This window comes from Laribacter hongkongensis DSM 14985, from assembly GCF_000423285.1.
GTDB lineage: Bacteria > Pseudomonadota > Gammaproteobacteria > Burkholderiales > Aquaspirillaceae > Laribacter > Laribacter hongkongensis.
Window position 1 is genome coordinate 1 of the sequence record NZ_KE383997.1, and the last position, 57,671, is coordinate 57,671.

Here is a 57,671-nt window from a genome sequence, read left to right on the forward strand (position 1 = left end):
CGATCCTGCCCGGACCGTGCGGGTGCTGACGGTCATGCTGGCAGAGGAGTACTGACCGGGAACGGAGAGGCCGGTCGTGTGTCCGGTTTCCGTGTTCCGGTTTGGTTCATGTGTGTTGTGTTGCGACGTCGCCCGGTCCGGCCCTGTGCCTGCCGGGCGATGTGCGTTTGAGGAGGAAGGAATCATGCGTTCACGTCATGGGCAGGCCCGTCGTCTGGCTTCGACCGTGGGGCTGGACCGTCAGGCCTGGCTGGCGATCCGCCAGCGGGGCATCGGTTCGTCGGATGCGGCAGCGGCCGTCGGCCTGTCGCCGTACAAAAGCCCGCTGTCCCTGTGGCTGGAGAAGACCGGCCGGCAATTGCCGGAGGATGTGTCCGGCAAGGAGGCGGTGGTCTGGGGTACGGTGCTGGAACCGGTGCTGGCTGGCCAACCTTGACCGCGAGGTCGTCGATGCCCGCCAGAACCAGCTTTACATCGCCTGCAATGACACCGGGCCAGCCACCATGACCCTGACGGTCGGAGGTCGGAATTACACCCGCGAACAGGGGGACTTTGTGCTGTTCATTGACGGCAAGGGGCCGTATTACGCCTCGGATGCCGGTTTCCGGGTCGGGGGCGACAATTTCCGGGTGGTATGGGATGCCTTGCGGACCGGCAGGTCCGTACAGGCCCGGACCGGTGACGGCAAGGTGGTGACGTTTCCCCTGACCGGAGCAGCCAAAGTCCTGCCGGCCCGTACCAGCAAACTGTTCCAGTGCGTGACCTGGTGACGGCATGAAAAACAGGATTTCCATGCATTGGCGGTCAAGGCACCAATCGGCTTGTCTGCGGTGGCGCACGGTCATGCTGCTGGGGCTGGTATTGCCGGTCGTGACGGCGTGCGGCCCGGCCGGTTACGAGCCACGGATTGCCGACCCGTTCATGCAGGCCTGCACGGCCCGCCAGAATCCGTCGTATTGCCGTTGCTCCCTGAGTGTCTTCGAGCAGCAGATGGACCAGGCCGTATTCGAACAGGAGGACCGGATGGCACAGCAGGGACTCTGGACGCCCCGGATGCGCCAGACCCTGACGCTGGCCGAAGAACAGTGCCGCCGCTATCGCTGAACCCTGACCGGGCCGGTTCCCCGGCCTTCACCCTCGCCCCACCGTGTGGGGCGTTTTTTCATTCTGGAAAGGAGTCTGCCATGCAACGTGGCGATCATCTGGTTACGGCCCGCACTGGCTACGAACATCATGGCCTGTATCTGGGTCAGGGCCGGGTCATTCATTACACCCCGGAAGGCGTGCTGCTCGCATCCCTGGACGGCTTTTGTGCCGGCCAGTCCTGTCGGGTCCAACCGCACCCTCACCGGCATCATGATGCCGCTGCCAGCATCCGCCGGGCTTACCGGCGGCTGCATGAACAGGGCTACAGCCTGTTGTTCAACAACTGCGAGCACTTTGTCACCTGGTGCATCGAGGGCACGTCCGGAAGCAGTCAGGTCCGCAATGCCGCCGTTGTGACGGCATCCGTCCCGGCTGCGGTGGCCTTGTCACGCATCCGTCCGGTCCCGGTACGGCCGGACCTGGTCCAGATGGTGGCCAGCCAGATGACCGCTCCGGTTGTGCCAGCCGGCTCGGGAAGTGCCGTGGCGGCCCTGACCGGTTCGGCAACCGCAACCGGTTTGTTGGCGACTCCTGCGGCCGGAGCGGTCCTGACGACCGGGCTGCTGGCAACGCCAGCTGCACCCGTAGCCCTGGCTGTGGCAACAGGCGCTGCCGTGGGCTGGGGAATCAGGAAGCTGTGGGAACAGTTTGACTGATGCACCCATGCGCCTGTCCGGGGTCAAACCCGGACGGGTGTGTGTCGCAAGACAGGCAGGAGGGGATGTTTTTTTGGGTGGGACTTCCCGTCTGGTGTCCGACGGGGTGCCGGGCAAGCCAAAGGCAGCCGATGCAGAATGGCATACTGGCTGGCATACCGAAAACAGCACCAAAAGAAAAAATTATTAATAATCATATTATTAACTACATTTACAAGCAGACGCTACGCCCGCCTGATTCCCTCTGCATCCAGGACACCGCTCGGCTCCGTACAGGTCGCCGGGCGGTGTTTTTTCAGGCCAAGGCCCGTCCCGGCCGGCGCACCAGGCGTGCCAGTGCCGGCATCGAATAGATCAGCAAGGCACACCAGATCAGTCCGAATCCGACCAGACGCTGGGCGTCAAACGGTTCCCGGAACACAGTCAGCCCGATGAAAAACTGGATGCTGGGCGCGAGATACTGGAAAAATCCCAGCGTGGTCAGGGTCAGCCGGCGGGCGGCAGCCGCAAACAGCAGCAGCGGAATCGTCGTCACCGCACCGGTGCCGACCAGCAGCCAGTCGATGGCCAGCGGCGCATGGCCGAATACGCCCTGCCCTTGCCACTCCAGCCACAGCAGACCACCCAGCGCCACCGGGAACAGCAGGAAGGTTTCCAGCGCCAGCCCTTCGAGCGAGGCCATCGGGGCCATCTTGCGCATCAGGCCGTATACCCCGAAGGTGCCGGCCAGCACCAGCGCAATCCACGGCAACGATCCGACCTGCCAGGTCAGCCACGCCACCCCGGCAACCGACACGGAAATTGCCGCCAGCTGGATGCGGTTGAGCCGCTCGCCCAGCACCATCCGGCCCAGCAGGATGTTGACTAGGGGATTGATGAAGTAACCAAGGCTGGCTTCGATGACATGCCCGTTGTTCACTGCCCAGATGAAGGTCAACCAGTTGCAGGCGAGCAGACTGGCCGACAGGGCAAACACGCCCAGCTGGCGCGGCTGGCGCCACACCGGCAGCAGCCACTGCCAGTGGCGCCGCCAGACGAGGATGCCCACGATCAGCAGGGCCGACCAGACCATGCGGTGCCCGAGGATCTGCATGGCCGGCACCTGTTGCAGGGGAATCCAGTACAGCGGGAAAAGTCCCCAGCACAGATAGCAGCCAAATGCGGCAGCAATGCCGGAACGGGACGACGACGAATCGGATGTGGCCATGACGACAGGCAAACCAGCGACGAAGCGTCCGATTCTAACGGATCGCCATGGTCCGCCCACGACGGAGTTTTCACGCCGCACCGGTCTGACCGGTCCTGATGATCGATGACATTGGGCGCCCTGATCACGCAGTACCTCGGCCAGGGTAGCTGGCTGCACCGGCAGCCTGGCCGCACCACCAGATGATTCCACTGACAACGCAGCACCCATACAGGATGAACGAGCGCCGGACCTCACCGAGTTGCCTGATGAACCTGCTAGCCCCCACCGGGGCCTGCCATCGACGACAGGATGAGCGACCGGCCGCATCAGTCCTGCCGGAAAGCTGCTGCCTCCGCATCCGGAGCAAGCGGCCAATAGATCGCCGCTGCCGGCCGGGTGCCCGGTGAACGGTGCACCGGACCGGATCATCACGCAGGCTTTGCCAGGTACTTTACGGGCGGGCCGCCACCGGTGCCATGACGTTGGCCAGCTCGCCCAGGTTGTAACGCATCATGCCCAGATAACTGCTGGCCGGACCGCTGCGGGTCAGCGCATCGGAATAGAGTTTGCCCCCGACCCGGACACCGCTCTCGCGGGCAATCTGGTCGATCATCCGGCGGTCGGCAATGTTTTCGACAAACACGGCCTGCACCTTTTCCTGGCGGATCTGCCGGATCAGCATGGCCACCTGCCTTGCCGAGGCCTGGGCTTCGGTACTGACCCCCTGCGGCGCCAGGAAGCGGATGCGGTAACGCTGTCCCAGATAGGCAAAGGCATCGTGGCCGGTGACCACCTTGCGCTGCTCCGGTGTCATGGCGGCAAAGCGTGCGCCGGCCTGCCGGTCCAGCTCGTCCAGCTTCTGCCGGTAAGCGGTAGCCCGCTGCCGGTAGGCAGTCTGCCCGGCCGGGTCCAGCCGGCCCAGTTCGGAGGCGATGTTGTCAACCCAGACCTTGACGTTCTGCGGGTTGTGCCACACATGCGGATCGGCCTTGCCATGCGCGTGGTCGTCGTGGCCGTGTCCGTCATCGTCCTGCTCCAGCGGCCTGATGCCGTTACTGGCCACCAGCGTGGCGCCCTTGTAGCCGGCCGCCTTGCTCATGCGCGGCATCCAGCCTTCAAACCCCAGACCGTTCACCACGAACAGCCGGGCGCCGGCCAGTGCCTTCACGTCCTGCGGGCGCGGCTGGAACACATGCGCATCCTGGTCCGGGCCGACCAGCGTGGTGACCGCGACCCGGTCGCCTCCCACTTCTTTCACCACGTCGCCCAGAATGCTGAAGCTGGCCACCACGGGCAACGGCGCCGCCCCGGCCAGTACCGGCCATGCCAGCAATGCGCTCCAGATGATTTTCGACTTCATGCAATACCCCCTTTTTCAACCAGCCAGATGACGGCTGCGGAACACCCGCGGCAGCCAGCCGCCAAACGGCGCCAGCAACAGCGACAGCAGATACAGCCCGCCGGCGGCCAGGACAATGGCCGGCCCGCTGGGCAGGTCAAGGTGGTACGACAGCAAGAGCCCCACCCCGCCCGACAGCATCGCCACCAGCACCGACACGCCCATCATGCGGCCGATCGAATTGGCCCACAGCCGGGCGGTAATGGCCGGAATCATCATCAGCCCCACCGCCATCAGCGTGCCCATGGCCTGAAAACCGGCCACCAGATTGAGCACCACCAGCACCATGAACACCAAGTAATAACCGTTGCTGCGCACACCGACCGATTGCAGGAACACCGGATCGAAACTGTCGAGCAGCAAGGGCCGGTAGATCAGCGCCAGCACCACCATCGACAGGGTGGAAATGCCTGCCACCAGCAGCAGCGCTGCATCGTCGATCGCCAGCACGCTGCCGAACAGGATGTGGATCAGGTCAACGTTACTGCCAAAGTGTGAAACCAGCAGCACGCCCAGCGCCAGCGACATCAGGTAAAACGCCGCCAGGCTGGCATCCTCGCGGATGGCGGTGTAGCGCGACACCAGGCCGGCAGCCAGCACCACCAGCACGCCGGCAGCAAAGCCGCCCACCGACATCGCCGGCAGGCTCAGTCCGGCCAGGATGAATCCCACCGCCGCACCCGGCAGCACCGCATGGCTCATGGCATCGCCCATCAGGCTCATGCGGCGCATCACCAGAAACAGGCCGATCGGCCCGCAGCCCAGCGCCAGCGCCAGACACGCCACCAGCGCCCGGCGCATGAAGGCGAATTCGGCAAACGGCGACAACACCAGTTCGTGAAAGCTCATGCCTGTGCCTCCCCTGCCGGCACATCGCACACCGGCGGATGCGCCTGCCAGTGCGTGGCAATCCGGTTGGCGCGGGCAAGGTTGCTCTCGGTCAGCACGTCCTCGGTCGCACCGCAGGCAATCACTTCGCGCGCCAGCAGCAGCGTGCGGCCAAACCAAGCGCGCACCTGCTCGTAATCGTGCAGCACCGCGATCACCGTACGGCCTTCCTGTTCCCAGCGCCGGACAAACGCCAGCAGGTCAAAAGTGGTTTTGGCATCGACCGAGGCAAACGGCTCGTCGAGCAGGATCAGCCGGGCATCCTGCATCAGGATGCGGGCAAACAGCACCCGCTGGAACTGCCCGCCCGACAGCTCGCTGATGGCGCGGGCCTCGAAGCCGAACAGGCCGACGTCGGCCAGTGCCTGCCGGGCGCGCGCCAGCCCGGCGCGGGTGACTCCGCCCAGCACGCCGGTTTCACGCCAGCAGCCGGTCAGGACCGTATCCAGCACTGTTACCGGCAGGCTGCGGTCGATCTGGGCAGCCTGCGGCATGTAGGCAATGTCGGTCAGCCGGCAGCCGGCCAGCTCCACTTCGCCGGTTTCCGGTTGCAGGAATCCCATCAGGGTTTTCAGGATGGTGGATTTGCCGGCGCCGTTGGGACCAAAGATGGCCGAGGCCTGGCCCGCCGGAAATTCGGCCGACACATGGTGGATGGCCGGACGACGGCGGTAGGACACCGTGACGTTATGCAGGCTGACGGACGTCATGCGCCGGCTCCGGTCAGGGCCCACGCCACACCGGCCCACAAGAAGACTGCGGCCACCAGGGCCAGCAACAGCCGCTGCCATGCCGAGGCAGCCAGCAGGCTGACCGGCAGAAGGGATTTGAGGTTCATGCCACACACGATTCAGGAAGAAGGAGAAACCAGACAGGCATCCAGTCCGGCAGCCAGCGATTCCGGCGCTTCGGCTGGCGCAATCAGTTCAAAACGGCTGTCGCGCCGCCAGCTGACCGGCTGGGCACCCCAGTAGCCATCGGTCCAGTTCAGCCAGACGTATTGCTGTCCGAGGTTGAATACCGCCTTGGCCCGCACCAGCCCCGGCACCTGCTCCTTGAGCCGGTCAAACAGGGCGGTGACCCGGTCCGGGTCGAACACGGCTTCGGGCGGCCAGACAAAACCGCTGGTAACCAGTCCGGTCTGCGGTGTCTGCCGGGGCAGGCGGAAGCGGCTGGCGGGCCGGGCCGGCAAGTCCAGCAAGGCCGGTGTCAGCCCGGCGCTGCCGGCTTCGACAATGGCGGTCTTGGGTGGAAACAGGGCAGCAGCCTGGCGGTGGAATTCTGCCATGCCGGCCGGGCCGGCAAGGCTGCACCTGGTCACTACCAGCACGTCGGCAATGGCGATCTGGTCGTGGTAGACCGGCTGCTGGCGGTACTGGAGGTCGACAAACTGGCGCGGATCGACCACGGCCAGCACGGCCTGCACGTCCAGCGCCTGCCCCAGGGGATCACGGCGCAGATCATCGACCAGGTTGGAGGCATGTGCCAGCCCGCTGGCTTCGATCAGCAGGCGGGCCGGCCGCACTTCGCGGATCAGGCGCGCCACGGTAACGGTGAGCTGAGGGCCGGTGACGCAGCACAGGCAACCTCCGGCGATTTCGCGCATGGCGAGTCCGTCGCGGTCGCCCAGTACGGCGCCGTCAATGCCGATCTCGCCGAACTCGTTGACGATGACGGCCCAGGTTTCGCCAGCGGGCTTGCCGGCCAGCAAAGAGAGGATGGTGCTGGTCTTGCCGGCCCCCAGAAAGCCGGTCACCAGATTGACGGGGGTGCGAGCCGTCATGCCTGGCACTCCCGGCATGTGCCGGACAGCACCACGTCGGCGCGCCGGGCCTGGAAGCCGGAGGCGGCGGCGGCCGCCCGCAAGGCGGCCAGCGTGTCGCTGCCGTCGAATTCGGTCACCCGGCCGCAGGTTTCGCAGACCAGGGTCAGGCTTTCGTGCGGGCAATCAAGATGCTGGCAGACGATAAACCCGTTCAGGGCGTCCACCCGGTGCAGCAGGCCCTGGGCCAGCAGGAAATCCAGCGCCCGGTAGACCGTCGGCGGAGCCACCTGGCCGCGTTCTTTTTGCAGGGCCGCCAGTACGTCATAGGCCTTGACGACACCGCTCTGTGCCAGTGCCAGCTCCAGCACCCGGCGCCGGGTATCGGTCAGGCGCACTCCCCGGGCCTGGCAATGCCGGTCGGCAGCCTCGAGAAAGTCGGCAGCGTGATTCATGAAATGTCCAGCGTACGGGTCGGAATTTCGTTATGTTATGCCGTAACACCCAAATCGCCAAGCCGGTTTGCACGCGTCGCCATCGCCCGGTTAGAGTAAGTCCTCATTACATTTCATGTTGACGGTCTTCCCATCATGTACGAACCCGTTGTCCGGTCCGCTGGTCCGCAACTCAAAACCCTGACGCTGGTGGTCTATGGCCTGCAGGCGCTTTCCCTGCTGACCGTGATCACGCTGCTGGTTGGCGTGATTGTTAACTACGTCAAACTTGATGACGTCAGGGGCACGCTGTACGAAAGCCATTTCCGCTGGCAGATCCGCACCTTCTGGTGGTCTTGTGTCTGGGGGCTGCTGTCGGCGCTGACATGGTGGATTTTCGGTCTGGGCTTCCTGATCGGCGGCGTGGCATTTGTCTGGTTCATCTACCGGGTCGTCCGGGGTTTCCTCAACCTCAACGATGGCAAAAGCATGCCCTTATGACCCGTGCAGACCGGAGGGTTATGGATAAGTCATTTTTAATTCTGGGTTAATAGAATTACCCTTTTCGTTTGCTGGTTTTTCCACCCACATGGAGTATTCACGATGAAACATCGCCTTATGGTTGCAGCCGCCCTGGCCGCCAGCTGTGCTTTCTCGGCCCAGGCATTCGCTGCGGCAGACCCGGTGCAGGAACGCCAAGCCATTTTCAAGGAATACAAGAAAACCTTCGGCGCCATGGGTGATATGGTCAAGGGCAAGACCGCCTACGACCAGGCTGCCTTTGCCAAGCTGGCTGTGAAGATGGAACAGCTGTCGAAGCAGCCGTGGCAGCATTTCCCGGCCGGCAGCGACAAGGGCAAGAGCGAAGCCCAGCCGGCCGTCTGGACCAAGCCGGCAGAATTCAAGAAAGAGATCGACACGTTTGAAGGCCGTGCTGCCGTGCTGGCCAAGGCTGCTGCTGCTGCCAAGACCGTTGCCGACGTCAAGCCGGCCTTTGGTGCCGCTGGCCAGTCGTGCAAGTCCTGCCACGACGGCTTCAAGAAGAGCTGAACCACTCCGGGGGTTACAGCAGACCAACAGCCGGCATGCCGGCTGTTTTTTCATGCATAGGTACGGTGGAAAAACGTGGCGGTCAGCACCAGTCCGGTCAGGATCACGCCCCGCCGCAGCCATTCAGGTGGCATGAAACGGGCCAGTTTTGCTCCCAGCAACCCGCCGACCACCGTCCCGCCGATCATCACGCCACCCGCCCGCCAGTCCACCAGCCCACCCCAGGCAAACGACACCACCGAAGCACTGGCGATCAGGGTGGACACCCAGAGCTTGAGTGCAGTCATGCGCTTGAAATCGCTCAATGCCAGCAGCCGGTAATAGGCCAGCAGCAGAATTCCCAGTCCGCCACCGAAAAACCCGCCATAGCCTGACACCAGTACATGCATACCCAGCCGCATGCGTCCCGAGCGGATCTCTCCACCCAGTCGCGCCAGCCGTCCGCCGCCGGCAAACAGCAGCGTAGCCACCAGGATCAGCCACGGCACCAGTTTGTCAAACAGGGCTACCGGCACCCACAGCAGCAACCCGGCCCCCAGAAGCCCGCCCAGAATCGCGCTAAGGGTAAATCCCGGCAATTCTCCCCGCAGTATCACCAGCTCGCGCCGGAACGCCCAGCACCCTGCCACGTAGCCCGGCCACTGCGCCACGGCGCTGGTGGCATTGGCCATGATGGACGGAAATCCGGCCCAGATCAGCACGGGAAAAGTGATCAGCGTGCCTCCTCCGGCCAAGGCGTTCAGCGCCCCGGCGAGGACTGCGGACAGGAAAAGCAGCGCATCCAAGACCACTCCAAGTGTCATAAACCGGTTTGCAGGCTACCTGCCCGGCCCTTTGGCTGCAAGGCTCTCCGGCACTTGGGCGCTATGACTTTCGGGAGTAAACTTGCCACTTTTGCTAACCCGACCGTTGCCAAAGGGAAAAATCGTGGAACTCTCGCATCGCGTAAATGCCATCAAGGAATCTCCGACGCTGGCCATTACTGCCAAGGCACAAAAACTGAAGGCCGAAGGCCGTGACGTGGTGGCACTGGCTGCCGGTGAGCCGGATTTCGATACTCCGGACCACATCAAGGCTGCCGCAATCGAAGCGATCAACAAGGGCTTCACCAAGTACACCCCGGTGTCCGGCACTCCGGCCCTCAAGAAAGCCATCGTCGAAAAATTCAAGCGCGACAACGGCCTTGAATACGCTGCCAACCAAGTCCTGGTTTCGGTCGGCGGCAAGCAGAGCTTCTACAACCTCTGCCAGGCTTACATCAACGATGGTGACGAAGTCATCATCCCGGCACCGTACTGGGTCAGCTACCCGGACATGACCATCCTCGCCGGCGGCGTGCCGGTTGTGGTCGAGTGTGGCATTGAGCAGGGCTACAAGCTGAGCCCGGCCCAGCTGGAAGCTGCCATCACCCCCAAGACCAGGATGCTGGTCATCAACAGCCCGTCCAACCCGACCGGCGCGGTCTACACCCTTGAAGAACTCAAGGCGCTGGGCGAAGTGCTGAAAAAGCACCCGAACATTCTGGTGGCCTCGGATGACATGTACGAACACGTCATGCTCGGCGACACGAAGTTCTACAACATCCTGAACGCCTGCCCGGAACTGAAGGAACAGGTCATCGTCCTCAACGGCGTCTCCAAGGCCTATTCGATGACCGGCTGGCGCATCGGCTATGCAGCCGGCCCGCAAAAGCTGATCAAGGCGATGGAAAACATCCAGTCGCAGAGCACTTCCAACCCGACCTCGATTTCGCAGGTGGCCGCCCAGGCCGCACTGGAAGGCGACCAAGGCTGCATCACCCCGATGCTCAAGGCCTTCAACGAGCGTCACGTCTACGTGGTTGACCGCTTCAACAAGATGCGCGGCCTGAAGTGCCTGCGTGCCGGCGGCGCGTTCTACGCCTTTGTCGATGCCCGCGAAGCCATCAAGCTGCTGGCTGCCGAAGGCAAGATCGCCGGAGCCACCGACATGGCACTGGGCACCTATCTGCTCGAAGCCCAGGACGTGGCCGTGGTGCCGGGTTCGGCTTTCGGTGCTGAAGGCTACTTCCGCATTTCCTTCGCCACCAGCATGCAAAACCTCGAAAAAGCGCTCGACCGTATCGAAAAGGCACTGGCCTGATCGCCCAACGACCGCTAAACCAGAAAGGGTCTGCTTCGCGCAGACCCTTTTTGTCGTTTGGAGTGCGGTTGCGCGATGAGACGCTTTCATGTTTTCGATACAGCTACCGATGCAGTCCTGGCTGCCGCCCGGCACCTGCTGCACCTGACCGAATACGCCTTGCGTGCCCGGCAGACTGCCCGGCTGGCACTGGCAGGTGGACAGACCCCCGTTCCCCTGTATGACTGGCTGGCCCACGCCCCGGAAGGCCGGGCCGTGCTGGGCCGTCCGGAGGTCATCGTCTGCCCGACAGACGAGCGCTGGGTGCCAGCTGGCCATCCGCGCAGCAACGCAGACCTGTTGTACCGGCATCTGGTCACTCCGCTGGTCAGTCACGCTCCACCGGCACTGCACGCCTGGCTAGTCACGGCATCGTCGCCCCTGGCCGCGGCCACCGACATGGCCAGCTGGCTGGAACACTGGCGCCTGCCGCACGACGCCCTGCCCCGCCTCGATGTCGCCCTCCTGGGACTGGGTGACGATGGCCACACGGCCTCGCTGTTCAGCCCTAAGGACGGCAAATCCGGCCTGACGGCAGTCACCCGTGCCCCGGACGGCGAAATCCGCCTGAGCTTCAGCATCCCCGTGCTGGCCGCTGCCCATGCCCGCATGTTTCTGGTGCTTGGTCCGTCCAAGGCTGCCGCCCTGAAGGCCGTCTGGTGCGATGAGCAGCATCCTGCGGCCCTGCTGGCCGACGCTGACTGGTTTGTCGACGTGGCGGCAGCCCGCCGGCTGGAGGGGTAATGTCCATGTGGTCCCTGCCTCCGCTTGCCATCGACCTGCTGGCGCAACTGCGCCTGAGCATCGGCGTTTACGACCCCGGCTTCATCCGCAGCCGCACGGCATTGCGCGGCCTGATCGCCATCATGTCGGCCTGCTTTGCCACCTGGCTGACGGCCAGGCTGTTTGCTCCGCATCTGGCCATTTTCATGACACTGGCCGGCGGTCTGGCATCCTACAGCGCCAGCCTGCGCGTGCAGGATCCGTCACGGAAGGCGCGGCTGGTCACTTACCTGCTGATGATTCCTGCCTGCTGGGCCGGCATCCTGATCACCGTCACGGCGCACGACATGCCGCTGCGCCAGCACCTGCAACTGCTCCCGATCATCGGGATGGCATTTCTGGCCAGCCACTGGGGCGTACGTGCCAGTGCGCTGGGCTTTGCCCTGGCGTATCTGTCGATCGTGCTGGTGGCCGTCGATCCCGGACAGCACACGCTGTACTGGCTACTGGGCTCGGTAGGGCTGTCATTGCTGATCACGGCCGCCATCCAGCTCACCGTGCTGCAACAGTCACCGGCCCAGAAACTGCGACAGGCGATCCACATGCTGCGGCCGGTGGTTGCCGGCATCTGCCACGACCTCATCATCCAGATGAACCATACCCGTGTGCACAACCGGCGCTTTCATGCGCTGGACCCGCTCAACAATGTGCTGGAGCTGACTGACGGGCTGATCGTCAGCCCGGCCAACGACCTGCTGTTTGCCGATCCGGAAGCACGCAACAACCTGCGCCTGCACCTGTCGGACCTGCAACGGGCGGCGGAAAGCCTGCTGACGGCCATTTTCAGCGAAGCCGGTGACAACGGCGAAGCCTTGCGCAGCCTGCGCGTCCTGGAGGCCCAGGCCGGCAATCCGGACCTCAGGCCGCAACAGCTGGACGGCGAACCCCCTGCACTCTGGCATGCACGCCGGGCGCTGCTGGTGGCACTGGATGCGCTGGACAACCTGTCCTGCTACGAATCCACACCGTCTGCGGCGCCAGCCGTACCACAGAACAGCGACGCACCGACGCCGGCCAGCAGCTGGGTACCGGCAATCCGCATGGCCTTGATGGGCATGGCTGCCAGTGCCCTCGCTTATGGCATTACCTTCGCCCTGCATGAACAGCGCCCGCGCTGGGCCATGCTGGCAGCTTTCCTGGTCTGCAACGGCGGACTGGGTGACACCATGAAAACGGCTGTCGACCGGATTTTTGCCACCCTCGCCGGCATTCTGGCCGGGATGACACTGTCGCACATGCTGCATGGCAATATCGCCGACGAACTGATCGCCCTGTACGTATTCCTGTGGGTATCGCTCTTCATCGTGCAACGCAATACGCGGGTGCGGCTGTTCTGGGTCAACCTGAGCGTGGCGCAGATGTACGCACTGGTGTTTGGCAATACGGTCGACACCTATGTCGAAAAAATCGCCGATACCGCCATCGGTGCGCTGGCAGCAGTATGCATGGCCATCATCATCCTGCCGCGGGTCAAACCCGAGTTTGTGCGGTTGAGCCGGCAGTTTTTCGACCGGGTTGCCGGCATCCTCATGAGCCGTTTGTCTCCCGCAGCGGGCGAAGCGAGTGACGGAACGGCCTGCCCAGACCCCAACTGCCTGCCCGGCCACCCGGAGGTCATGGAGCTGGAAAAGCTGTACCGTGCGCTGGCTGATCATATCGGTGCCCTGCGGCACGAGGCGCTGCTGTTTCCCTCAGGAGGTGCCAGTGCCCTGAGCCGCCAGTACGCCTCCCTGGTGCTGATCAAGCACTATGCGGTGGAAATCAGCCTGTTGCCGCACCTGCCGGCCACAGCGCTGACGGATCACCCGGAACTGGTCACGCTGGCTGCCGGGGTCAAAGCCCATCTGGAACGGCTGGAGCGCTGTGTGGCCGGCGAGGCCGGTGACGAACCGGTTGAAGTGCTGGATGACCGGTTTGCCACCCTGCTGCCACAGGTCAGTGACGACACCACCCGCCATTATCTCGACTGGCTCCAGCGGCTGGATTCCGAAGTGCTGCGCCTTCAGGCTGCACTGGCCGGACACCGGCAGATGTCGCGGTTTGTCTTTGGCCGCTTCATGCCCGGCATGACGACAGGCAGCAGTCCGCACCGCTGACCATGCCTGCTGCTCCCGGCAAAGGATGTCCCTGCCGGGAATCCCGGGGGTCGCCGGTTCCGGCTTCAGGCAGCCCCGGACGATTCGGCCACGCACTGCGATGCCGAGTTGACCCAGGCCACGATGTCGTCTGCCGGCATCGGACGGGCAATGCCGTATCCCTGTACCAGATGGCAGCCGAGGGATTGCAGCAACGTCATGTGTTCGGCACTTTCGGCACCTTCGGCAATCAGGCTGCGGCCAAACCCGTCCACCATGGTGACGATGCCGCGCACGATGGTCTGGTCAAGCGTATTGAGCGGCAGGTCGCGCACGAACAGCTGGTCGATTTTTACCGTGTCGACATTCAGGCTCTTGAGGTAGGCCAGCGAGGAATAGCCCGTACCGAAATCGTCTAGGGCAAACCGTACGCCCAGCTCGCGGCAATCGTTGATCAGCGCCATCGTGCGTTCCATGTTGGCAATGGCGGCTGATTCGAGAATCTCGAATTCAAGCTGCCCCGGCCGCACCAGGGGATAGCGCTCAAGGGCATTTTTCAGGTCATTGACCAGCTGCGGATCGTGCAGTTCGCGTGCAGACAGGTTGACGCTGACCACGAGGTCCAGACCTTCGGCGTTCCAGAGCGACAGCTGCATCAGGGCACGCTCCAGCACCCAGCGGCCGATCTTGATGATGAGGTCCGAGTTTTCTGCCAGCGGCATGAAAACCATGGGTGACAGCAGGCCGCGTTCAGGATGTTGCCAGCGGATCAGCGCCTCGGCGCCGATCACCGTGGCATGGCGCAGGTCCACCTTGGGCTGGTAATAGAGCACCAGCTCACCAGCGAACAGCCCGCGCCGCAGGTCTTCCAGCAGGGCATGGCGGGCACGGGTTTCACTGTCTTCGGTGTGATCGAAGATCCGTACGCAGGCGCCGCCTTCCTGCTTGGCAACCAGCATGGCGGAAAATGCCTGGCGCATCATGCCGTCAGGATTGGCGTCGGATTGCGGCAGCCAGATCACGCCACCGACGCTGGCACGCAATTCGCGTCCGTGGCCGATCGACCAGTAGTGGCCTTCAATGCTGGCATGCAGGGTTTCCAGCCGGGCAGTCAGCCCTTCCGGCGTGCCGCCGGACAGCATCATGACAAAATCATCACCAGACAGGCGGGCCAGACGGTCATTTTCGGTCAATCCGGATTTCAGGCGGACCGAGAGTTCAACCAGCACCTGGTCGCCGGCCAGGGCACCGTGTTCCTGGTTGATGTCGGAAAACCGGTCGAGGTCCAGATGGGCCAGCAACAGGGGTTGTTGTTGCTGGCCGGCCTGCAACAACACTTGCGGCAGGCTGTCGATGAACTGCTGGCGGCTGGACAGGCCGGTCAGGTTGTCATAGCGCGTCATGCGGACAAACCGTGCTTCCATGTTGCGCAGTTCTTCCAGATCGTAGAACACGGCAATGTAGTGGCTGATCTGTCCTCCGGCATCCTTCACGGCCCGGATGGTCAGTCGTTCGAGATACGCTTCGCCGGATTTGCGCCGGTTCCAGAGCTCGCCCTGCCAGACGCCTTCATCCGCCAGCTGTTGCCACAGCGTGTCGTAAAAGGCCGGAGACTGCCGGCCGGACTGCAACAGCCTGGGGGTGTGTCCGATGGCCTCTTCTCGGGAATAGCCGGTAACCCGGCAAAATGCCGGATTGACATCCAGAATCCGCCCTCTGGCGTCAGTGAGCATGGCTCCGTCACGCATCTGGTCAAAAATGGCGTGAAATGCCGACAACTGCCGGCAACTGACCTGTTCGTCGGCTGCAATCCGGCACTCGATCGCGATCTGTTGCCCTGCTCCGCTGCATCTGAATGCCCTGACGGCGAGAGTGTGCGGCAACGGCAGCCTTTGCTGGTATTCGACCATGCATTCCCGCACGTCTCCCGGTTGCATGCCATTGACCAGGGCAAGCAATTCAGGCCAGCACTGTGCCAGCGGCATGCTGTCGCCGGGTGGTAGCGGCAGGACTCCGGAGCAGTCGCCATGACAGGCGGCAATCTGCAATGATCCGGCATCGACCCAGACATGCAGGGCAGCGGCAGTGATGGAGACATGCGGGGAAACTGGCTTGGACATAAATCAGGTACTGGAAGAGGTCGGCGCACCGTGCGAAGGGGCGCATTTTAACCCTGTTGGCGACAGGTGATTATGACGATTGGTAAAAAATTCCTGTGCAATACACACTGGCAATGTAAAAAACATTATCTGTTGCCAAGCGGATTCTGGATATCCCGGCATGACAGGTTTGCAGCCCCTGCCCCGGTGCTACCGCATGGAATACCCCTTGATCGACCGCACGGTAACGGAGGCGATGCATGCACGGTTTTGCGCATCAGCCGGCAGAAAGGTTCTCCAGGCGCGCAAGGCGCCGCGACGACCATGCCTGTGCATGCCGGACGTACAAGCACCGTTAATGCACTCATCATTCATGGCATCAAACTTGCTCGAAAGGTGGGCATGAGAAGGTGCCACGCTGCTTTTGGCCAGAGCATGACAACGCCTCATACGCACCAAAATGCACCACGATGTCCACTGCCAGTGCATACGCACAGAAATGGAGCACAAAATGAGCCCCAAAACGGCATCTGCGATTGAACGCTTGCTGGCTGTCCTGGAAAAAAACCGGCAGTACACACGTGCATTCCTGACTGCGATGGAACAAGCGGCAGCCAAGAAATAGAGGATCAATAAAGGATCAAGTGCAGCCGGAAACTGCACTTGATCCCGCACGGCAACCAGAACCGTATTCGGTGATCATCACCCCGGGCCATCGTAAAACTCCGGCCCTTCCCTCCTGAGCGACACACTTGTGCATGGCTCCCCCGGGAATCCGGCCAAAAGCACAGGTGTTTGCTGGACGAAATAGTCTGCTGATGAACCAGGTAGCCGGCATGAACCCCGCAATGGACCAGCCCGGCCTCGGTCCGTCAGCCCGGGGAAAGCGCAAATGACCAGCCAGTACGATGGCGGATGCCATTCCGGCTGGAACCGGTTGCACAGGCGCACGACACGCTGAACCGTCGGCCGTTTGCATGATCCGGGCAGGCAAACAGCAACCGGGCAACCCCGGCCCGGGTCTCTGGCAAAGGGCGAAAGCTCCGGTCAGCTTGATGCCATGACCGGGAAGCAGGCTGCTGCCGCAACAGTACTTGCCCTGTCGACGCGCGACGCCGGCTGCAATACGTAACCGGCGCCGATGTGCAAGCGCCTTGCTGTGCCAAGGCACATGTCCGGCTGCCACCAAGGAGCTTGCGTCAAGGCAAACGCCTTCTGCTCCCTCGCTCGTCTGGCATGCTGCCTATCCACCTCGCGGACCGGCTTGTCCTTTGGCACTCCAGCGGTTGAAAGACAGGATGACGCGATCAAGCAGATCGTGCAGTTCGTCCCATTCGTCCGGGGTCAGCCCGGAAAACATTTCGTCCTCCAGCCCGCGCCCGATCCGTTCGCTCTCTTGCCAGATTTTCAGACCGGCCTCGGTCAGGTTCAGACACTGCAGGCGGTTGTCCCTGGCATCGGCTTCGCGGATGATCAGCCCGCGCGTTTCTAGGTGGGCAATGTTTTTGGACAACAAGGTCTTGTCCACCACCAGCTTGCTCCCCAGCTCGGTAGCCGTGATGCCGGGAAAACGATGCACCAGACGCAGGACCCGCAGTTCCCGTATGCGCAGGTTGAATGCCTTACGGTAATGGGCGTCGGCAGCCTTGCTGGCAATGGTCTTGATCAGGTCCAGCTTGTAGGTCAGGTAAGGCGTATTGGAATCGGTCATGTCGGTCTGGAAATCGTCTGGACGGGAAAACCTGCGCTTTCTCGTGTTGCATGGAACCTCACCCTGACAGCAGGACAAGGCAATTGACTAACGGCACGCCAGTTTGTATCACGTCTTTTGCGGAAATACCCTGTGAAAGACCGCATGTGCCTGGAGCAAAAGTGCAGCAGGCGATGACAGTATCGGCATCAGGCAGCGGTCCGGTTTGCCCGCAATGGCTGGCAACCACGACAGCCAACACCCTGTTTTGGCAGGATGATCTCTCCGGATGCGATGACGGCACAAGCGCCATGTTGGTCAGGCATGCCGCATGCTCATCGAAAGGCTGCCTGTTTCATCGACCACGGAGGATCAGGCAATCAATCCCTTGAGCTTACAAGGCTGTTGGATTTGGCAGGGAACAGCCGCGCCAGCCTCCGGGCCCGGAGCCCCTTGGCTCAGCAGCAAGCGCCAGGATTGGCAACCGCAAAAACCATCTGCCCATCAAACCCCGTTCAAGCATGCACCGGGCGAATGACTGCCTGATCCCGTACCTTCCGGCATGTACCGGGGTAGGCAAAAAAACCGGGCGGGCATCCACAAACAGCCGCATGCAACACCGGCAGCAGCCCGACCTGCAAGGAACAATCGCCAAGGGACCGGACACGGATCTGTCCGGACTCACACAGGCGATCCATGCGCCTATTGCCAGCTGAAACGCTGGTTGCGGCTACCATGACAGCGCCACATGATGACAGACGTGCCTTGTTCAAAACGCTCACCGGAGACATCCAGGCATTTGCCGTTCATCCGGCTGCGGATCATGCCGTCGCTCACATCCCAGCGCTGGTTCTCGCCCCCGTTGCAGGTGTATGCAATCACGCGGGCGCCATCCTGCTGGTTCAGGCCGGCCACGTCCAGACACTTGCCGTCAATGCGTATTTCCTCTCCCACCCGCCTGAATCGCTGGTTGACCCGTCCGTTGCAGTTCCAGGTCTGCAACGGGGCACCGTTTACGACTTGCCGGCTGATGTCCAGACACAGGCCCCTGCGACCGGTTTCAATCTGGCCACCTCTGCCTGCATGAACAGGTCTGTCAAAGCGCTCCGGGTATGACGGGTAAGTCACCACCTGCGTTTCCGTATTGGCCGCATTCATCATGACGGCGGTCGCCAGAGCCGTACCGGCCACCAGTGCAGCGGTTTCAGCATGGATGCCGGTCTGCCCGCCGGGGCCCGTGCTGATACAACCGGAAATGGTGACGGACAGGGTCAGTCCGGTCAGGATTTGCTTCATGTTTCGTTTCTGCATCAACTATCCAAGGAAACAGTGTAGCCAAACTTTTTGCCCTCCCGACTGCAAAAGCCGGATCAGCAGTGCGTGCAGGGAACCCAGGGCCACCTGCAAGTGGCTGCCATGATGCAGTGATGCCCTGCATCCCTCGCCCGAACGCGCCATGGCCCGTTCCCCCTCCAAAAAAGACATTAAAATTGACCATTAATCAGTAAACTGTTGTTCCTGCACGCCCATCCAGCAAGGACGCTTCCATGTTGTCACCAGTCAACCCGGCATCCACCGGTTACAGCCATGGCAAACCGGCAGGATCACAACCGTCCGGCCAGTCGTTTTCCGATGTTCTTGCCCAAGCCAATCTGCCCGGCAAGGATCTTTACGAGAACAGGCAGCCCGAATCCAGTCCCCCGGAGCCATCCAGCCATGAAAAACTGCTGGCCGAACTGGCTGAATACATGAAGAAAACGCCCATCGAGCATTTGCGTGACCAGATCCTGAAGGCCATGGACCTGACGGAGGCAGACCTGGAAAAAATGGATGCCAAGGACCGCCAGTCCATCGAGGACGAGATTGCACGCAGGATCAGGGGAAAAATCGAAGAGCAGGCAAGAACCGAAAGCTGAAACCTTGGCTTACATGCCGGCGCTGGTCAGTCCGGTGTCCGTATCGTTACGATGGAAAGTGTCAGGTCATGACCATGCCCGGCAAGCAGGCACGGTCAGCACTGCCACCCACAACGATCCGAGGAGACCGCCATGCAAGGCAAGTACCAACCGCTGATTGCCGGTGCGTTAGCCATCATGCTCGCCGTACCGGCGTGGTCAGCACCACCGGAAGGCAAAGGCAAGCCTGAGCATTTCAAGTCCGAATCCGGTCATCCGGGCAAGAGCAAGGGCAAGCCTGACCACAAAAAGTTTGAACGCGACCATGGTTACCGCGAAAACAGCGGCGCCCCGGGCAAGCAGGACAAACGGGCAGGCCGGGACCATGGCAGACCTCCGCGCGATCTGGCTACTGTCGGCATCACGGCCTCCCAGGCCAGGCTTTGGGCGCGAGAATATCATCTGGGCGGGTACAAGCCCCTGCCTCCGGGCATCGCCAAAAACCTGGCCCGCGGCAAGCCGCTGCCTCCAAGCATCGCCAAACAGACCGTTCCGGCATCACTCCTGGGCCGCCTGCCGCACTACGACGGACACCAGTGGTATGTCGTTGGCCGGGATCTCGTACTGGTGTCCCTCACGGGGCTGATCGTGGCCAACATTCTGGACAACGTGTTCGACTGAGCGGCCCCCCGGACATATCCCCTCCCTGCTCCGGGCGGGTTTTTTGCGTCCGCTACGGCGGGGTACTTTCCTCATGTCCCATCAAGGCTCATGCATCCCCCGCAGCATGCAGGCAACGCACCAAGGACATGCCTGCGACGATCCTGCCCGGTCGCCGCCCTTGCGCTGGACTGGCAGCCACCTTGCAGCAAAGTCACGCCTCATGCAGTTGTCGCCAGCCTTTGCCCGTGACGGACTCCAGACACAGAGAATTCCGGGTAGATGCAGCAACCTGGTCAGGATGCGGCAATGCCGGAAAACATGATGCTGCGCATGCAAGCGATGATTTCGTCATCGTCGTACCGGCCAAAATCCTTCATGTAATCAACCGCCGGATCGCATGTGCGCGAGTAATACGCGTACAGCAGCACGTCGGTCGGCAGATCGTTGCGGATGCTGCCCTCGGTACGGGCCTGCTCGACGAGTTGCTGCAACTGCGTGTGCAGCCTGTAGATGCGCAAGGAGTAACGGACGCTGTGCATCAGCATGTCCCGCACATGCGGACTGGTTGAAGGCAGGAACGGTAACCCGCCCTCCAGCCTCGTGCGCAAGGCCCATTCCATCAGGTTGTCCAGCCGTGCCTTGCCGTCCATGACAGGATCCTGCGCGTCCAGATGCTCCAGCGCCCGGTCCAGCAACCGGATCATCACCTCCGTGGCGAGCGCTTCTTTCGAGCGGAAATGCTTGTAGAGACTGGGCTTGGAAAGTCCCGCCCCCTCGGCCACATCGTCCATGGTCATCAGGTCAAAACCCTTGCTGGCCAGCAAGGTTGTCGTGACATCCAGTACGGCCTGCTCGCGCAGCCTGAATGCCTGATCCTTGAAACTGAGCCTGCCCATGATGCTCATTGGTGCAACCCTTTACTGACGAGTATCTTTTTTTTCAAGCCGGTATATACATCGATATATGCACGGCCCAACGCCCTGCCAAGCGGTTTCCACAACAGGCCCGTCCCGAACAGGAGGCAAGGTGAAAACACTCCCGGTCCAGCGTCAGCGCATCGCCGTCATCGGCGCGGGCATTGCCGGTCTCGGCAGCGCATGGCTGCTGGCCGGCCGTCACGATGTCACCCTGTTCGAGGCAGCCGGTTACGCCGGTGGCCATACCAATACGGTAGACCTCGAAGTGGACGGCCACAGGTTTGCGGTGGACACCGGCTTTCTGGTTTTCAACGAACGCACCTACCCCAACCTGATCGCCCTGTTTGCCGAACTGGGCATACCGTCCTGCAGTACCGAAATGTCCTTCAGCGTGTCACTGGACCAGGGACGTGACGAATGGGCCGGCAGCAACCTCGACACCGTGTTCGCCCAGCGCAGCAAGCTGTTGTCGCCAGGCTTTCACGGCATGCTGCAAGACATCCTGCGCTTCAACAGGGCCGCACCACGACTGCTGGAAAACGCCAGCGGCCACGCACTGACCCTGGGCGAACTGCTGCAACGCGAAGGCTTCGGCCAGCGTTTCCGTGATCATTACCTCGTACCCATGGCAGCTGCCATCTGGTCCAGTCCCAGCCAGGAAATCCTCGGTTTTCCCGCCGCCACCTTCCTGCGTTTCTGCATGAACCACGGCCTGTTGCAGATCCGTGAGCGTCCCCGCTGGTTCACCGTCCCCGGAGGAGCCCGCCAGTACGTACACAAGCTGCTGGAACGGATTCCCGACCTGCGCCTGTCATCTCCGGTACAGGCGGTCCGCCGCGACACCGAAGGCGTAACCGTCAGCAGCCGTCATGGCGACGAGCGCTTTGATAGCGTGGTTTTCGCCACCCATGCCCCGCAGACGCTAGCCATTCTGGTGGATGCGGACGCCGACGAACGCGCCGTGCTGGAGGCCGTACGCTACCAGCGCAATACCGCCGTACTGCATGGCGACCCCCGTCTGCTGCCGAGGCGGCAGAAAGTCCGGGCCGCCTGGAACTTCCTCGCAGACAGCAGCCAGCCGGACCGGCGTGCCGTCTGCGTCAGCTACCTGCTCAACATGCTGCAACCGCTGCCGGTTTCATCACCGGTCATCGTCACCCTCAATCCGGTGCACGAACCCATCCCTGCACTGGAACATGCCCGGTTCGAGTACGAACACCCTCTGCTCGACCAGGCTGCCGTGCAGGCCCAAGCACGTCTGCCAGACTTGCAGGGCCGGCGGCACACCTGGTTTGCCGGGGCCTGGACGGGCTACGGCTTCCATGAGGACGGGCTCAAATCGGCCCTGCGCGTTGCGCGTGATTTTGTCGAACTGCCGCACTGGGCGAGGCCGGACTCATGACCAACGCCTATCTGGTCCGGGGCATGGTCATGCACCGGCGGCTGCGCCCCGTCCGCCACCGTTTCCTCTACCCGGTGTTCGCCGTGCGCCTGCGCCTGTCCGCACTGGATGACACCGGCAATGCCTGGTTCGGTGTGGACCGCTGCCGGCTGATGTCGGTCCGCACCCGGGATTACGGCCCGCGCGACGGCAGCCCCCTGTTGCCCTGGATACACCGCCAGCTGGCCGAAGCCGGCCTGCCACATGACGGTGAAGTCTGGCTCCAGACCTTTCCCCGGCTGTTCGGTTACGTCTTCAATCCGGTCAGCTTCTGGTATTGCCATGATGCAGAAGGCCGCCTGGTCGCCGTCCTCGCTGACGTCAACAACACCTTCGGCGAACACCACGCCTACCTGCTGGCCAACAGGAACGGCGAACCGCTGATGTCCGGCTCCGTTCTCACCTGCCTCAAATGCCTGCACGTTTCGCCCTTCTGCCGTGTCGAGGGTCATTACCGCTTCCGTCTGACAGAAAAACCCGACCATATGCTGATGCGCATCGATTACCACGATGCCGAAGGTGCAGTACTCAACACCGCCGTCTCCGGCCGGATGACGCCCCTGACATCTGCCAGTGCCGGTGCAGCCCTGCTGCGCCAGCCACTGCTGACCGTGTCGGTCATCGTCCGCATCCACTGGCAGGCCTTGCGCCTGTGGCTGAAGAAAGTGCCGTTCTTCGGCAAACCCCGACCTCCCGCCAGCACCCTGACTCACGGACAGGAATGCCAACCATGAGCCTATCCCGCACCCTCAATGCACCCTCATCAATGCCTGTGCCGCCGGCAGCGCGCATCCTGCTGGCACGGTTAAGGCAACTGGCACACGGCCATCTTCGCCTGACCGCACCGGACGGTTCGGCATATTGGTTCGGCACGCCAGGCGAGCAGCCGGAGGCCGAATTGCACATCCACGACTGGGCTGCCTGCCGCAAGCTGCTGCTGGCGGGTGACATCGGCTTTGCCGAGGCATTCCGCGATGGCCTGCTTGACACTCCCGACCCTACCTCGCTGCTGCGGCTGGCGCTGCGCAACGAAACGGTACTGGGCTCCACAACGGCAGGCAGCCTGCCGGCACGCGTCTGGTACTGGCTGAAACACCGGCTGCGCCGCAACAGCCGGGCAGGCAGCCAGCACAACATCCACGCCCACTATGATCTTGGCAACGAGTTCTACCGGCTGTGGCTGGACCCGGGCCTGACCTACTCCAGTGCCTGGTTTGACGGACATTACGACATGCCGCTGGCCGAGGCGCAGACCGCCAAATACCAGCGCATCTGCACCGTACTGGACCTGCGCCCCGGCATGCGGGTACTGGAGATCGGCTGCGGCTGGGGCGGATTTGCCGAGCATGCAGCACGGCAGGGCATTGCCGTTCACGGCATCACCATTTCCGGCGCCCAGCTGGAACACGCACGGCAGCGTCTGGCCGGCAATGCGCTGGTCAGCCTCGAATGGCAGGATTACCGCGACCTTGACGGCCGGTACGATGCGATCGTTTCAATCGAAATGTTCGAAGCCGTCGGAGAAGCCTACTGGCAGGAATACTTCGGCAAGGTGCGCAGCCTGCTCAAGCCCGGCGGCAAGGCCCTGGTACAGAGCATTACCATCGATGAAAGCAGGTTCGGGCAATACCGGACCGGCAGTGACTTCATCCAGGAATTCATCTTTCCCGGCGGCATGCTGCCAAGCCGCAGCGAATTCATGAACCAAGCACGCAAGGCCTGTCTCGACACCTGCGACCGGCTGGATTTCGGCCACGACTATGCAGAAACCCTGCGCCGCTGGCGACATGCCTTTGACGGCGTGCCGGATCCGGTCCGCAGGCTGGGTTTTGACGAGGCTTTCATCCGGCTGTGGCGGCTTTACCTGTGCTACTGCGAGGCCGGTTTTGACGAAGAAAGCATTGGCGTTTCGCAGTTCCTGCTGCAAGAGGCCCGCCCATGAAACGACTGACCGCCCTGCTGGTGGCCCTGCTGACCGGATGCAGCACCCCCAGCGTGCAGGACTACCGTGACAATGCGCCGAAGCTGGACCTGTACCGCTTTTTCGGTGGCCACACCCAGGCCTGGGGCATGTTCCGCGACCGCAACGGCCTTCTGGTCAAGCGCTTTACGGTCGACATCACCGGCCGCCGCGAAGGCGATGCGCTGCTGCTGGACGAACGCTTCGTCTATGCCGACGGTACACGACAGCAGCGGACATGGCGGCTGGAGCCCAAAGGCAACGGCAAGTGGCGCGGTACGGCCGCAGACGTCATCGGCGAGGCGGAAGGTGAAGTGTCGGGCAATGCCCTGCACTGGCGCTATGTCCTGCGCTTGCCGGTGGGCGGCCGCGAATGGGCCGTGGATTTCGATGACTGGATGTTCCTGGTGGACGAGCACACCATGCTCAACAGCGCCCGCATGAGCAAGTACGGGTTCGGGCTGGGCGAAGTCAGCCTGTTCTTCCGCAAGCAGGCGTGAAACCATGTGGCCCGCACCGCTTAACCCGCCGGTCCGCGACTGGAGCCGCCAGCGCGTCTGGATCATCGGTGCGTCCAGCGGCATCGGCGCGGCCCTGGCACACCGGCTGCTCGGCAAGGGAGCAGAAGTCGTACTGTCCGCCCGGCGGCAAGCCCGGCTGGAAGAGGTCGCCGGCACACATCCGCGCGCCCTTGTCCTGCCGCACGACGTAACCGACCCTGCCTCGTGGCGCCAGTGCTGGGCGCACATGCGCGAACAGGAAAGCCTGCCGGACCTGGTCGTGTTCTGCGCGGCCGATTACCGGCCCGAACAGAGCTGGCAGTTGCAGCACGAACGCGTCCGCCAGACCCTCGACACCAATCTGGCCGGCGTGTATTTCGGCCTCGAGACCATCCTGCCTGACCTGATGGCCCGCCAGTCGGGCGGCATCGTGCTGGTGGCCAGTGTGGCAGGCTACATCGGCCTGCCCGGTGCCTGCGTTTACGGGCCGGGCAAGGCGGCACTGATCAATCTGGCCGAACTGCTGCATGCCGAACTCAGGCAGCACCACCTCGGGGTGTACCTGGTCAATCCCGGCTTTGTCTCCACCCGGCTGACGGCCCTCAACGATTTTTCCATGCCGGCCATCATCAGCCCGGACGATGCTGCGGCCTTTATCGTGCGCGGTCTGGAACGCGGGCGTTTTGAAATCCACTTCCCACGCAGGTTCACGTTATGGATCAAGCTGATCGCGATGCTGCCCTATCGCCTGAGGCTGCCGCTGCTGCGCCGTCTGGCGCGGAACTGAGGACGCAGCTGGCAGCACTGGCCGACTGGTATGCCAGCCTGGACCCGGTGTCTCTTGAAGACATCGGCCGTTTTTACACGGCCTCTGCCTGCTTCAAGGATCCTTTCAACACGGTGCGGAGCCGCGACGGCATAGCGGCTGTATTCCGTCACATGTTCAAGACGCTGGACGAACCGGTGTTCATCATCCACGACCAGTTGCTGGACGGTACGCAGGCCTTCATGACCTGGGATTTCCGCTTTCGCCGGGGAGCCAGGATCTGGCACCTGCATGGTGGCAGCCACCTGCACCTTGACCGGTCCGGCAAGGTGACCTGCCATCGCGACTACTGGGACTCGGCCGAAGAACTGCTGCACAAACTGCCATTGGTCGGCCCGCCACTGCGCCTGCTGCGGCGCATGCTGTCGGTACGCGACGAGGGATGGCACCAATGAAAACCGCGTTCAAGGGCAACAAGTCAGCCCTGCCTGCCAAACCCTGCATTGTCTGCGGCAAGCCCATGAACTGGCGGCGCAAATGGGCCCTGTGCTGGGACGAAGTGAAATACTGCTCGGAACGTTGCCGCAAACGACGCTGACTACAGACAGTAAACCGCGTTTCCTGTCATGGGCTCGTCACGGTCATCCGCAGTGAAAACATCCGCTCGCCCCACACATGGCGCCGTCCATGCCACAACATGAGCCGCCGCAGGCAAGGCGACTCCCAAGCACCGCCCCTCACGCGGCTCAGCCTGATGGACATGTGCGGCGGAGCGACCGGCCAGGCTCTTTGGCCGGCACAACTTGCCGGCGGGCCTGGCAAGACCAGACTGATCCGCACCAAAGACGGATACACAGCCCCTCAGGCAACCAGCCCCGTGGCCCACAAGGAGGGCATCCTGCTGCGGATTACGGTCGGCCGACCGGTATGGCACCGGTCGCCAGAGCGGCAGCCGCAGATCGGCAACAGGCTGTCGCGCGTCGGAGCCGGACAGCAAGCCGGCCGGTATTGCCGATAGTGCAAACACGATGCGCCGGATCAGATACCGGTGAGCCGGCCGGTCTCGGCTTCGCCCTTGCCGGGTACGGCAGCGACACGGACGGACCATCGTTCAGGCATCCCCCACAGGCCATTGGTGCCGGCAGCCCGCCGGCCCTGACTGCAACGGAGAAACGGCATGATCAAAGACAAGGTTGTCATCATCACCGGCGGTTCGTCCGGTATCGGCGAAGCAACGGCCAGACTGCTTGCCAGCCAGGGTGCCAGAGTGGTGCTGGGTGCCAGGCGTGCAGACTGGTTACAACGGATTGCCGACGGGATCAGGCTGGATGGCGGCGAGGCAGTCGGCCAGGAAACGGATGTCACCCGCCCGGAAGACAATGAGCGCCTCGTACGGCTGGCCATGGACGAATTCGGCCGGGTGGACGCCATCTTCCTCAACGCCGGCATGATGCCCGTTTCTCCGCTTTCGGCCCTCAAAACCGCGGACTGGCACCGCATGATCGATGTCAACATCAAGGGCGTACTGAATGGCGTGGCAGCCGTCCTGCCGGTTTTCCTGTCGCAGAAATCCGGCCATGTCATTGCTACATCGTCGGTCGCCGGGCTCAAGGCCTATCCGGGCTGTGCGGTATACGGAGGCACCAAATGGTTCGTGCGCGAGTTCATGGAGGTGCTGCGCATGGAGTCGGCCATGGAGGGCCGCAATATCCGCACCACGACAATCTACCCGGCCGCCATCAATACCAGCCTGCTCGACAGCATCAATGAAGCCGGAGCACGCCGACAGATGCAGGTACTGTATGACAAGTACGGCATCCCGGCCGAGCGTATAGCCAGTGCAGTATCGTTTGCCATTGACCAGCCGGAGGACACTGCAATCAACGAGTTGACAGTCGGACCGGCCAACCAGCCCTGGTAAGCAGCACTGCAGCAGACACGCAGGCCGGGCGGTCGTTCCGGGGCGAAAACCAGCACATCAGGTACACGGAAACCTGCGGCAACAAGCGGTACAGCCCTCTGCCGGCAGCGGTCAGGACAAAAGAACGCCATACTGGCCTGTTACCAAGGCAATTTGACCGGATACTGTGGCCATTTTCAGGCCGGGCGGGCTGCAACCCTCCTGACCTGAAACAACCACCCTCGGCAAGACATCATCATACAGCTCTGGCACATGGTCATCAGCAGGCACCCTGTGTCCGGATCCAGCCGGCCGGCAAACCGGGAACGTGCTTGCGACCAAAAGGAAGCAGGCCACTCCACAGCCAGACAGCAACAGTCCTCTGCATGGCAGCCGGCAGGCAAAAGCCGCCCATGACCAGAGCCACCTCAACTGCTGGCCGTACATGGCTTCGATGCCGGCATGGCTTTGACATACCCCCCCCCCGGACACATGCGACCCCGAGAGAAACCACTGCCTGCCGACCACTACCGGATGCCGGCTCCCTGGACAGATCGCCCTTCATGACGGATCGCATTCAGCCCATCAATATACAAAATGATATATTTTTGTTGTTTGACTGACTGGACTGACATGACAAACAGCCTGCTGTTTCTGGCCGGATGCGCACTCTTGCTGCTGGGCGGACATCTGGCGTTGCTGCGGGCATTGCGGGCCCCCCGCCGCGGGCATGAATCCGGCTGGCCGCAGGCACGGCCTGTCCGCATCGCCACTGTCAACAGGCGCCAGCTGGCAGCGTTGTGGTGGCCGGCCCGGCACGCGGGTGCGCCGGTACTGCTGATGATGCATGGCTGGGGAGGCAACGGCAGCGACCTGGCTCCTGCGGCCGAGGCTGCCCATGCAGCAGGCTACGCAGTGCTGCTGCCGGATGCCCGTTGCCACGGGCGCAGCGACGGGGACAGTTTTGCCTCGCTGCCGCGTTTTGCCGAGGACATCGACGCAGCCCTCGCCTGGTTGCACGCCAGCCATCCGGACAGTCCGGTTGCCCTGCTTGGTCATTCCCTCGGCGCGGCAGCCTGTATCCTAGTTGCCAGCGGTCGCAACGACATTGCCGCCGTGGTCAGCATCTCGGCTTTTGCCCATCCGGAAGAACTGATGCAGCGCTGGCTGGCTTCACAGGGCCGCTGGCTGCGATGGCTGTCGCCACTGATATTAGGGCATGTGCAGCGGGTAATCGGTCAGCGGTTTGAATCAATTGCCCCTGTCAATCTTATATCATACATCAATTGCCCCTTGCTAATACTGCATGGCAGGCATGACAATACCGTACCGGCCGACGATGCGCTGCGCCTGGCAGCCGCCCGTCCTCAGGCCGAATGCCTGCTGCTGGACGGCGACCATGAATCCTTTGCCGACATGGCGTCAGCGGTCAGCCTGGTGCTGGGCTTTCTGGCCCGGCACCTGTCCACCGGTTCGGCAGCTACTCCCATGAACACGATCAAGACAGACACGCTCCGGATACCCGCCGGAGGTGACTGACAGGAGGAACCGGATGAACCTGGCCATGTACCGTCGCCTGCTGCTCTCTGCCCTGCTGTGCCTGCCCGTCATGTTGCAGGCAGCGCCGCTGGCAAAGGGCAGTACCCTGCCCCCCATCACTCTGGAAGACCAGCATGGAACGCCTTACATACTGGGCCCTGACACACGCCTGCTGGTCTTCACTTCGGAAAAGGCAACCAGTGCCTTCGTCAACGAAGCATTCAAGGGCGAACACGCCCGGCTGAAAGCACCGCAAGTGATCCATGTATCTGACATCAGCGCCATGCCAAGCGTGATCACCCGCATGTTTGCCCTGCCCAAGCTGCGCGACCTGCCTTTTACCGTCGCCTTGGCATACAAGGAAACGAGCGTGGCCGACCTGCCGCGACAGGCAGGGGCTGCCACGGTAATGCGCCTGCAAAACGGCCGGGTCGAATCCATTGCCTATGCCCGCAACACGCAGGACCTCTACCCGCTGCTGGGCCTGGCCCGCTGAACTGTTACCGGTGGCATGCCGGCAGGGCAACAGCTGCCATGTCTTTGACAGGGGTGCACAGGACAAAGTGAGCAAGACAGGCATTCCGTCTTGCTCACGAAAGCCGGGCGCCTATTGCATCGTCCGGCTTTCGGCCACGGTATCCGTACAAGGACATGCGCCATGCCGGGTCAGCCAGCGTGAGCTGCCTGAGCAGGTGACATGCCTGCGGCAGCAATTCTTGCAGCGCCCCTGGGTCACCAGCATCTCCGGGCATCTTCATGACCAGCAGTGCCGGCATGGCTTACACCTCCGGTTTTACGCAAACGGCAGCAACCCGGTTTTTACCTTCTGCCCCAGGCATTGGAAATGCCCGTACAACGCACGACGTGACGGTTGAGTGCCCTGTCCGGCCAGAACCGGCAGCGCAGTCATCGGGCACCATGGCCATCCGGAACAGCACGGACAACGGACAAGGCGAAGACACGCCGGTATCTCGTGCAGGAACCCCCACACTGCCCTGCCCGGCACGAACCTGATTCCGGCCGTATGCGGCTGCACATGCATTGACGTGACAAGGTGGTGCACGGGTGCTTGCCCCGCCCCGGGCACTCTGGCCGTACAGGCTGCCAATACAGCTGCGTTGCCTGTTGGCGCAACGTCACCCCCTGCTGCGCGGTCACTCACCCAGCAGGGAGTAATCCAAGTATTTTTCGAAAAACCTTTGCAAGTTCAAAAATTTGCGTATACTTCGCCGTCTAGAGCCAGAGTCTCAAGGATGGTTTGCACTGCCACAGGATCCTGTCCCAACCAGGATTCAATGTTGCAAACACCATAAATCCGGTCCTGAATTTACTCACCGCATCCGCAGATGGTCACCGTGCTGACCGTCCATGTCAGTGATGTGTTTGCCTGTACGCAGGCATGGCCTGTCAAACCCATTGAAGCAGGAAGCAGACCCGATTGGTCATGCCTGCCTTCAGTGTTTTAACCAGAAAAACAAATGCACTCTTGTCCGGTCCGTGCATTGCGTCGGCCCGCACAAAAATATTTGTATGTTCAGACCACCTGTATATCCATATGGTGGTCAGGAGTTGTCACCATGAATTTTGAAACTGCAAAAAACAAGATCATCGCCGTAGAAATCAACGGCACCCGTATCGAACGCCAGCATGAAGAGGCATTGTCCGAATTTGAAAACCGTGCCAGTGGCCACGCTAGCCTCCAGATGCACTCACCCCTGAAAGCCATCAGGATTTTTGAACGGTAATCCTCCGCTCTGCCTGACAGCAACAAAGCCGCCAACCGGCGGCTTTGTGCATTCTCAAGACGGGCCATTCTCAAGCCAGAAACAGGACCCCGTACGGCACGGCAACGGCTTCCTTGCAGATGCAGTACCCGTCATCAAACCAGGCCGTACATCACCACCCGAATGTTTCCCCCTGTCGCACAAGGAAACGCGTAGCACCGTCCTTCCGCACGACAGGCAGGAACTGCCACGGCCGTACACCTGCAAAACGGCCGGAGCAAATCTCCCGCCGACATCCGCAACGCTCAGGACCTCGACCTGCCACCCGGGCCAGCCCACTGACACGGCACGGACATTGTCGCGTAACAACGGCTGCCGCACGATCATTCGCCGGTCGGGCGACCCGCAGCCAGACCCTCAGCTCGGGAAAAGATTATTCCGGCAGGAGACCAGGCAAACCTGCTCCCCGCCCCGTTTCCGGCAAAGCCCGGTGCAATGCCAGCATTCCGCCCAGCAGGCCCAGTGCCATATCGCGACCGGAACTGGCGCCATGCGCCAGCAGGCGCCCGAAATCCTGCCTGGCCGTACAGGCACAGGCTGACTGCACCGCACACACCAGACGCACGACCAGCGGGCTGAACCAGCCGTCCAGGGACAAAAGCAGATAGTCGCGGCTGATATCCCGCGTCGAAGACAGGCATTCCGGCAGACAGTCCGAAAAAACCGGCAGCAGCGCAGGCTCATGAAGCCGGACGGCTGCAATCAGGCCACACAGGAAATCATCGCCAGACGGCGTCAGCCCCATGCCCAGCCCGACCAGATCCGCAACCGCCGCCGGCAGCTGCTCCGGCTCGTCCAGGGACAACAGCCCCTGCCGGCAGGCCGGCCAGACCCAGGGGTGCTGGCAGTGCCAGCCCTGTGATGCCGGTGCCGGCACATGCCAAAGCTGTTCCCACAGCCGCCCGGCCAGTTGCAGCCCCGCAGCAGAAAGGCAGCCATGATCCGGCAACCGGAATGCCCCGGCAGGCGACTGTCCGGGGCATTCCATGGCAGGCCATGGACCGATCTGCAAGCCGGCGGCATCCAGCGTGACCGGCATCCCGGAACGATACCAGTCACGACATTCGCTGCCGGCCGGCAGACGGACCGACCAGCCATGAGGCTGGAGTGGCAGGCTGGCCGACAGCAGGGGCAGCAAGCGCTCCTGGCTGTCGAGCTGCACGTTGCAGCAACCGGCAAAGACGCTGTGCACCTGCCCGCGGGCGGGCGGCTGTGGCGCACAGGGTCCGGCCGCCCGCCCTGCCGGCCGGTCAGTCGTCCAGCGCTTCAACGATCCGGTCGGCATCCGACACCCAGCCGAAGATTCCGCCCTGTGCCTTGATCATTTCCAGCGCCACCCGGTAGAACTCGGGGAAGTAGCTGGCCACGCAGTCGGATGGCACCACGCATTCGTAACCACGGTCATTGGCTTCACGTACGGTGGTGTGCACGCACACTTCCACCGTCACCCCGCACACGATCAGGGTGCGGATATTGCGGTTGCGCAGCAGCAGGTCCAGGTCGGTGGCAAAGAAGGCACCCTTGCCCGGCTTGTCGACCACCGGCTCGCCGGCCACCGGGTACAGCTCGGGGATGATGTCGTTGCCGTATTCGCCGCGCACCAGGATCCGCCCCATCGGGCCCTTGTCGCCAATGCCGCATTCCAGCCCGCCACGCAGGCGCTTGGCCAGCGGGCAGTCGGTCAGGTCGGCACGATGGCCTTCACGGGTATGCACCACAAACACACCGGCCTTGCGGGCGGCTTCCAGCAGACGGCGGCACGGTTCGATGGCCGAGCGCAGCAGCGACACATCGTTGCCCAGCATTTCGCCAAAACCGCCCGGTTCCACAAAGTCGCGCTGCATGTCGATCATGATGAGCGCAGTGGTGCCGGGATCGAATTCAAGCTCGTACGGTTCAGCCTTGAGGGTTTTCAGGGACATCGGGACATACTCCAGTCAGGAATCAGCCACCGCACAAGGCGGGGCAAACAGGAAGGGCTGACGCCGGCAAATCCGGTGCAGGACAGGCAATGCCGCCAGTCTAAGCGTGCGGACCGACTGGCTGGCCGAATGAAATTGCCGCCAGCCGGCAGGATCGGACAAAATTTTTGAAAGCCTGCCGACAGGGTTAAGATGGGCGCCCTTCGCAACCGGCAAGACAAGGATTGGGCGGATGATCATCCAGACCGAGGCCCTGCGCGTGGTGGAAACCGTGGCGCGTTACCGCAGCTTCAGCGCTGCGGCCGAACGCCTGCACAAAGTGCCCTCGGCCATCAGCTACACCGTGCGCAAGCTGGAAGAAACCATCGGCACCCAGCTGTTCCTGCGCGAAGGCAAACAGGTGGAACTCACTGCCGAAGGGCGCTATTTCCTTGAGCACGCCCGCGACATCCTGCGCGACCTTGAAACCCTCCAGGCCGACATCACCCAGCTGCACGGCGGCGTCGAGCAGCAGTTCCGGGTCGGCCTCAACAACCTGCTCAACCCCGCCCCGCTGGCCGGACTCGCTGCCGACCTGCACCAGCGCTTTACCGCCTGCCGCCAGTCCTATCGCACCGAGGTCTACAACGGCGTGTGGGACGCCCTGATCGACCGGCGCATCGACCTGGCCATCGGCGCCCCCAATGTCCTGCCGCAGGGAGCCGACCTGAGCTACCTGCCGATGGGCGAGGTACACTGGGATTTCGTCATCAGTCCGCAGCACCCGCTGGCCCGCAGTCACAGCCCGCTCGACAGCCGCGAGCTGGCCGCCTTTCCGGCGATTTCGGTCATGGACACCGCCATGGGCCTGTCCAAGAAAGAAGCCTGGCTGGTCAAGGGCCAGAAGGTCATCTACGCCCCGGATACTGCCGCCAAGCTGCAATTCCTGATCGCGGGCGTCGGTATCGGTTTCATGCCGCGTCACCTGTGCGCGTATGCGGTACGCAAAGGGCAATTGCTGCAACGCCCGGTGGTCGACCCCAAGCCGCCGACCCCGATCATGGCCGCTTGGCAGACCCGCAACCAGGGCAAGGTGCTGGCATACGCCATCAGCCGGCTGGAAGACCCGGATTTCTGCCGGCACTGGTTGCAGGAAACCTGCTGAAAGCCGGGTCTGTGAAAATTTTTGAACGATCGATTTAAGCCTGCGCAAATATTTGCAGCGGCCGGAAGCGATTGACGCAGGTCAAACAGCATGGCTTACCCTGCCACCTAGACTGCCAACCGTTCTGGACTCAAACGAGGCAGGGGAAGTATGAACCAGCAGCACCGACCGGGCGTGTCCGCCACGGCACCTGCCGCCTTTGTTCCGCGTTGCTGGGTCGCCGGCGATCTCAATGCCCTCTTCGGCCTCGGCACCAACAACCTGCTCAACCTGCTGGTGCTGACCGGCCTGTTGCTCGGCGTGGTCGGCATCCCCGCCCCGCTGGTGTTCGGGCGCATCCTGCCCGCCATCGGCGTCATGCTGCTGCTGACCAATCTCTACTACGCCTGGCTGGCCTACGATCTGGCCCGCCGTACCGGCCGCAGCGACGTTACCGCCCTGCCTTCCGGCGCCAGCGTGCCGCACATGTTCATCGTGGTGATGGTGGTGATGCTGCCGGTCAAGATCACCACCGGCGACCCGATCCTGGCCTGGCACGCCGGGGCAGCCTGGGTGTTTCTGGAAGGGCTGGTCATCATTGCCGGCGCCTTTGTCGCCCCCACCATCCGCAAACTGACGCCGAGCGCGGCCCTGCTGGGCACGTTGGCCGGGGTCTCGCTCGCCTTCATCTCGCTCAAGCCGATGATGGAAATCTTCATGCAGCCGTGGATCGGCCTGCCGGCCCTGCTGGTAATCCTGGGCGGCTGGTTTGCCGGGGTGCGCTTTCCGTTCGGGGTGCCCGCCGCGCTGGTGGCGGTCATCGTCGGCATCGTCATTGCAGCGCTGACCGGCCAGCTTGAATTTGCCGCACTGGGCAGTGCCTTCGACCATCTGGGTTTCCATGTGCCGCTGCCGCAGGTAGCCGCGATTTTCTCCGGGCTGGAAAGCGTCTGGCCGCTGCTGGTGACCGCCATTCCGTTTGGTGTCTATGACTTCATCGAGGCAATGAACAACGTCGAAAGCGCGGAAAAAGGTGGCGACAGCTACCCGCTGCGCAAGGTGCTGGTCGCCCTTGGGCTGGCCAGCCTGACCGGTACGCTGCTCGGCAGTCCGTTCGCCAACGCGGTGTATATCGGTCATCCGGGCTGGAAGCAGGCCGGCGGCCGCATCGGCTACTCGCTCGCCAACGGTGTGCTGGTGCTGGCGGTGTGCGTGCTGGGCATCGTGCCGGTGCTGCTGTCGCTGATTCCGCTGCCGGCCGTGCTGCCGATCCTGCTCTACATCAGCCTCTTGGTGGCCGCACAGGCCTTCCAGACCCATCCGGGCCGCTATGCGCCGGCCATCGTGTTCGCCATGGTGCCGCACTTTGCCGCCTGGGGGCTGACACTGGTGGACGGTGCCCTCAACACCGCCGGGCTGGTGGCCAGCCAGACCCTGCCGGCCCTGGCCGAGCGCGGCATCCTCTACGACGGCATGTTCCGGCTGGGTCAGGGCGCGATCCTGAGCGGGCTGGTATTCGGTGCCGTTACCGTATTCCTGATCGACCAGCGTTTCCGCGCTGCCGCCGCCTATGCGGCCGCCGGTGCCGGGCTGGCGTTCTTCGGTTTCATCCATGGCCCGGCCATCGGCTGGGCAGTCAGCCCGGATATTGCCGGCGCCTACCTGCTGGCGGCCCTGCTGTGCTGGGGGTTCCAGTACTGCCCGCACGAGCCGCAGGCCGGGGAGGCCGCCGCCAGCCACTGAGCCGGCCATGAAACATGTTCTTTGTGATCTTGTTGTTGTGTGACTGATGCCCGCGTGAACCGGTGAAGGACAGGCAAACCCCTTTTCCCAGTTCATTTCAGGTAATCAACATGAGTGACTTGCAAGCAACCGCCGGACAATCCGGCACCGGGCCACGACTGTGGACCCGTGGCGATCTGGACGGCTTTTTCGGCCTGTTCAGCAATTCGCTGGCCAACACCCTGACCGCCGTGTTCCTGCTGTCGGTGGTCCTTGCCCTGCCGGGTGACATCGTCTGGCAAGGCATCGTGCCGGGCTTCGGCGTCACGCTGGCCTTCGGCAACCTGTTCCTCGCCTGGCAGGCGTGGAAGCTCGGCAAAAAGGAAGGCCGCGACAGCGTGACCGCGCTGCCCTACGGCCTGTCGGTGCCGCACTATTTCATTGTGACCTTCGCCATCATGATGCCGCTGATCGCCAAGACCGGCGACGCCCGGCTGGCATGGGGCGTGGCGATGGCGTGGACGTTTGTCCACGGTATCGTGGTCGCCATCGGCGCCTTTATCGGCGACTGGCTGCGCCGCGTGACGCCGCGCGCCGCCATGCTGGGCACGCTGGCGGGCATGGCCGTGTCGTACATCGCGCTGACGCCGTCGTTCCGCGTGTATGACGCCGCCTGGCTCGGCCTGATCTGCTTTGGCATCCTGCTGTTTGGCTGGCTGGCCAACATCAAGATGCCGCTGCGCCTGCCGGCCGGTCTGCTGGCCATCATCATCGGCACCATCCTCGGCTGGGTCACCGGCTACATGAAGGTGGAACCGCTCATCGCCGCGACCGAAACCGTCGGCTTCAACGTGCCGCTGATCCATCTGGACGTGCTGATGCTGGGCTTTGCCAATGTCGGCCCGTATGTGGTGTCGGCCATCCCGCTGGCGGTGTACCTGTTCATGGAAACCCTGATGAACGTGGAAAGCGCCGAAGTGGCCGGCGACAAGTACAGCGCCCGCTCTATCTGCCTCGGCGCCGCAGGCGGCACGCTGGTGGGCGCGCTGTTCGGCTCGGTGGTGCCGACGCTGGTCTACATTGGCCACCCGGGCTGGAAACAGGCCGGCGGCCGCATCGGCTACTCGTGGGCGACCGGCGTGGCCATGCTGGCACTGTGCACCTTCGGCATGATCAACATCCTGCTCAACATCATCCCGATCGTCGCCATCCTGCCGATCCTGATGTACATCGCCATGCTGATCCTGTCGCAGGCCTTCCGCGAAACCCCGAAGGTACACGCCCCGGCCGTGGCCATTGCGCTGATCCCGTGGCTGGCTGACTGGGTGAAAGTCACCATCGACAACACCCTGAATGCCGCCGGCACCTCGGTCGCCACCCTCGGCGCCGACAAGCTGGCCGCCAGCGGCGTGTTCTACGACGGCATGGCGGTGCTGGGTGCCAGCGCGATCCTGGTCGCGATGATGCTGGCCGCGATCGTCGCCCGCGTGATCGACCGCAACTACCTGCACGCCGCCGTGTTTGCCCTGCTGGCAGCCCTGATGTCGTTCTTCGGCGTGATCCACTCCACCGGCTTCGGCATCGGCATGGCCACCGGCCCGGCCATTGGCTATCTCGTCATCGCCGCCGGCTGCTTCCTGTTCCACGTCACCCGTGGCAGCCAGCCCAGCCCGTCTGACGACGCGCCCTGATCCGCGCCTCCGCTTTTCTTCCTGATTCCGAATGACCCTACCGGGTGGCCCTGCCGGCCACCCCGGGAGACCCCTCATGTCCCTGCATCTCGCGATTCTGCGCAACCAGTACCGTGATTCGGTTGCCCTCATGCAGCTGTCGGCGGCGCTGGCCCGTCTGGACGGTATTACCCAGGCTTCGGCAGTGATGGCCACCCCGGCCAACCTCGCCCTCCTGAGCCGCGCCGGCCTGCTTGATACCCCGCCCGAAGCGGCACCAAATGACCTGCTGATCGCCCTTGAGGGCGAGGAAGCGGCCTTTGACGCAGCGCTGACCCACGCCCGCCAGGCGCTGGAAGCCAAGGGCGGCCAGTCTGCCGGCGGCCCGGCCGAACTGCCGGCCAATTCGCTGACCATGGCGCTGTCGCGCCAGCCGGACAGCAATCTGGCGCTGATTTCAGTGCCGGGTGCCTATGCCACCGCCGAAGCGGAAAAAGCCCTGCGCGCCGGCCTGAACGTGATGCTGTTCTCCGACAATGTGTCGGGTGAAGACGAGCGCCGCCTCAAGCAGCTGGCGACCGGCCTTGGCCGCATCGTGATGGGGCCGGACTGCGGCACCGCCATCATCCACGGCGTGCCGCTGGCGTTTGCCAACGTATGCCGCGCCGGTGCCATCGGCTGTGTCGGTGCCTCGGGCACCGGCCTGCAACAGATCACCACCCTGATCGACACGCTGGGAGAAGGCATCAGCCAGGCCATCGGTACCGGCGGGCATGATCTGGCCGAATCGGTTGGCGGCCTGTCGATGCTCGCGGGCATCCGCGCCCTGGCCGAAGACGACGCCACCCGGGTCATCGTGCTGGTGTCGAAGCCGCCGGCCGAAGCCGTGGCGCGCAAGGTGCTGGATGCGGCGATTGCCGCTGGCAAGCCGGTGGTGGTGAATTTCCTCGGCGCCGATCCGGCCCGCCTGCCGCAGCATGCCAACCTGCACTACGCCACCACGCTGGAAAGCGCCGCCCGCATGGCGGTGGCCTGCGTGCGCGGCGAGCCGCTGCAAGACACACCGCCGCAGCCGCATCCCGAAACGGCTGCCGCCCTGAAGGCCCGCCTGCAACCGCAGCAGACCCGGCTGCGCGGCCTCTATTCCGGTGGCACCTTCTGCTACGAAGCCACCCTGATGCTGGCCGATGCGCTGCCGGGCCTGCGTTCCAACACGCCGACCGCCAGGGCACCGGCACCGGACGATGTCTGGCACAGCGCGGGGCATTGCCTGATTGATCTGGGCGACGACGAATTCACTCGCGGGCGGCCGCACCCGATGATCGACCATCGCCTGCGCAACGAGCGTTTCCTCGCCGAAGCGGCCGATGAGACGGTGGCGGTGATCCTGTTCGACATCGTGCTGGGCTTCGGCGCCCACGACGATCCGCTGGCCGCCATGCACGACACCCTGACCGAAGTACGCCGCCTGACCGCCGACGCCGGCCGCGAGGTGGCGCTGGTGGCCACCGTGTGCGGCACGGCGGGAGATCCGCAGGGCTTCGAGCGCCAGCGTGCCGGCTTTGCCGCACTCGGGGTCTGCCTCGCAGCCAGCAACGCCGAAGCCGTGGCCCTGGCCCGCGCCATCGTCAGCTGACCGTTACCGCCAAGGAATTCATCATGAGCAAGCTTTTCGGCGAACAACTCGCCATCGTCAACCTGGGACTCGCTTCGTTTGCCGATGCTGCCCGCCAGCAGGGCGCGGCAGTCATTCATCCGGCGTGGCAGCCGCCGGCCAGCGGTGACCGCGCTACCGGCCTGGCCCTGGCCGCCGTCTTTAACCACCCGGCGGTGGAAGCCGCCAATGCGCAGGCCTTTGCCGCATATCTGGCCAGCCAGCCGGCCTGGGTCGGCATTGGCCGGGCCGGCGAGGTGATCCCCGGCATGGACGGGCAGATGATCCTGCACTCCGGCCCGCCGATTGCCTGGGACGACATGTGCGGCCCGGTGCAGGGCGCGATTGTCGGCGCCATCCTGTTCGAAGGCTGGGCCGACAGCCCGGAAGCGGCGCGTGCGCTGGCCGCCAGCGGGGCGGTCCGCTTTGACCCGTGCCAGCATCACCATAGCGTGGGCCCGATGGGCGGCATCATCAGCCCGTCGATGCCGGTTTTCATCGTCGAAGACCGCGAGCATGGCCGCCGCACTTTCTCCAACCTGAACGAGGGGCTGGGCAAGGTGCTGCGCTTTGGCGCGTATTCCGAGGATGTGCTGGCCCGTCTGGCCTGGATGCGCGATGTGCTGGCACCGGTGCTGGCGGCGGCGGTGGCCGCGCTGGGCGGCGTGGAGCTGAAGCCCCTGATGGCGCAGGCGCTGCACATGGGCGACGAGGTGCACAACCGCAATGCCGCCGCCACCGGCCTGCTGCTGAAAAAGCTGGTGCCGGCCATCCTGCGCCTGCCGATGGACGACGAACAGAAGGCCGCCGCCATCGAATTCGTGTCGGCCAACGACCACTTCTTCCTCAACCTGTCGATGGCCGCCTGCAAGGCAATGCTGATGGCCGCCGAGGGCGTGCCCGGCTCCAGCATGGTGACCGGCATGGGCCGCAACGGGGTGGAATTCGGCATTCGCCTCTCCGGCACCGGCGACACCTGGTTTACCGCGCCGGCCCCGGTGGTGCACGGGCTGTTCTTCTCCGGCTTCGGCCCGGACGATGCGGCGCCTGATCTGGGCGACAGCGTGATTACCGAAACCGCCGGCGTCGGCGGCTTCGCCATGGCGGCCAGCCCGGCCATCGTGCGCTTTGTCGGCGGGGCGGCCAGCGATGCCCTCGCCCACTCGCTGGCGATGCGGGAAATCACCCTCGGCCAGAACCCGGCCTTTACCCTGCCGGCACTCGATTTTGCCGGCACGGCGGCCGGGATTGATGCGCGCAAGGTGATCGATACCGGCATCCTGCCGGTGATCAACACCGGGATTGCCCACAAGGAGGCCGGCGTCGGCCAGGTGGGTGCTGGCATTACCCATGCGCCGGCGGCCTGCTTTGCCGCGGCGGTGACGGCCCTGGCCAAAACCCTGTAATCCCTCGACGCGGGGAGCATGGGACGGGGATACGTCATGGTCATGCCCCCCTGTCCGGTGGCGGACCATGACGGCATCCAGCTGCTGCCGGTGCCGCTCTTGCACGCACTGAACGCTCTGCAACAAGTGTTGCGGAGCTTTTTTCGGGCCATGCCTGCGGATTGCATGCTTGCCGGCATTTTGTGCCGTGCCTGCCCGCGCTTGCCGTCAGGCATGCCGGTTCTGCCATGGCAGCCGATCAGCTGCCACGACCCTGCCGGCCGTGATCCGGCGGGATCTGTCCCGGAGATCACGCAAACGGACTCAAACTGATGGCAAAACCCATGCAAGCGGCCGGACACGGACTTGATTCAGGACACGAATGTCCATGCATGACCGCCGATACAATGGGCTGGCAAACAGGGGGAGCCTGGCATGAGCAATCCGTGCATCGACAACGACATTTCCGACCGTTTCTGGAGCCCCGGCCATGATTACTGGACGGAGTACGGAGAGGATGAATACCTGCCTGCGGATCTGGAGGGCCGGTATTACCGTGGCCACAATCTCATGATCCGTCCCTGGAAAAACCTTGGTCCCGGACATGCGGGCTTGAGCGACAGAGAGCTGGATACCCTCGAAAGCCGGTTCGGACTGCCTTTGCCGGCACTGTACCGCGGGCACATGAAGCAGCAGAACGGCGGATATTTCCGCCATGAAAGCTATCTGGACCAGGACAAGAGGCTGCATGTCCTGTTTGTCAATGATGCCCGGCTTGAGTCCGTTGATCCGGGCAAGGACTACGTTGCCGTAGCTGACATCCACGACTACATACAGCCGGATGAATGGGCGGGTGTGTTTGGCGAAAACCCGCATCTGGAGCGGCTTTACCTGCTCTCCTGCATGTCTGGCCATTCCATTTTGCTGCTTGATTACGGCTGCGGCAGCGAGGACGTGAAGCCGGAACCGGAAGTCTGTTTTCTGGACACGGGTAATGAGCTGACGGAAGTATTCCGCGCGCCGTCGTATGCCCGTTTCATCGAGGGCCTGGTGTACGGCGAATCCGAATGGTTTCTGGGAATAAAGAGCAGCCTCAGCCTGGAACAACTGGCGCAGCTCGTTACGGAACGGCTGCTTTCCGGCCCGGGCAGCCCCCCATGGTCCGGCACGAGGATTACCGTCAGGGCTGGTACAACCATGATGCCTGGTATTCCGGCCTGTACTGCGACGCTGACAACAATGCATTGATCGTCCTGCTGCCCAACCAGAATCGTTGCGGCACGCATGCCTTCCACGATGACCAGGATTGCCCTTACATCCTGAGCGTGGACCCGCGCGACAGCAGCTTTTACGGTACGCGTCAGGCAAGCCGCGCAGTGATGGAGGAGATCCTGCGGCCATTGGGCCCGGATGCGGTATCTGGCGGGCTGGAAATGCGCTTCATCCTACCCCGGCAAGAAGGGCATCTTTGAAAACAAAGCTCCACTCATTGAGTGAAGCTTTTTTGATGCCACAGAAAAATCCCGGGCCAGGCACCCTGCACATGCTGTGCAACCCCGGGTTTCGCCCCCGCCGGACCATCCCTGCCACAGGGTTGATCCGGCGGCCGGCCATCAGGATCGCCGGTCAGTACTTGAGGTCAAAACGGTCATTGTTCATGACCTTGGTCCAGGCACGGGCGAAGTCCTGCACGAACTTTTCTTTCGAATCGTTCTGGGCATAAAACTCGGAAACCGCCCGCAACTCGGAGTTGGAACCAAACACGAGGTCAACGGTCGTACCGGTCCACTTGACCTGACCGCTCTTGCGGTCACGCCCTTCGTACAGGCCTTCCTTGTCCGATTTTTTCCATACGGTTGACATGTCGACCAGGTTTACAAAGAAGTCGTTTGAAAGCACACCCGGCCGGCTGGTGAAGACACCGTTTTTCGATCCGTCCGCATTGGTGCCGAGGGTACGCATGCCACCAAGCAAGACAGCCATTTCCGGCACCGACAGGCCCAGGGTGTCAGCCTTGTCGACCAGCGCCTCGGCCGGAGCGTAGAACGATGCGGAGCTGTAATAGTTCCGGAAAGCATCGGCGCGCGGCTCCAGAAAACCGAAGGAATGCACGTCAGTCTGCGCTTGCGAAGCATCCGTGCGGCCCGGATTGAAGGCCACGGCCACCTTGATCCCGCCCTTGGCAGCAGCAGCTTCAACAGCGGTATTGCCGCCCAGCACGATCAGGTCAGCGAGGGACACCTTCTTGCCGGACCGGGCGTTGGCCCGGTTGAAATCCGCCTGGACTTCCTTGAGCTTGCCGACCACCCTGGCCAGTTCTGCCGGCTTGTTCACCGCCCAGTCTTTCTGCGGAGCCAGTGCCACGCGGCCACCGTTTGCACCGCCGCGCATGTCGGTATTGCGGAAACTGGCGGCAGCGGCCCAGGCCGCACTGATCAGCTCACTGTTGGAAAGGCCGGTGGCGAGGATCTTGCCTTTCAGCGATGCCACGTCGGCAGGAGTGACGAGCTTGTGGTCGACTGCCGGAACCGGGTCTTGCCAGATCATCACTTCCTGCGGCACGTCCTTGCCAAGGTAGCGGCTGCGCGGGCCCAGGTCACGGTGGGTCAGCTTGAACCAGGCCTTGGCAAAGGCCAGATCGAATTCCTGCGGATTGTTCAGGAAGCGTTGCGAAATCTTTGCATACTCAGGATCGGTCTTGAGCGCAATGTCGGTGGTGAACATGATGGGCGCGTGCCGCTTGCCGGATACATGCGCATCAGGAACGATCTGGAGCTGGTCTGCGTTCTTGGGGACCCACTGCACCGCACCGGCCGGGCTCTTGGTCTTGACCCATTCGAAAGCAAACAGGTTGCCCAGGTACTGCATGCTCCAGGCCGTCGGCGTGGCCGTCCATGCACCTTCAAGACCCGAAGTGATCGTGTCTTCGGCCATGCCCTTGCCGCATTTGTTTTTCCAGCCGAAGCCCTGCTCTTCCAGCGGAGCGGCTGCCGGATCATCACCAAGGCATTTTTCCGGGTTGTGCGCACCGTGGGCCTTGCCGAAGGTATGGCCACCGGCAATCAGGGCGACGGTTTCTTCGTCGTTCATGGCCATGCGGGCGAAGGTGTCGCGAATGTCCTTGGCTGCAGCCAGCGGGTCGGGGTTGCCGCCCGGGCCTTCCGGATTGACGTAAATCAGGCCCATCTGGACTGCGGCCAGCGGGTTCTGGAGAGTCTTGTCCCCCGCCTTGCGCTCACCGGCACCGTGATAGCGGGCCTCGTCACCCAGCCATTTCTTTTCAGCCCCCCAGTACACCCGGTCTGCCTCCCACTGGTCGATGCGACCGCCGGCAAACCCGAAGGTCTTGAAGCCCATGCGGTCCATGGCCACCGTGCCGGCGAGGACCATCAGGTCACCCCACGAAATGCTGTTGCCGTATTTTTGCTTGACCGGCAACAGCAGGCGGCGGGCCTTGTCCAGGCTGACGTTGTCAGGCCAACTGTTCAGCGGTTCAAAGCGTTGCTGGGCACCGTCGGCTCCCCCGCGGCCATCCAGCGTGCGATAGGTACCGGCAGCGTGCCAGGCCATGCGGATGAACAAGGGACCATAGTTGCCCCAGTCAGCCGGCCACCAGTCTTGCGATGTGGTCATCACGGTCTTGATGTCGGCTTTGACAGCAGCAAGATCAAGGCTGTTGAAAGCCTTGGCGTAGTCAAATCCCGGTGCGAGCGGACTGGACGGCGTGTTGTGGGCACGCAGCGGGGACAGGTCGAGCTTGTCCGGCCACCAGTCCTGGTTGGTGGTCATGGGGCGGGCTCCCATGGATGCTGCGCCGGTATTGGCAGCTTGCGCTGCGGGAGCAAAAGCGATCGTCAATGCGATCACAAGGGGGATGGACTTCATTCGCATAACCGGAATCCTTTGGTTTTTTTGGGGAAGCGAATGGAGTCTATGGAGCAATCGCTCTAAAATATAATCAATTTACATTAATGAGTTTATTTAGCCTTTCAATCGTCAGCACCGCAGTATCGTTGGGCTTCCCTTTGCCATCCTGCTGATGCTGTTGCACACATTGCATCCGGTACGACATGCGACACCACCACTGTCGTTACCCGGTGTCGCAGTGGCCTGTTCCCAAACAGGACGAATCAGCTCCTTGTCGCCCCAGCGAAGCACCCGGATCCGGTTATCGCCCCGGAATGATCGCTCCCTTCCCTGACAATCGGGCTGTCACACAGAATATTCATGACATTTCGCTATCAAACAGTTGAAATATACCGAACGGATGGTTAGCATCGCGCCAGTTTTTGGAAAAGGAGACCTTTCTACGTGGACACTTGTTCGAGCGACTGTAGTCGGCCGGTCTTGCTGACCGGCGCAATGTCGGCGAACTGACGCGCAGATTGTTTCCTGCCGCCAGCTCGCCGTATGCGAGAGGCGGCGTCAGGCACGGGGTTCCGCCGTGCCTCCCCCTTCCCCTCCCATAGCACCCGGGTATTACGCACGGCCAGCGTTTGACGTGGCTGCCCTGTGTTTTGCCTGCTTGCGGCTTTGCCCGCAAACCTGCACTTGCGCCCGTGTCCTGAGTGACCGGTACGACCCGAATACGTTCATTCACTGCAAAAGTTCATGAAACCCGAAACGGGACCATAGCCATCGTGCGTCCAGACATGCCGGTCAGGCCCAAAAGCCTGTCCGGCAAGACCAGACAACGTCCAAAGATGCAAAATTTCTGATTGTTCCGGGCACATACAGGAAAGCGCCGGAACAATGGAGATCAATCATGAAACTCCAATTGCTCAAAGAGTTTTTTGCCAGCTTCCTGCAATCCCGCCATATCGCCCGGCATTTCCGCCGCCGGGCCCTGCTTGATACCCTGGTCAGCTCCGGAGCAAACCGCGAGCTGCCCGCCAGCCTGACCCGGCGCCTGCTACAGGCCGCCCTTGCTGCACCGGATACATTGCTGGATACACTGAACAGCCACAGTGACGGCCTGTCCGAATCCCAGGCTGAAATCCTCCGGGAGCAAGTGGGCCTGAATGAGGTTGAGCACGAAAAACCACTGGCCTGGTGGGTACATTTGCTGCATTGCTACCGCAATCCCTTCAACCTGCTGCTGACCCTGCTGGCTGTCATTTCCTTTCTGACGGATGACATGAAAGCGACGGTCGTGATCGGGATGATGGTGCTTCTGTCAACCCTGCTGCGTTTCTGGCAAGAAGCCAAATCCAGCAAGGCCGCAGAAGCACTGAAGGCACTGGTCAGCAATACGGCTACCGTGATCCGCCGGGATCTGTCCGAAGATGCCGCGCCCGTTTTCAGGCAGTACTACGGAGCCACCCTGAACGTGCGCCCGGCCAGACAGATTGAAGTGCCCATCAAGCTGCTGGTGCCAGGTGACGTGATCCTGCTGTCAGCGGGAGACATGATTCCGGCCGATTGCCGGGTGCTGACTGCCAAGGACCTGTTTGTCGCCCAGGCGGCCATGACCGGCGAATCCATGCCGGTTGAAAAATATCCGCTTCAGAAAGACCGCACGGCCGTCAGCCCTCTGGATCTGGACAACATCCTGTTCATGGGAACCAACGTGGTATCGGGTTCTGCCACTGCCGTCGTGCTGGGCACCGGCAACCAGACCTATTTTGGCGCGCTGGCAACGCGGGTGACGGCAACCGACCGGGCCACGACATCGTTCCAGTTCGGCGTCAACAAGGTGAGCTGGCTGCTGATCCGGTTCATGTTTGTCATGGCCCCCCTGGTGTTGTTCATCAATGGATTCACCAAAGGTGACTGGATGGAAGCGCTGTTGTTCGCGTTGTCTGTTGCCGTGGGACTGACGCCGGAGATGTTGCCGATGATTGTGACGTCGACCCTGGCCAAGGGCGCAGTCTTTCTGTCGCGCAAGAAAGTCATCGTCAAGCGCCTGGATGCCATCCAGAACTTCGGTGCCATGAACGTGCTTTGTACGGACAAGACCGGCACCCTGACACAGGACAGGATTTTCCTCGCCCGCCATGTTGATGTCTGGGGTGAGGAGTCTGACGAGGTGCTGGATCTGGCGTATCTCAACAGCTATTACCAGACCGGCCTGAAAAACCTGCTGGATGTGGCCGTACTGGAACATGCCGAGGTGGACCGGGAGCTTGATCCGGCAGCCAATTTCCGCAAGATCGATGAAATTCCGTTCGACTTTACCCGCCGGCGCATGTCGGTAGTGGTGGCCGAACATGACGAACACCATCTGGTGATTACCAAAGGAGCGGTAGAAGAAATCCTGTCGGTCTGCTCACGCGTCCGGCATGGCGACAATGTGGAGCCCCTGACCGAATCCCTGCTGGCACAGATTCGTGCCGTCACGGCGGACCTGAACGAAGAGGGTTTGCGGGTCGTGGCCGTTGCCTCGCGGGAATTGCCGACTACCCAGAGCAGCTATGGCGTGGCCGATGAACAGGAACTGACCCTGATTGGCTACGTGGCATTTCTTGATCCCCCCAAGGAATCCACCGCCCCGGCACTCAAGGCACTGGCTGCCCATGGCGTGACGGTCAAGGTATTGACCGGAGACAACGAGCTGGTGACGGCCAAGATTTGCCGCGAGGTGGGTCTGGAGCAGCAAGGCGTGCTCAAAGGCAGTGATATCGAGTGCATGGACGATCAGGCGTTGGCCCTGGCAATAGAAAACCATAATGTTTTTGCCAAACTGACCCCGGTACACAAGGAACGCATTGTCAAACTGCTCAAGGCCAATGGCCATGTAGTGGGATTCATGGGAGACGGCATCAACGACGCCCCGGCATTGCGGGCGGCCGATATCGGCATTTCGGTTGACAGTGCCGTGGATATTGCCAAGGAGGCGGCAGACATCATCTTGCTGGAAAAAAGCCTGATGGTGCTGGAGGAAGGGGTTCTGGAGGGACGGCGGACGTTTTCCAACATGTTGAAGTACATCAAGATGACAGCCAGCTCCAACTTCGGAAACGTTTTTTCGGTCTTGATCGCCAGTGCATTCATCCCGTTCCTGCCCATGCTGCCCATGCAGCTTCTGGTGCAGAACCTGCTCTATGACGTATCGCAGATTGCCATTCCGTTCGATAACGTTGACAGCGAATTGCTGATGAAGCCTCAGCAGTGGAGACCGGAAGATATCGGACGATTCATGGTTTTTTTCGGTCCGATCAGCTCGGCCTTTGACATTACGACCTATGCCTTGATGTGGTTTGTGTTTGGGGCCAATACGCCGGAGCACCAGGCATTGTTTCAGTCCGGGTGGTTTGTAGTAGGACTGCTGACCCAGACCTTGATTGTTCACATGATTCGCACCCCACGCATCCCGTTTGTTCAAAGCCGGGCAGCTCCTCCTTTGGTAGTAATGACGGTCATCATCATGGCAATCGGCATTTTTCTGCCCATGGGCCCTTTTGCACACTATTTCAAACTGGAAACCTTGCCACCGCTTTATTTTGTTTTCCTGCCCTTTATTTTGATTGGATACATGGGACTGACCCAACTGATGAAAAGTTTCTATTATCAGCGCTGGGGCTGGCAGTAATCGGGTCAATCGTGTAGACATATATGACCGCCACGATTTTCTGCCCCACCAGATATTTCTCCGCATGTAAATGCTTCAATACATTCAAAAAGATTAATACATCTTTCGAACAGCGCGTTTCCGTAAACGTGCGTACGTTTTGTACCAAATGTCACGAAAAAAACCCGCAACACGCGTATGCTCACAGCATCATGATAAGGTGTTACCCATGAACGCTACAGAAAACAAATGGTACAAGTACATGACTTGGGCCATGCTCTGGTTAATGGTGCTTCGATTAATTGCCATGTGGTTTATTCCATTGAATGAAACCACTGAAGCACGTTATGGTGAAATTGCTCGAAAAATGGTAGAGACCGGTGACTGGATCACTCTTTACCATGATTATGGCGTGCCATTCTGGGCCAAGCCCCCCCTCTCGACATGGTCTTCAGCATTTTTTATGGAGTTGTTTGGGGTCAATGGATTCTGGGCCCGCTTTCCTTCACTCCTATTTGCAATTGGAACCGTCTTACTGACTGGTTTCCTGGTCAAAAAAAGAGAAGGAAATAATGCGGCCATAGCCACAATGGCCATTCTGGCCTCATCTGCCATGTTCTGGATTGGGTCCGCCACAGTCATGACAGATTCTGCCTTGACATTTTCAATCACACTTTCCATGGTTTCTGGATGGAATCTTTTCTCGACTGAATCACGTAAAACAGCATGGGCCATTTTGTTTTATACCGGATTAGGGCTAGGAATGCTGGCTAAAGGTCCACTGGCTCTTGTCCTGATTGGTGGAACATTCCTGCCATTAATTATCTCAAGCAGTCACTGTCGATCAAAAATCCAGCGCATTCTGAATCCTTTTGGAATAATCGTCTTTTTGCTGATATTTATCCCATGGTACTGGATATCAGAATTGAAAACGCCAGGCTTTCTGGAGTATTTTCTGATCGGAGAGCATTTCTATCGCTTCACCAAACCAGGATGGAGCGGAGACAAATACGGATTTGCACATGCAGTACCAATAGGCATGATTAATGTTTATTTGATTATTGGAACTTTCCCTTGGGCTTTTGTTCTGCTTTCAAAAACAAATAAAATAAAGCAATTCATTTTACCTGATTGGAATAAAAACAAAGACTGGCTTGTATTTCTAATTTCATGGATTGTTGCGCCATTGGCATTTTTCTCTCTTTCCAGAAATATAATTGCGCCGTATATATTGCCGGTGATGCCCGCATTTGCCATTTTGACATGGGAAATGCTCGGAAAAAGTACAGGAGCGAAACTTGTTGGAGTTTGGGTACTGGTTCAGACATCCATAGTAACCATAACGCTCAGCAGTGGAGCATTTTTTATGGACAAGATCGATAGCTCATACAAACCGATCGCTGCCCTGCAAGAAAACAAAACACAACCAGCAAAGTCTTATTACCTGAGCGACAAGCGACTATATTCATTTGAATTCTATTCAAACGGAAAGGCGCATCAGTTAAAAGATATTGCACAAATCAACTGCAAGGAAAGTGTTTATCTGTCGTTGCCAGAGAGTGACCTGGATAAACTGAACCAAAAATGCGGGCATTCGGTGAAATATACCGATTTGACAAAGAATAAAAATAAGGCCTGGGTTTTGGTACAACTTCCATCAGGAGAACTTCAATAATGCGCACAGCAAAAAAAATGAGCTGCATCATCCCGGTCTACAACGAGCAGGATAATGTATATGACATGATAAAGACCACTGCTCACATTATCAGTCATTTGGTTGAAGAGTACGAAATCATCGTGGTAGATGATGGCAGCAGAGACAATTCAGTCATGCATGCAAGCCAAGCAATCAATGAAATCCCTATCAAAATCATTGAGCTATCCAGGAACTTCGGAAAAGAAATAGCCATCTCCGCAGGACTAGAACATTGCGATGGAGATGTGGCAATCCTGATTGACTGCGACTTTCAGCATCCACCAGAACTCATTCCAGATTTTTACCAGAAATGGCAAGAAGGATATGACATGGTATATGCAGTAAGAGATAGCAGAAAAAATGAAAAACTTTCCAAAAAACTCTATACAAAAATATTTTACTGGATATTAAATATTGGCGCAAAAGTCAAGGTACCGAAAAATACTCAGGATTATCGTATCCTGGACAGAAAAGTTATCAACGCCATAAATTCCATGCCGGAAAAAAACCGCTTCATGAAGGGGCTGTTTAACTGGGTAGGATTTAAATCGACACCATTAATTGTACATACAGAAAACAGAAAGTCAGGCAAAAGCAGTTTTAATTTTTCATCTCTTGGACGACTGGGAATAACTGCGATCACCGCATTCTCAAACATGCCCTTAAGAATCTGGGTGCTAGCTGGATTTGCAGTCTCACTGTTTTCCATATTTTATGGCTTGTACATATTTTTTGACACAATTTTTTTTGGCATTAAAACAGATGGCTGGCCTACGCTTATTACAGCAATATCATTTCTTGGAGGAGTTCAGCTGATATCAATAGGCATCCTAGGAGAGTACATTGGTCGGATTTTTGAGGAAGTAAAAAACAGACCCAGGTATTTCATAAAAGAAATAAAAACATCTGCTTCGCCGACACCAAGAAATAAAGAAATGTGCCATGCTTGCAAAAACAGTCTTGCCTAAACAAATAATCATGTTTGGGATCGTCGGCATATGCGCCATGTGCACCCATTATTTGCTGGCAATATTTTTATTCATCCCGATTCTACCCTCTCCCCTCTTAGGTAATTTCTTTGGATATTGCAGCGCCTTTCTTGTAAGCTACTTTGGCCATTCGCATCTGACATTTAACACTCCTGCCAATAGAAAAAATGCATGCAGGTTTTTATTTGTATCAATACTAGGATTTTCTGCAAATGAATCCATATTTTGGTTGCTGGCCTATCAAGCCAAATTAAACATCAGCCTCTCACTTATCATTGCAATGCTGGCTGTTGCATCATCCACATTTATTTTGGGTAAATTCTGGGCTTTTTCTCATGCATCAATCTGATATCATTATTTGCGCAGATGACTTTGGATTAAATGGTGAAGTAACGGATGGGATCATTGACTTGCTTGAATGCAATGTCATTACAGCAACAAGTATTTTTTCTGGGTCTCTTCTTGTACAGCAACATCATGACTGGATTCATCGTCATCGGAACATGGCTCATTTTGGCCTGCACTTCAATCTGACGGAGAAAATTGGTGCAGGCACTTTCTGGCCCCTCCCCAAAGTCATGCTAAGCAGTAAGCTGCATCTCATATCAAAAAACAAAATAGTTCATCAACTGGACTGGCAAATAAAAAATTTTGCAGACACTCTTGGCTTTTTGCCTGATTACATAGACGGGCATCAGCATATCCATGCCTTCCCGGTTATCCGCACAGCCTTGATGGATGCGCTATACAAAAACTACGATCAGGATTGGCCATGGATTCGCGGAGTTGAGAAAATCACATCAAGTGGAGGTTGCGTCATAAAAGAACAAGCGCTGAAATGGATGTCGTCAGGCTTCTCCCGTGAACTTACGGCCACCAATAACACAGTTAAAATTACCAATGAATTAGCCGGAATGTATGACTTCAATCCGTCAGTTGATTTTTCCAAGTTGTTACTCGGATGGATTGAGCGCAGTGGCCCGAAAACGATTTTGATGGTACATCCAGCAATCAAGGAAAATAAACAAGACCCTATAGGGAAATCCAGGCTAAATGAATATTTGCATTTAAAAAAATTATCAAAAAAAATATTGCTGGATAAAAGATGCTAAAGCACAATTTTTTGTACAAAGGAAATAGAGCAATTCTTGTGAATGCGCTATTTTTGCTATTGATGATAATCGTTGCCGGCTTCACGGTGTATCGTGCAGCATTCAATGATATTGAGCGCACTGATTTTACTGTTTATACAGAAGCTGCCAGACATGCATTGGCAGGTATGGATATTTACACAGCAGAAAATTCCAGGGGGTGGCGTTATGTCTATCCCCCTATATTTGCCATCATGATGATTCCGCTTTATCTGGTGCCCCTGTGGATGGCATCTTTGGCATGGTGTGCAATCAGTTTCCTATGCATATGGTTAATATATAAATATTGCCTTGACTTCTTACACCCCAAATCAGCTCAAGTGTATGCCGCTATTTTCGTTTTCGGTGTGCCACTGATTGGCGGAATCATGCGAGGTCAAGTATCCATCCTGGTATCTTTATTGGTTATATCAAGCGTTATTTTTTTCTCAAAGGAGAAGGATTTCCTTGCCGGAGTACTGCTGGCTTGTGCAACAATGCTGAAAGTTTACCCCGCTGCAATGCTTGGATATTTTGTTATATACAAAAACTGGAAGAGCCTTTATGGATTTACTCTTACCATCTTGGTTTTGGGATTGCTGATTCCTGTTTGCGTACTGGGCATTCAAGGCACGATAGATAACTATCAAAGCTGGATAAACACCATAGCGCATCCAATAACACAGTCCAATGACTACAGAATGCAACACTCTGATTTATATGGACAATTACTGGATTCGGCAAAGCCCAGAAATCAATCATTGGAATCCTTGTTTCTAACCATTGGCATCAATCCAGCCCTGATCAAATATTTGGTCTTATTGACAGGTAGTGTAATGTTTGTATGGATGTTTGCTCAGGCAAGAAAAGGAGAAGGAAAGCTGTTTGTCGGAGGCGCATTCTTGACATGGAACCTGCTTATTTCACCAATTGCTGAAACACATTATTTTTCAAATCTGATATTACCAGCACTATTGATTATAATGTTGCTTGACAGCAAGCATCCACTCGCATCCAAAATATTTATAACTGGCGCATTCTTGCTAGTGCTATCTGCCCGTTGGGATGAATTAGCTTTGTACCGGCCACTGACATGGCTTGCAATTTTCATATGGCTATGGTTGATGAGAAACAAAAGCTATGGACAGGGAACAGCCTGATATCGATAACTCCCGGTTTATTCCAGAGTGGATGAGCCTTTTCCTGGATTGGCTCGACATTTCTCAAACAAATATGGCCATAAAACATGGTCAAACAAATCGTGATCATGAAACCGGCTGGACCAACTGGCCGCCCACACTAGCAATCAATCCCACGGTGGCCTGATAACGCCGCCCGCGGCTATTCCAAAGGGCATTTTCTGCCTGGATGCGCTGGTTCTGGGCATTCAATACGGTCAGATACCCCACCGTCCCGGCCTGATACTGGTTACCGGCAATCTGTTCAGCCCTGCGGGCAGCATTCAGCGCTGCCTGCTGACGGTTTTCCTCTTCAGCGAGGATCGCCTGTGCCGACAGATTGTCCTCCACCGCCTGAAACGCTGCCAACACCATCTGTTGATACGCGGCGACCGCGCCCTGGTAGTTGGCCGAGGCCACGTCCACCTGGGCGCGCCGCGCGCCACCGTCCAGCAGGGTCGCCAGCACCTCCGGCCCGATCGACCAGATCCGGTTCGGCATCGTCAGCAAATGGGCAAAGCTGCTGCCGCGATAGCCCACCGAAGCATTCAGGGTCAGACTGGGGAAAAATGCCGCCTGCGCCACACCGATGCGGGCATTGGCGGCGGCGACGTTTTTCTCGGCAGCCCGGATGTCCGGTCGCCGGGTCAGCAAGGTAGATGGCACGCCGGCATCCAGCACCGGCACATCCGGCAAGGCAGCCGGCAAGACCAGTTCCAGCCGGAAGACGCCGGATGCCGTGGCCAGTGCATGCTCCAGCTGTGCCACGGTCAGTTGTTTGTCGAGCCGGGCCGCCCGGGCGGTTTCCCACTGCGACACGGCCAGCTCCACATCCGCAGCAGCAGCCGTTCCGGCAGCATACTGGTTACGGGCGATGCGCAGCGCCTGCTCCAGTGCCTGTTCGCTGACCTGTAACTGACGCTGCTGGAAGGATGCCACGACCCACAGCAGGTAGGCATTGGCGAGCTGCACCTGCGCACTCAGCCGCGCGGCTTCCAGCAAGGCTGCACTGGCCTCGGCCTGGGCCTGGCCCGATTCGACCGACCGGCGCACGCTTCCCCATACATCCGCCTCCCAGCTGGCTGTACCGGTCACGGTAGCCTGTGTCGCTGCTGCCGTGCCGGGCTGGGACACGCCGCGCAGCCGGGCCGCTGTCACCTCGGCCGACGGCCAGAACGCGGCCTGGGCCAATCGCAGCTCGGCCTCGGCGGCGCGGTACTGCGCTTCGGCCTGGGCGATGGCCGGACTCTGCGTGGCCATCTGCTGCATCAGCCGGTCCAGCTGTGTATCACCAAACACCCGCCACCAGTCACCCCGCTCCAGCGGATCGGTAGCCGACACGGCCACCCACTGGCCCGCCCCGGCGTAGTGCGCCGGCAGGCCGGGCCTGAGGGGCACATAATCCGGCCCCACGGCACAGGCCCCCAGCAGACACGCCATCCCGGCCAGTCCGGCCCGCTGCATCCCGATTTTCATGATGTTTCTCCTGCACGGCCCGCCCGGTCCGGTCTGCATGTTGCGGCCAGCCACAGCCGGAAACGGTCAAGATAGAGGTACACCACCGGAGTGGTGTAGAGCGTGAGCAACTGGCTGACCAACAGCCCGCCCACAATGGAAATCCCCAGCGGCGCCCGGATTTCGGCACCGTCGCCCTGCCCCAGCGCCAGCGGAATGGCACCGAACACCGCCGCCAGCGTGGTCATCAGGATGGGGCGGAACCGCAGGCGGGCGGCTTCCAGAATGGCGTCCCGGGGCGTCAGCCCCTTGTCGCGCTGCGCACTGATGGCGAAGTCGATCATCATGATGGCGTTTTTCTTGACGATCCCCACCAGCAGCAGAATGCCGATCAGGGCGATCACGTTGAACTCCTGCCCGGCCAGCATCAGCGCCAGCAGGGCCCCCACGCCGGCCGACGGCAGCGTGGACAGGATGGTGAAGGGGTAGATCAGGCTTTCGTACAGCATGCCCAGCACGATGTAGACCGCCACGACAGCCGCAAGGATCAGCCACGGCTGGTTGGCCAGCGATTCCTGGAACACCTTGGCCGTCCCCTGAAAGCTGCCTCGCACGCCGGTGCCCAGTCCGAGTGCTTCCACTTTGGCGCCAATCGCCTCGGCAGCTTCCGAGAGGGCATGCCCCGGTTGCAGGTTGAACGACAGGGTCGAAGCGGCAAACTGCCCCTGATGGTTCACCGATAGCGCGGCCTTGCGTGTTTCCCAGCGGGCCAGAGCCGACAGTGGAATCGCCTGCCCCTTGGGGCCAAACACATGCAAGGCGTCCAGGTCGGATTCATGCCGGGCCTGCACCTCCGGCACCCCCATCACCACGTGATACTGGTTGAGCGGGTTGAAAATGGTGGAAACCTGGCGCTGGGAAAAGGCATCCTGCAACACCGCATCCGCCTGCTGCTGGCTCACCCCCAGCCGTGCCATCGCATCCCGGTCAAAGGTCAGATACACCTGTCCGCCCTTGACCTCCTGATCGCTATTGACGTCCGTGACCACCGGCACCGACTGGATGGCACGAAACACTTGCTGGCTGGCGGCACGCAGTGTATCCAGCTGGTCGCCCTGCAAGGTGTACTGGTACTGGGCACCGCTGCTGCGCCCGCCCATGCGGATATCCTGCACCGACTGCAACAAGAGCTGCACTCCCGCCACCCGTGCCGTTTCTTTGCGCAGACGGGCAATCACCGCGTCGGCCGGTATCTGGCGAACCGCTGCCGGCTTCAGGGTGACGAACATGTTGCCGGTATTGCGCTGTCCGCCACCGGTAAAGGCCACCACCTTGTCCACGGCCGGATCGCGCTGCACGATGGCCACCAGCCGGTCCAGCTTGTCTTTCATGGCATCGAAGGAAATTTCCTGATCCGCCTTGATCAGGCCATTCAGACGGCCGGTATCCTGCTGCGGGAAAAAGCCCTTGGGCACCACCAGGTAAAGAAACACGTTCAGCACCACAACGCCCGCCAGAAGCAGCAGCATGGTTCGCCCGTGGCTGACCGACCACTCCAGACTGGCGTCATAGCCCTTGCGCAGGCCGAGCCAGAAACGCTCGCGCCGCGACGGTTCGCCCGTGTTGGCCGGCACCGGCCGCAACCAGCGGGCACACAGCATGGGCGTGGTCGCCAGCGACACCAGCATGGAAATCAGGATTGCCACCGACAGGGTGACGGCAAACTCGCGGAACAGGCGACCGATGATGCCGCCCATCAGCAGCACCGGGATGAATACGGCAATCAGCGACAGGCTCATCGACACCACGGTAAACCCGACCTCGCGGACCCCGCGGCGGGCGGCTTCCAGCGGTGCCATACCTTCTTCCAGATAACGCGTGATGTTTTCCAGCACCACGATGGTGTCGTCGACCACGAATCCGGTCGCCACCGTCAGCGCCATCAGGCTCAGGGTATTGAGCGAATAGCCGCACAGATACATGCCGGCCAGCGTCCCCAGCAGGCTGACCGGCACCGAAATCGCCGGAATCGCCACCGCCCGCCCGCTTTTCAGGAACAGCGCCACCACCAGCACCACCAGCCCTACGGACAACGCCAGCGTTTTCTCCACCTCGCGCAGGGCAGCGCGGATCGTGGGCGTGCGGTCCGACACCACCTGCAATTCAATCGCCGCCGGCAGCCACGCCTGCAACTGCGGCATCAGCGCCCGCACCCGGTCGACCGTCTCGATGATGTTGGCCCCCGGCTGCTTGAAAAGAATCAGCATCACGGCCGGTTCGCGTCCGAGCCGGCCCGCCGTGCGGATGTCCAGCACCGAATCGCTGACCCCGGCCACCTGCGCCAGCCGCACCGGCGCACCGTGGCGGTAGGACACGATCACCGGCAGGTAATCGCGGGCGGTTTTCAAGGCATCGTTGGTCTGCACCTGCCAGTGCTGCCCTGCGCTGTCGAGCACGCCCAGCGGGCGCTTGAGGTTGCTGCCGGCAATCGCGCTGCGGACGTCCTCCAGCGCCAGTCCATACTGCGCCAGCTGTGCCGGGTTGACATCCATCCGCACCGCCGGCTGCGCACCGCCGCCGATGATGACGTTGCCGATACCCTCCACCTGCGCTAGCTTCTGCCCCAGTACCGAATCCGCTGCGTCATACATCTGGCTGGGTGTCAGGGTTTTCGAGGTCATGGCCAGGATCATGACCGGCGAATCGGCCGGATTGACCTTGCGATAGCTAGGATTGGACGGCATGCCGCTGGGCAGCAGCGTGCGTGCGGCATTGATGGCGGCCTGCACGTCGCGGGCGGCACCGTTGATGTCGCGGTCCAGATCAAACTGCAGGGTGATGCTGGTGGCCCCGAGCGTGCTGGTCGAGGTCATTTCGGTAATGCCGGCAATCCGTCCGAGCGTGCGCTCCAGTGGCGTGGCCACGGTCGCCGCCATGGTTTCCGGGCTGGCACCGGGCAGCTTCGCCGTGACACTGAGGGTCGGAAAATCGATCTGGGGCAATGGCGCCACCGGTAGCCACAGAAAGGCCACCAGCCCGGCCAGCATCACCGCCAGCGTCAGCAGGGTGGTGGCCACGGGCCGCTGGATGAACACGCCGGAGGGAAACATGTCGGCGCTCCGGATCAGCGGACCGGCCGGCGCAGGGTCAGCCGGTCAAAGAACAGATAGATCACCGGCGTGGTAAAGAGCGTCAGCACCTGGCTGAACAGCAGTCCGCCCACCAGTGTGATGCCGAGGGGAGAACGCAGCTCCTCGCCCATGCCGTTGCCGGCCAGCAGCGGCAGCGCCCCGAACAGGGCCGCCATGGTCGTCATCAGGATCGGCCGCAAACGCAGCAGGCATGCCTGGTAAATGGCGTCGCGCGGTGCCATGCCCTGCCCGCGCTCGGCCTCCAGCGCAAAGTCCACCATCATGATGGCGTTTTTCTTGACGATGCCGATCAGGAGAATGATGCCGATCAACCCGATCAGGTCGAGCGGCTTGCCGCACAACAGCAAGGCCAGCAAGGCGCCGATGCCGGCCGAGGGCAGTGTCGACAG

The 57,671-nt window shown here is 60.9% G+C and carries 53 protein-coding genes (1 of these 53 running past the window's edge); 35 read left to right on the forward strand and 18 right to left on the reverse strand.

Annotation, left to right across the window (positions count from 1 at the left end; genetic code table 11):
* Positions 1–184: 184 nt before the first annotated feature.
* The 4 genes from G542_RS0114150 to G542_RS17165 all read left to right on the forward strand — a co-directional run bounded on the left by G542_RS0114150 (position 185) and on the right by G542_RS17165 (position 1,802).
* Positions 185–436, forward strand: coding sequence for a YqaJ viral recombinase family protein (locus tag G542_RS0114150; protein WP_012696831.1), 252 nt, complete (start codon positions 185–187; stop codon positions 434–436).
* The gene (locus G542_RS17160) at positions 369–770 is read left to right on the forward strand and encodes a YfjT/YkfB family phage-associated protein (protein WP_505712069.1); all 402 of its coding nucleotides are present in this window, start codon (positions 369–371) and stop codon (positions 768–770) included. The genes G542_RS0114150 and G542_RS17160 overlap by 68 nt, the downstream gene beginning before the upstream one ends.
* A 73-nt stretch (positions 771–843) precedes the next feature.
* The gene (locus tag G542_RS0114160) at positions 844–1,104 is read left to right on the forward strand and encodes a hypothetical protein (RefSeq protein WP_027824444.1); all 261 of its coding nucleotides are present in this window, start codon (positions 844–846) and stop codon (positions 1,102–1,104) included.
* 80 nt (positions 1,105–1,184) lie between these two features.
* Positions 1,185–1,802, forward strand: a complete 618-nt coding sequence (locus tag G542_RS17165; protein WP_051190085.1) for a lecithin retinol acyltransferase family protein — start codon at positions 1,185–1,187, stop codon at positions 1,800–1,802.
* A 295-nt stretch (positions 1,803–2,097) separates the two neighbouring features.
* Here G542_RS17165 and rarD read toward each other — a convergent pair whose 3' ends face one another.
* The 7 genes from rarD to G542_RS0114200 all read right to left on the reverse strand — a co-directional run bounded on the left by rarD (position 2,098) and on the right by G542_RS0114200 (position 7,495).
* Positions 2,098–3,009: an EamA family transporter RarD gene (rarD, locus tag G542_RS0114170; protein WP_027824445.1), complete on the reverse strand. Its 912-nt coding sequence runs from the start codon at positions 3,007–3,009 to the stop codon at positions 2,098–2,100.
* A gap of 433 nt (positions 3,010–3,442) precedes the next feature.
* On the reverse strand, positions 3,443–4,351 hold the full coding sequence (locus G542_RS0114175) for a metal ABC transporter substrate-binding protein (protein WP_012696825.1): 909 nt from the start codon (positions 4,349–4,351) through the stop codon (positions 3,443–3,445).
* 15 nt (positions 4,352–4,366) lie between these two features.
* Entirely contained in the window at positions 4,367–5,239 is an 873-nt protein-coding gene (locus G542_RS0114180; protein WP_012696824.1) for a metal ABC transporter permease, read from the reverse strand.
* Positions 5,236–5,988, reverse strand: coding sequence for a metal ABC transporter ATP-binding protein (locus G542_RS0114185; RefSeq protein WP_027824446.1), 753 nt, complete (start codon positions 5,986–5,988; stop codon positions 5,236–5,238). Before G542_RS0114185 ends, G542_RS0114180 begins: the two co-directional genes overlap by 4 nt.
* Positions 5,985–6,116, reverse strand: a complete 132-nt coding sequence (locus G542_RS19540) for a hypothetical protein (protein WP_012696822.1) — start codon at positions 6,114–6,116, stop codon at positions 5,985–5,987. The genes G542_RS0114185 and G542_RS19540 overlap by 4 nt, the downstream gene beginning before the upstream one ends.
* 12 nt (positions 6,117–6,128) lie before the next feature.
* Entirely contained in the window at positions 6,129–7,061 is a 933-nt protein-coding gene (locus G542_RS0114195) for a CobW family GTP-binding protein (protein ID WP_027824447.1), read from the reverse strand.
* On the reverse strand, positions 7,058–7,495 hold the full coding sequence (locus G542_RS0114200) for a transcriptional repressor (protein ID WP_012696820.1): 438 nt from the start codon (positions 7,493–7,495) through the stop codon (positions 7,058–7,060). The genes G542_RS0114195 and G542_RS0114200 overlap by 4 nt, the downstream gene beginning before the upstream one ends.
* A gap of 135 nt (positions 7,496–7,630) precedes the next feature.
* Between G542_RS0114200 and G542_RS0114205 the strand changes: the two genes are divergently transcribed.
* Together G542_RS0114205 and G542_RS0114210 are read left to right on the forward strand one after the other, a co-directional pair.
* Positions 7,631–7,975 (forward strand): DUF4870 family protein, encoded by a 345-nt coding sequence (locus tag G542_RS0114205; RefSeq protein WP_027824448.1) that lies wholly within the window; start codon positions 7,631–7,633, stop codon positions 7,973–7,975.
* 102 nt (positions 7,976–8,077) lie between these two features.
* Positions 8,078–8,524, forward strand: coding sequence for a c-type cytochrome (locus tag G542_RS0114210; RefSeq protein ID WP_027824449.1), 447 nt, complete (start codon positions 8,078–8,080; stop codon positions 8,522–8,524).
* 50 nt (positions 8,525–8,574) lie between these two features.
* Here G542_RS0114210 and G542_RS0114215 read toward each other — a convergent pair whose 3' ends face one another.
* The gene (locus tag G542_RS0114215) at positions 8,575–9,309 is read right to left on the reverse strand and encodes a sulfite exporter TauE/SafE family protein (RefSeq protein WP_027824450.1); all 735 of its coding nucleotides are present in this window, start codon (positions 9,307–9,309) and stop codon (positions 8,575–8,577) included.
* Positions 9,310–9,451: 142 nt separating this feature from the next.
* Between G542_RS0114215 and G542_RS0114220 the strand changes: the two genes are divergently transcribed.
* The 3 genes from G542_RS0114220 to G542_RS0114230 all read left to right on the forward strand — a co-directional run bounded on the left by G542_RS0114220 (position 9,452) and on the right by G542_RS0114230 (position 13,563).
* The gene (locus G542_RS0114220) at positions 9,452–10,645 is read left to right on the forward strand and encodes a pyridoxal phosphate-dependent aminotransferase (protein ID WP_027824451.1); all 1,194 of its coding nucleotides are present in this window, start codon (positions 9,452–9,454) and stop codon (positions 10,643–10,645) included.
* Between the two features lie 75 nt (positions 10,646–10,720).
* On the forward strand, positions 10,721–11,428 hold the full coding sequence (locus G542_RS0114225) for a 6-phosphogluconolactonase (RefSeq protein WP_027824452.1): 708 nt from the start codon (positions 10,721–10,723) through the stop codon (positions 11,426–11,428).
* A 5-nt stretch (positions 11,429–11,433) separates the two neighbouring features.
* A complete protein-coding gene (locus G542_RS0114230) occupies positions 11,434–13,563 on the forward strand; it encodes an FUSC family protein (protein WP_162142385.1) in 2,130 nt (709 codons plus the stop codon).
* Between the two features lie 65 nt (positions 13,564–13,628).
* Here G542_RS0114230 and G542_RS17170 read toward each other — a convergent pair whose 3' ends face one another.
* The 3 genes from G542_RS17170 to G542_RS17690 all read right to left on the reverse strand — a co-directional run bounded on the left by G542_RS17170 (position 13,629) and on the right by G542_RS17690 (position 18,627).
* Positions 13,629–15,662, reverse strand: a complete 2,034-nt coding sequence (locus tag G542_RS17170) for a putative bifunctional diguanylate cyclase/phosphodiesterase (protein ID WP_051190086.1) — start codon at positions 15,660–15,662, stop codon at positions 13,629–13,631.
* A 1,222-nt stretch (positions 15,663–16,884) separates the two neighbouring features.
* Positions 16,885–17,352: a MarR family winged helix-turn-helix transcriptional regulator gene (locus G542_RS0114245; protein ID WP_012696809.1), complete on the reverse strand. Its 468-nt coding sequence runs from the start codon at positions 17,350–17,352 to the stop codon at positions 16,885–16,887.
* 681 nt (positions 17,353–18,033) lie between these two features.
* Entirely contained in the window at positions 18,034–18,627 is a 594-nt protein-coding gene (locus G542_RS17690) for a lectin (protein WP_051190087.1), read from the reverse strand.
* 251 nt (positions 18,628–18,878) lie between these two features.
* Here G542_RS17690 and G542_RS17695 point away from each other — a divergent pair, with 251 nt between their 5' ends.
* Together G542_RS17695 and G542_RS0114260 are read left to right on the forward strand one after the other, a co-directional pair.
* Positions 18,879–19,247, forward strand: a complete 369-nt coding sequence (locus G542_RS17695; protein WP_027824454.1) for a hypothetical protein — start codon at positions 18,879–18,881, stop codon at positions 19,245–19,247.
* 132 nt (positions 19,248–19,379) lie between these two features.
* The gene (locus G542_RS0114260; protein WP_027824455.1) at positions 19,380–19,907 is read left to right on the forward strand and encodes an anti-virulence regulator CigR family protein; all 528 of its coding nucleotides are present in this window, start codon (positions 19,380–19,382) and stop codon (positions 19,905–19,907) included.
* 275 nt (positions 19,908–20,182) lie between these two features.
* Here the strand turns inward: G542_RS0114260 and G542_RS0114265 are convergent, their stop codons facing one another.
* Positions 20,183–20,785, reverse strand: a complete 603-nt coding sequence (locus G542_RS0114265; RefSeq protein ID WP_244878723.1) for a TetR/AcrR family transcriptional regulator — start codon at positions 20,783–20,785, stop codon at positions 20,183–20,185.
* Between the two features lie 130 nt (positions 20,786–20,915).
* On the opposite strand from G542_RS0114265, the gene G542_RS0114270 reads away from it, so the two are divergent.
* From G542_RS0114270 to G542_RS18725, 11 genes are all read left to right on the forward strand, one after another.
* Positions 20,916–22,208, forward strand: coding sequence for an NAD(P)/FAD-dependent oxidoreductase (locus G542_RS0114270; RefSeq protein WP_027824457.1), 1,293 nt, complete (start codon positions 20,916–20,918; stop codon positions 22,206–22,208).
* Entirely contained in the window at positions 22,205–22,981 is a 777-nt protein-coding gene (locus G542_RS17185; RefSeq protein ID WP_012696801.1) for a DUF1365 domain-containing protein, read from the forward strand. The genes G542_RS0114270 and G542_RS17185 overlap by 4 nt, the downstream gene beginning before the upstream one ends.
* Positions 22,978–24,189 carry an SAM-dependent methyltransferase gene (locus G542_RS0114280; RefSeq protein WP_027824458.1) on the forward strand — a complete coding sequence of 404 codons (1,212 nt, stop codon included), beginning with the start codon at positions 22,978–22,980 and terminating at the stop codon, positions 24,187–24,189. Before G542_RS17185 ends, G542_RS0114280 begins: the two co-directional genes overlap by 4 nt.
* The gene (locus G542_RS0114285; protein ID WP_012696799.1) at positions 24,186–24,707 is read left to right on the forward strand and encodes a DUF3833 domain-containing protein; all 522 of its coding nucleotides are present in this window, start codon (positions 24,186–24,188) and stop codon (positions 24,705–24,707) included. Before G542_RS0114280 ends, G542_RS0114285 begins: the two co-directional genes overlap by 4 nt.
* 4 nt (positions 24,708–24,711) lie before the next feature.
* Complete coding sequence (locus tag G542_RS0114290; protein ID WP_027824459.1) at positions 24,712–25,494, forward strand: SDR family NAD(P)-dependent oxidoreductase; 783 nt, start codon at positions 24,712–24,714, stop codon at positions 25,492–25,494.
* Complete coding sequence (locus tag G542_RS0114295) at positions 25,422–25,928, forward strand: nuclear transport factor 2 family protein (protein ID WP_027824525.1); 507 nt, start codon at positions 25,422–25,424, stop codon at positions 25,926–25,928. Before G542_RS0114290 ends, G542_RS0114295 begins: the two co-directional genes overlap by 73 nt.
* On the forward strand, positions 25,925–26,071 hold the full coding sequence (locus G542_RS18280; RefSeq protein WP_081666865.1) for a DUF2256 domain-containing protein: 147 nt from the start codon (positions 25,925–25,927) through the stop codon (positions 26,069–26,071). Before G542_RS0114295 ends, G542_RS18280 begins: the two co-directional genes overlap by 4 nt.
* Positions 26,072–26,650: 579 nt before the next feature.
* On the forward strand, positions 26,651–27,394 hold the full coding sequence (locus G542_RS0114310; RefSeq protein ID WP_027824461.1) for an SDR family oxidoreductase: 744 nt from the start codon (positions 26,651–26,653) through the stop codon (positions 27,392–27,394).
* 612 nt (positions 27,395–28,006) lie between these two features.
* Positions 28,007–28,912 carry an alpha/beta hydrolase gene (locus G542_RS17190; RefSeq protein ID WP_051190088.1) on the forward strand — a complete coding sequence of 302 codons (906 nt, stop codon included), beginning with the start codon at positions 28,007–28,009 and terminating at the stop codon, positions 28,910–28,912.
* 13 nt (positions 28,913–28,925) lie between these two features.
* Positions 28,926–29,408: a hypothetical protein gene (locus tag G542_RS0114320; protein ID WP_027824462.1), complete on the forward strand. Its 483-nt coding sequence runs from the start codon at positions 28,926–28,928 to the stop codon at positions 29,406–29,408.
* Positions 29,409–30,489: 1,081 nt separating this feature from the next.
* Positions 30,490–30,657, forward strand: a complete 168-nt coding sequence (locus G542_RS18725) for a hypothetical protein (protein ID WP_012696787.1) — start codon at positions 30,490–30,492, stop codon at positions 30,655–30,657.
* A gap of 412 nt (positions 30,658–31,069) precedes the next feature.
* Here G542_RS18725 and G542_RS17700 read toward each other — a convergent pair whose 3' ends face one another.
* Together G542_RS17700 and G542_RS0114340 are read right to left on the reverse strand one after the other, a co-directional pair.
* Entirely contained in the window at positions 31,070–31,981 is a 912-nt protein-coding gene (locus G542_RS17700) for an oxamate carbamoyltransferase subunit AllH family protein (protein ID WP_081666867.1), read from the reverse strand.
* Positions 31,947–32,618 (reverse strand): cysteine hydrolase family protein, encoded by a 672-nt coding sequence (locus G542_RS0114340; protein WP_027824464.1) that lies wholly within the window; start codon positions 32,616–32,618, stop codon positions 31,947–31,949. The genes G542_RS17700 and G542_RS0114340 overlap by 35 nt, the downstream gene beginning before the upstream one ends.
* Positions 32,619–32,850: 232 nt before the next feature.
* Here G542_RS0114340 and G542_RS0114345 point away from each other — a divergent pair, with 232 nt between their 5' ends.
* The 7 genes from G542_RS0114345 to G542_RS0114380 all read left to right on the forward strand — a co-directional run bounded on the left by G542_RS0114345 (position 32,851) and on the right by G542_RS0114380 (position 41,644).
* Complete coding sequence (locus tag G542_RS0114345) at positions 32,851–33,762, forward strand: LysR substrate-binding domain-containing protein (RefSeq protein WP_012696783.1); 912 nt, start codon at positions 32,851–32,853, stop codon at positions 33,760–33,762.
* 150 nt (positions 33,763–33,912) lie between these two features.
* The gene (locus G542_RS0114350) at positions 33,913–35,484 is read left to right on the forward strand and encodes a SulP family inorganic anion transporter (protein WP_027824465.1); all 1,572 of its coding nucleotides are present in this window, start codon (positions 33,913–33,915) and stop codon (positions 35,482–35,484) included.
* A 110-nt stretch (positions 35,485–35,594) separates the two neighbouring features.
* The gene (locus G542_RS0114355) at positions 35,595–37,154 is read left to right on the forward strand and encodes a hypothetical protein (RefSeq protein WP_034986086.1); all 1,560 of its coding nucleotides are present in this window, start codon (positions 35,595–35,597) and stop codon (positions 37,152–37,154) included.
* A 76-nt stretch (positions 37,155–37,230) separates the two neighbouring features.
* Positions 37,231–38,769 (forward strand): acyl-CoA synthetase FdrA, encoded by a 1,539-nt coding sequence (gene fdrA / locus G542_RS0114360; RefSeq protein ID WP_012696780.1) that lies wholly within the window; start codon positions 37,231–37,233, stop codon positions 38,767–38,769.
* A gap of 23 nt (positions 38,770–38,792) precedes the next feature.
* On the forward strand, positions 38,793–40,193 hold the full coding sequence (locus G542_RS0114365) for a YlbE family protein (RefSeq protein ID WP_012696779.1): 1,401 nt from the start codon (positions 38,793–38,795) through the stop codon (positions 40,191–40,193).
* 549 nt (positions 40,194–40,742) lie between these two features.
* Entirely contained in the window at positions 40,743–41,420 is a 678-nt protein-coding gene (locus G542_RS0114375) for an SMI1/KNR4 family protein (RefSeq protein WP_162142386.1), read from the forward strand.
* Complete coding sequence (locus G542_RS0114380; RefSeq protein WP_027824470.1) at positions 41,417–41,644, forward strand: hypothetical protein; 228 nt, start codon at positions 41,417–41,419, stop codon at positions 41,642–41,644. Before G542_RS0114375 ends, G542_RS0114380 begins: the two co-directional genes overlap by 4 nt.
* 154 nt (positions 41,645–41,798) lie before the next feature.
* Here the strand turns inward: G542_RS0114380 and katG are convergent, their stop codons facing one another.
* Entirely contained in the window at positions 41,799–44,063 is a 2,265-nt protein-coding gene (gene katG, locus G542_RS0114385; protein ID WP_012696776.1) for a catalase/peroxidase HPI, read from the reverse strand.
* Between the two features lie 874 nt (positions 44,064–44,937).
* Here katG and mgtA point away from each other — a divergent pair.
* From mgtA to G542_RS0114405, 6 genes are all read left to right on the forward strand, one after another.
* A complete protein-coding gene (mgtA, locus tag G542_RS0114390; RefSeq protein WP_027824471.1) occupies positions 44,938–47,703 on the forward strand; it encodes a magnesium-translocating P-type ATPase in 2,766 nt (921 codons plus the stop codon).
* Between the two features lie 208 nt (positions 47,704–47,911).
* Positions 47,912–49,357, forward strand: coding sequence for an ArnT family glycosyltransferase (locus G542_RS18285; protein ID WP_162142387.1), 1,446 nt, complete (start codon positions 47,912–47,914; stop codon positions 49,355–49,357).
* The gene (locus G542_RS18290) at positions 49,357–50,346 is read left to right on the forward strand and encodes a glycosyltransferase family 2 protein (RefSeq protein WP_081666869.1); all 990 of its coding nucleotides are present in this window, start codon (positions 49,357–49,359) and stop codon (positions 50,344–50,346) included. Before G542_RS18285 ends, G542_RS18290 begins: the two co-directional genes overlap by 1 nt.
* Before the next feature lie 10 nt (positions 50,347–50,356).
* The gene (locus G542_RS18295; protein ID WP_012696769.1) at positions 50,357–50,716 is read left to right on the forward strand and encodes a GtrA family protein; all 360 of its coding nucleotides are present in this window, start codon (positions 50,357–50,359) and stop codon (positions 50,714–50,716) included.
* On the forward strand, positions 50,703–51,479 hold the full coding sequence (locus G542_RS0114400) for a ChbG/HpnK family deacetylase (protein WP_027824473.1): 777 nt from the start codon (positions 50,703–50,705) through the stop codon (positions 51,477–51,479). The genes G542_RS18295 and G542_RS0114400 overlap by 14 nt, the downstream gene beginning before the upstream one ends.
* A complete protein-coding gene (locus G542_RS0114405; RefSeq protein WP_012696767.1) occupies positions 51,473–52,657 on the forward strand; it encodes a glycosyltransferase family 87 protein in 1,185 nt (394 codons plus the stop codon). Before G542_RS0114400 ends, G542_RS0114405 begins: the two co-directional genes overlap by 7 nt.
* Positions 52,658–52,762: 105 nt before the next feature.
* Here the strand turns inward: G542_RS0114405 and G542_RS17200 are convergent, their stop codons facing one another.
* The 3 genes in view from G542_RS17200 to G542_RS0114420 are tightly spaced (at most 14 nt apart) and all read right to left on the reverse strand, a layout consistent with a single transcriptional unit that may run on beyond the window.
* Positions 52,763–54,151, reverse strand: a complete 1,389-nt coding sequence (locus G542_RS17200; protein WP_162142388.1) for an efflux transporter outer membrane subunit — start codon at positions 54,149–54,151, stop codon at positions 52,763–52,765.
* On the reverse strand, positions 54,148–57,240 hold the full coding sequence (locus G542_RS0114415) for an efflux RND transporter permease subunit (RefSeq protein WP_027824474.1): 3,093 nt from the start codon (positions 57,238–57,240) through the stop codon (positions 54,148–54,150). The genes G542_RS17200 and G542_RS0114415 overlap by 4 nt, the downstream gene beginning before the upstream one ends.
* Before the next feature lie 14 nt (positions 57,241–57,254).
* Positions 57,255–57,671, reverse strand: partial view of an MdtB/MuxB family multidrug efflux RND transporter permease subunit gene (locus tag G542_RS0114420; protein WP_027824475.1) — the 3' portion only. It continues 2,649 nt past the right edge of the window; the window shows 417 of its 3,066 coding nt (coding positions 2,650–3,066); the start codon falls outside the window, past its right edge; the stop codon is at positions 57,255–57,257.

Coding starts and splice junctions, on each gene's coding strand:
- G542_RS0114150 (WP_012696831.1), top strand. CDS start 185: ATGCGTTCACGTCATGGGCAGGCCCGTCGTCTGGCTTCGACCGTGGGG.
- G542_RS17160 (WP_505712069.1), top strand. CDS start 369: ATGTGTCCGGCAAGGAGGCGGTGGTCTGGGGTACGGTGCTGGAACCGG.
- G542_RS0114160 (WP_027824444.1), top strand. CDS start 844: ATGCTGCTGGGGCTGGTATTGCCGGTCGTGACGGCGTGCGGCCCGGCC.
- G542_RS17165 (WP_051190085.1), top strand. CDS start 1,185: ATGCAACGTGGCGATCATCTGGTTACGGCCCGCACTGGCTACGAACAT.
- rarD (WP_027824445.1), bottom strand. CDS start 3,009: ATGGCCACATCCGATTCGTCGTCGTCCCGTTCCGGCATTGCTGCCGCA.
- G542_RS0114175 (WP_012696825.1), bottom strand. CDS start 4,351: ATGAAGTCGAAAATCATCTGGAGCGCATTGCTGGCATGGCCGGTACTG.
- G542_RS0114180 (WP_012696824.1), bottom strand. CDS start 5,239: ATGAGCTTTCACGAACTGGTGTTGTCGCCGTTTGCCGAATTCGCCTTC.
- G542_RS0114185 (WP_027824446.1), bottom strand. CDS start 5,988: ATGACGTCCGTCAGCCTGCATAACGTCACGGTGTCCTACCGCCGTCGT.
- G542_RS19540 (WP_012696822.1), bottom strand. CDS start 6,116: ATGAACCTCAAATCCCTTCTGCCGGTCAGCCTGCTGGCTGCCTCGGCA.
- G542_RS0114195 (WP_027824447.1), bottom strand. CDS start 7,061: ATGACGGCTCGCACCCCCGTCAATCTGGTGACCGGCTTTCTGGGGGCC.
- G542_RS0114200 (WP_012696820.1), bottom strand. CDS start 7,495: ATGAATCACGCTGCCGACTTTCTCGAGGCTGCCGACCGGCATTGCCAG.
- G542_RS0114205 (WP_027824448.1), top strand. CDS start 7,631: ATGTACGAACCCGTTGTCCGGTCCGCTGGTCCGCAACTCAAAACCCTG.
- G542_RS0114210 (WP_027824449.1), top strand. CDS start 8,078: ATGAAACATCGCCTTATGGTTGCAGCCGCCCTGGCCGCCAGCTGTGCT.
- G542_RS0114225 (WP_027824452.1), top strand. CDS start 10,721: ATGAGACGCTTTCATGTTTTCGATACAGCTACCGATGCAGTCCTGGCT.
- G542_RS0114230 (WP_162142385.1), top strand. CDS start 11,434: ATGTGGTCCCTGCCTCCGCTTGCCATCGACCTGCTGGCGCAACTGCGC.
- G542_RS17170 (WP_051190086.1), bottom strand. CDS start 15,662: ATGTCCAAGCCAGTTTCCCCGCATGTCTCCATCACTGCCGCTGCCCTG.
- G542_RS0114245 (WP_012696809.1), bottom strand. CDS start 17,352: ATGACCGATTCCAATACGCCTTACCTGACCTACAAGCTGGACCTGATC.
- G542_RS17690 (WP_051190087.1), bottom strand. CDS start 18,627: ATGAAGCAAATCCTGACCGGACTGACCCTGTCCGTCACCATTTCCGGT.
- G542_RS17695 (WP_027824454.1), top strand. CDS start 18,879: ATGTTGTCACCAGTCAACCCGGCATCCACCGGTTACAGCCATGGCAAA.
- G542_RS0114260 (WP_027824455.1), top strand. CDS start 19,380: ATGCAAGGCAAGTACCAACCGCTGATTGCCGGTGCGTTAGCCATCATG.
- G542_RS0114265 (WP_244878723.1), bottom strand. CDS start 20,785: ATGGGCAGGCTCAGTTTCAAGGATCAGGCATTCAGGCTGCGCGAGCAG.
- G542_RS17185 (WP_012696801.1), top strand. CDS start 22,205: ATGACCAACGCCTATCTGGTCCGGGGCATGGTCATGCACCGGCGGCTG.
- G542_RS0114280 (WP_027824458.1), top strand. CDS start 22,978: ATGAGCCTATCCCGCACCCTCAATGCACCCTCATCAATGCCTGTGCCG.
- G542_RS0114285 (WP_012696799.1), top strand. CDS start 24,186: ATGAAACGACTGACCGCCCTGCTGGTGGCCCTGCTGACCGGATGCAGC.
- G542_RS0114290 (WP_027824459.1), top strand. CDS start 24,712: ATGTGGCCCGCACCGCTTAACCCGCCGGTCCGCGACTGGAGCCGCCAG.
- G542_RS0114295 (WP_027824525.1), top strand. CDS start 25,422: ATGGATCAAGCTGATCGCGATGCTGCCCTATCGCCTGAGGCTGCCGCT.
- G542_RS18280 (WP_081666865.1), top strand. CDS start 25,925: ATGAAAACCGCGTTCAAGGGCAACAAGTCAGCCCTGCCTGCCAAACCC.
- G542_RS0114310 (WP_027824461.1), top strand. CDS start 26,651: ATGATCAAAGACAAGGTTGTCATCATCACCGGCGGTTCGTCCGGTATC.
- G542_RS17190 (WP_051190088.1), top strand. CDS start 28,007: ATGACAAACAGCCTGCTGTTTCTGGCCGGATGCGCACTCTTGCTGCTG.
- G542_RS0114320 (WP_027824462.1), top strand. CDS start 28,926: ATGAACCTGGCCATGTACCGTCGCCTGCTGCTCTCTGCCCTGCTGTGC.
- G542_RS18725 (WP_012696787.1), top strand. CDS start 30,490: ATGAATTTTGAAACTGCAAAAAACAAGATCATCGCCGTAGAAATCAAC.
- G542_RS17700 (WP_081666867.1), bottom strand. CDS start 31,981: ATGCCGACCGGATCGTTGAAGCGCTGGACGACTGACCGGCCGGCAGGG.
- G542_RS0114340 (WP_027824464.1), bottom strand. CDS start 32,618: ATGTCCCTGAAAACCCTCAAGGCTGAACCGTACGAGCTTGAATTCGAT.
- G542_RS0114345 (WP_012696783.1), top strand. CDS start 32,851: ATGATCATCCAGACCGAGGCCCTGCGCGTGGTGGAAACCGTGGCGCGT.
- G542_RS0114350 (WP_027824465.1), top strand. CDS start 33,913: ATGAACCAGCAGCACCGACCGGGCGTGTCCGCCACGGCACCTGCCGCC.
- G542_RS0114355 (WP_034986086.1), top strand. CDS start 35,595: ATGAGTGACTTGCAAGCAACCGCCGGACAATCCGGCACCGGGCCACGA.
- fdrA (WP_012696780.1), top strand. CDS start 37,231: ATGTCCCTGCATCTCGCGATTCTGCGCAACCAGTACCGTGATTCGGTT.
- G542_RS0114365 (WP_012696779.1), top strand. CDS start 38,793: ATGAGCAAGCTTTTCGGCGAACAACTCGCCATCGTCAACCTGGGACTC.
- G542_RS0114375 (WP_162142386.1), top strand. CDS start 40,743: ATGATCCGTCCCTGGAAAAACCTTGGTCCCGGACATGCGGGCTTGAGC.
- katG (WP_012696776.1), bottom strand. CDS start 44,063: ATGCGAATGAAGTCCATCCCCCTTGTGATCGCATTGACGATCGCTTTT.
- mgtA (WP_027824471.1), top strand. CDS start 44,938: ATGAAACTCCAATTGCTCAAAGAGTTTTTTGCCAGCTTCCTGCAATCC.
- G542_RS18285 (WP_162142387.1), top strand. CDS start 47,912: ATGAACGCTACAGAAAACAAATGGTACAAGTACATGACTTGGGCCATG.
- G542_RS18290 (WP_081666869.1), top strand. CDS start 49,357: ATGCGCACAGCAAAAAAAATGAGCTGCATCATCCCGGTCTACAACGAG.
- G542_RS18295 (WP_012696769.1), top strand. CDS start 50,357: ATGTTTGGGATCGTCGGCATATGCGCCATGTGCACCCATTATTTGCTG.
- G542_RS0114400 (WP_027824473.1), top strand. CDS start 50,703: ATGCATCAATCTGATATCATTATTTGCGCAGATGACTTTGGATTAAAT.
- G542_RS0114405 (WP_012696767.1), top strand. CDS start 51,473: ATGCTAAAGCACAATTTTTTGTACAAAGGAAATAGAGCAATTCTTGTG.
- G542_RS17200 (WP_162142388.1), bottom strand. CDS start 54,151: ATGAAAATCGGGATGCAGCGGGCCGGACTGGCCGGGATGGCGTGTCTG.
- G542_RS0114415 (WP_027824474.1), bottom strand. CDS start 57,240: ATGTTTCCCTCCGGCGTGTTCATCCAGCGGCCCGTGGCCACCACCCTG.